Annotated in this window: 52 protein-coding genes (1 of these 52 cut by a window edge); 27 read left to right on the top strand and 25 right to left on the bottom strand. The window is 61.5% G+C overall.

What is annotated here, in order from left to right; all coding sequences use genetic code 11:
* From urtB to ureG, 17 genes are all read left to right on the top strand, one after another.
* A protein-coding gene (gene urtB / locus LJE98_RS06820) for an urea ABC transporter permease subunit UrtB (protein ID WP_229574412.1) crosses the window boundary here: on the top strand, positions 1-748 show its 3' portion. Its footprint begins 857 nt before the window's first position; 748 of the gene's 1,605 nt are visible here — the last part of the coding sequence; its start codon lies off the left edge, out of view; it ends in the stop codon at positions 746-748.
* The gene (gene urtC / locus LJE98_RS06815) at positions 745-1,914 is read left to right on the top strand and encodes an urea ABC transporter permease subunit UrtC (protein WP_229574411.1); all 1,170 of its coding nucleotides are present in this window, start codon (positions 745-747) and stop codon (positions 1,912-1,914) included. Before urtB ends, urtC begins: the two co-directional genes overlap by 4 nt.
* A 4-nt stretch (positions 1,915-1,918) precedes the next feature.
* On the top strand, positions 1,919-2,674 hold the full coding sequence (urtD, locus tag LJE98_RS06810) for an urea ABC transporter ATP-binding protein UrtD (protein WP_229574410.1): 756 nt from the start codon (positions 1,919-1,921) through the stop codon (positions 2,672-2,674).
* A gap of 97 nt (positions 2,675-2,771) precedes the next feature.
* Positions 2,772-3,467, top strand: a complete 696-nt coding sequence (urtE, locus tag LJE98_RS06805; RefSeq protein ID WP_229574409.1) for an urea ABC transporter ATP-binding subunit UrtE — start codon at positions 2,772-2,774, stop codon at positions 3,465-3,467.
* A gap of 97 nt (positions 3,468-3,564) precedes the next feature.
* Positions 3,565-4,695 carry an alpha/beta hydrolase family esterase gene (locus tag LJE98_RS06800; protein WP_229574408.1) on the top strand — a complete coding sequence of 377 codons (1,131 nt, stop codon included), beginning with the start codon at positions 3,565-3,567 and terminating at the stop codon, positions 4,693-4,695.
* Positions 4,638-5,456: an urease accessory protein UreD gene (locus LJE98_RS06795; protein ID WP_229574407.1), complete on the top strand. Its 819-nt coding sequence runs from the start codon at positions 4,638-4,640 to the stop codon at positions 5,454-5,456. Before LJE98_RS06800 ends, LJE98_RS06795 begins: the two co-directional genes overlap by 58 nt.
* Before the next feature lie 22 nt (positions 5,457-5,478).
* A complete protein-coding gene (locus tag LJE98_RS06790) occupies positions 5,479-5,781 on the top strand; it encodes an urease subunit gamma (RefSeq protein WP_054148370.1) in 303 nt (100 codons plus the stop codon).
* Between the two features lie 10 nt (positions 5,782-5,791).
* Entirely contained in the window at positions 5,792-6,046 is a 255-nt protein-coding gene (locus LJE98_RS06785; protein ID WP_229574406.1) for a DUF1272 domain-containing protein, read from the top strand.
* Between the two features lie 20 nt (positions 6,047-6,066).
* The gene (locus tag LJE98_RS06780) at positions 6,067-6,372 is read left to right on the top strand and encodes an urease subunit beta (protein WP_229574405.1); all 306 of its coding nucleotides are present in this window, start codon (positions 6,067-6,069) and stop codon (positions 6,370-6,372) included.
* A gap of 24 nt (positions 6,373-6,396) precedes the next feature.
* Positions 6,397-6,825 (top strand): lysozyme inhibitor LprI family protein, encoded by a 429-nt coding sequence (locus LJE98_RS06775; RefSeq protein WP_229574404.1) that lies wholly within the window; start codon positions 6,397-6,399, stop codon positions 6,823-6,825.
* A 12-nt stretch (positions 6,826-6,837) separates the two neighbouring features.
* Positions 6,838-7,488, top strand: a complete 651-nt coding sequence (locus LJE98_RS06770; protein WP_229574403.1) for a Urease operon accessory protein — start codon at positions 6,838-6,840, stop codon at positions 7,486-7,488.
* 4 nt (positions 7,489-7,492) lie between these two features.
* Positions 7,493-9,205, top strand: coding sequence for an urease subunit alpha (gene ureC, locus LJE98_RS06765; RefSeq protein ID WP_229574402.1), 1,713 nt, complete (start codon positions 7,493-7,495; stop codon positions 9,203-9,205).
* 189 nt (positions 9,206-9,394) lie between these two features.
* Complete coding sequence (locus tag LJE98_RS06760; RefSeq protein ID WP_229574401.1) at positions 9,395-10,069, top strand: TIGR02117 family protein; 675 nt, start codon at positions 9,395-9,397, stop codon at positions 10,067-10,069.
* 174 nt (positions 10,070-10,243) lie between these two features.
* Positions 10,244-11,104, top strand: coding sequence for a GGDEF domain-containing protein (locus LJE98_RS06755; RefSeq protein ID WP_229574400.1), 861 nt, complete (start codon positions 10,244-10,246; stop codon positions 11,102-11,104).
* Positions 11,105-11,169: 65 nt separating this feature from the next.
* A complete protein-coding gene (ureE, locus tag LJE98_RS06750) occupies positions 11,170-11,649 on the top strand; it encodes an urease accessory protein UreE (protein WP_229574399.1) in 480 nt (159 codons plus the stop codon).
* Positions 11,642-12,328: an urease accessory protein UreF gene (locus LJE98_RS06745; protein WP_229574398.1), complete on the top strand. Its 687-nt coding sequence runs from the start codon at positions 11,642-11,644 to the stop codon at positions 12,326-12,328. The genes ureE and LJE98_RS06745 overlap by 8 nt, the downstream gene beginning before the upstream one ends.
* 42 nt (positions 12,329-12,370) lie before the next feature.
* Complete coding sequence (gene ureG, locus LJE98_RS06740; protein ID WP_229574943.1) at positions 12,371-12,982, top strand: urease accessory protein UreG; 612 nt, start codon at positions 12,371-12,373, stop codon at positions 12,980-12,982.
* A gap of 29 nt (positions 12,983-13,011) precedes the next feature.
* Here ureG and LJE98_RS06735 read toward each other — a convergent pair whose 3' ends face one another.
* The 8 genes from LJE98_RS06735 to LJE98_RS06700 all read right to left on the bottom strand — a co-directional run bounded on the left by LJE98_RS06735 (position 13,012) and on the right by LJE98_RS06700 (position 22,909).
* Complete coding sequence (locus LJE98_RS06735) at positions 13,012-13,734, bottom strand: Crp/Fnr family transcriptional regulator (protein WP_229574397.1); 723 nt, start codon at positions 13,732-13,734, stop codon at positions 13,012-13,014.
* 231 nt (positions 13,735-13,965) lie between these two features.
* On the bottom strand, positions 13,966-17,295 hold the full coding sequence (locus LJE98_RS06730) for an efflux RND transporter permease subunit (RefSeq protein WP_229574396.1): 3,330 nt from the start codon (positions 17,293-17,295) through the stop codon (positions 13,966-13,968).
* Between the two features lie 14 nt (positions 17,296-17,309).
* Entirely contained in the window at positions 17,310-18,494 is a 1,185-nt protein-coding gene (locus LJE98_RS06725) for an efflux RND transporter periplasmic adaptor subunit (RefSeq protein ID WP_229574395.1), read from the bottom strand.
* A gap of 325 nt (positions 18,495-18,819) precedes the next feature.
* Positions 18,820-19,812, bottom strand: a complete 993-nt coding sequence (locus LJE98_RS06720; protein WP_229574394.1) for an ABC transporter substrate-binding protein — start codon at positions 19,810-19,812, stop codon at positions 18,820-18,822.
* A gap of 30 nt (positions 19,813-19,842) precedes the next feature.
* The gene (locus LJE98_RS06715; protein ID WP_229574393.1) at positions 19,843-20,709 is read right to left on the bottom strand and encodes an ABC transporter permease; all 867 of its coding nucleotides are present in this window, start codon (positions 20,707-20,709) and stop codon (positions 19,843-19,845) included.
* A complete protein-coding gene (locus LJE98_RS06710) occupies positions 20,706-21,590 on the bottom strand; it encodes an ABC transporter permease (RefSeq protein ID WP_229574392.1) in 885 nt (294 codons plus the stop codon). Before LJE98_RS06710 ends, LJE98_RS06715 begins: the two co-directional genes overlap by 4 nt.
* Before the next feature lie 2 nt (positions 21,591-21,592).
* The gene (locus tag LJE98_RS06705) at positions 21,593-21,928 is read right to left on the bottom strand and encodes a hypothetical protein (RefSeq protein ID WP_229574391.1); all 336 of its coding nucleotides are present in this window, start codon (positions 21,926-21,928) and stop codon (positions 21,593-21,595) included.
* A 192-nt stretch (positions 21,929-22,120) separates the two neighbouring features.
* Positions 22,121-22,909: an ABC transporter ATP-binding protein gene (locus LJE98_RS06700; RefSeq protein ID WP_229574390.1), complete on the bottom strand. Its 789-nt coding sequence runs from the start codon at positions 22,907-22,909 to the stop codon at positions 22,121-22,123.
* A 124-nt stretch (positions 22,910-23,033) separates the two neighbouring features.
* Between LJE98_RS06700 and LJE98_RS06695 the strand changes: the two genes are divergently transcribed.
* Entirely contained in the window at positions 23,034-23,447 is a 414-nt protein-coding gene (locus LJE98_RS06695; protein WP_229574389.1) for a cupin domain-containing protein, read from the top strand.
* Between the two features lie 191 nt (positions 23,448-23,638).
* On the opposite strand, the gene hydA is transcribed toward LJE98_RS06695, so the two are convergent.
* Genes hydA through LJE98_RS06675 form a run of 4 tightly spaced genes read right to left on the bottom strand, consistent with a single transcriptional unit; the run spans position 23,639 to position 27,015 of the window.
* Positions 23,639-25,096: a dihydropyrimidinase gene (gene hydA, locus LJE98_RS06690; protein WP_229574388.1), complete on the bottom strand. Its 1,458-nt coding sequence runs from the start codon at positions 25,094-25,096 to the stop codon at positions 23,639-23,641.
* Between the two features lie 11 nt (positions 25,097-25,107).
* A complete protein-coding gene (locus LJE98_RS06685) occupies positions 25,108-25,443 on the bottom strand; it encodes a hypothetical protein (RefSeq protein WP_229574387.1) in 336 nt (111 codons plus the stop codon).
* 44 nt (positions 25,444-25,487) lie between these two features.
* The gene (locus LJE98_RS06680) at positions 25,488-25,712 is read right to left on the bottom strand and encodes a hypothetical protein (RefSeq protein WP_229574386.1); all 225 of its coding nucleotides are present in this window, start codon (positions 25,710-25,712) and stop codon (positions 25,488-25,490) included.
* A gap of 49 nt (positions 25,713-25,761) precedes the next feature.
* Positions 25,762-27,015: a Zn-dependent hydrolase gene (locus LJE98_RS06675; protein WP_229574385.1), complete on the bottom strand. Its 1,254-nt coding sequence runs from the start codon at positions 27,013-27,015 to the stop codon at positions 25,762-25,764.
* Between the two features lie 287 nt (positions 27,016-27,302).
* On the opposite strand from LJE98_RS06675, the gene LJE98_RS06670 reads away from it, so the two are divergent.
* Complete coding sequence (locus tag LJE98_RS06670) at positions 27,303-27,953, top strand: TetR family transcriptional regulator C-terminal domain-containing protein (protein WP_229574384.1); 651 nt, start codon at positions 27,303-27,305, stop codon at positions 27,951-27,953.
* Here LJE98_RS06670 and LJE98_RS06665 read toward each other — a convergent pair.
* Entirely contained in the window at positions 27,943-28,884 is a 942-nt protein-coding gene (locus LJE98_RS06665) for a DMT family transporter (RefSeq protein WP_229574383.1), read from the bottom strand. The two genes, LJE98_RS06670 and LJE98_RS06665, sit on opposite strands and share 11 nt — an antisense overlap.
* A 148-nt stretch (positions 28,885-29,032) precedes the next feature.
* On the opposite strand from LJE98_RS06665, the gene LJE98_RS06660 reads away from it, so the two are divergent.
* Entirely contained in the window at positions 29,033-29,665 is a 633-nt protein-coding gene (locus LJE98_RS06660; protein ID WP_229574382.1) for an exopolysaccharide biosynthesis protein, read from the top strand.
* 15 nt (positions 29,666-29,680) lie between these two features.
* On the opposite strand, the gene LJE98_RS06655 is transcribed toward LJE98_RS06660, so the two are convergent.
* From LJE98_RS06655 to LJE98_RS06645, 3 genes are all read right to left on the bottom strand, one after another.
* The gene (locus tag LJE98_RS06655) at positions 29,681-32,323 is read right to left on the bottom strand and encodes an EAL domain-containing protein (protein ID WP_229574381.1); all 2,643 of its coding nucleotides are present in this window, start codon (positions 32,321-32,323) and stop codon (positions 29,681-29,683) included.
* 226 nt (positions 32,324-32,549) lie between these two features.
* Positions 32,550-33,863 (bottom strand): NAD-dependent dihydropyrimidine dehydrogenase subunit PreA, encoded by a 1,314-nt coding sequence (preA, locus tag LJE98_RS06650; protein WP_229574380.1) that lies wholly within the window; start codon positions 33,861-33,863, stop codon positions 32,550-32,552.
* Positions 33,864-33,889: 26 nt separating this feature from the next.
* Complete coding sequence (locus LJE98_RS06645; protein ID WP_229574379.1) at positions 33,890-35,251, bottom strand: NAD(P)-dependent oxidoreductase; 1,362 nt, start codon at positions 35,249-35,251, stop codon at positions 33,890-33,892.
* Between the two features lie 293 nt (positions 35,252-35,544).
* Here LJE98_RS06645 and LJE98_RS06640 point away from each other — a divergent pair, with 293 nt between their 5' ends.
* Both LJE98_RS06640 and LJE98_RS06635 read left to right on the top strand, forming a co-directional pair.
* Positions 35,545-35,943, top strand: a complete 399-nt coding sequence (locus LJE98_RS06640) for a DUF2325 domain-containing protein (RefSeq protein WP_229574377.1) — start codon at positions 35,545-35,547, stop codon at positions 35,941-35,943.
* Between the two features lie 307 nt (positions 35,944-36,250).
* Positions 36,251-36,637, top strand: a complete 387-nt coding sequence (locus LJE98_RS06635) for a glyoxalase (RefSeq protein WP_229574375.1) — start codon at positions 36,251-36,253, stop codon at positions 36,635-36,637.
* Positions 36,638-36,691: 54 nt separating this feature from the next.
* On the opposite strand, the gene LJE98_RS06630 is transcribed toward LJE98_RS06635, so the two are convergent.
* The 4 genes from LJE98_RS06630 to LJE98_RS06615 form a co-directional block, all read right to left on the bottom strand.
* On the bottom strand, positions 36,692-37,057 hold the full coding sequence (locus LJE98_RS06630) for a DUF423 domain-containing protein (protein WP_229574373.1): 366 nt from the start codon (positions 37,055-37,057) through the stop codon (positions 36,692-36,694).
* A gap of 5 nt (positions 37,058-37,062) precedes the next feature.
* A complete protein-coding gene (locus tag LJE98_RS06625) occupies positions 37,063-37,473 on the bottom strand; it encodes a globin (protein WP_229574371.1) in 411 nt (136 codons plus the stop codon).
* 126 nt (positions 37,474-37,599) lie between these two features.
* On the bottom strand, positions 37,600-38,541 hold the full coding sequence (locus tag LJE98_RS06620; protein WP_229574367.1) for a trypsin-like serine peptidase: 942 nt from the start codon (positions 38,539-38,541) through the stop codon (positions 37,600-37,602).
* 118 nt (positions 38,542-38,659) lie between these two features.
* Positions 38,660-39,355, bottom strand: a complete 696-nt coding sequence (locus LJE98_RS06615) for a hypothetical protein (RefSeq protein WP_229574366.1) — start codon at positions 39,353-39,355, stop codon at positions 38,660-38,662.
* Between the two features lie 294 nt (positions 39,356-39,649).
* On the opposite strand from LJE98_RS06615, the gene LJE98_RS06610 reads away from it, so the two are divergent.
* Together LJE98_RS06610 and LJE98_RS06605 are read left to right on the top strand one after the other, a co-directional pair.
* Positions 39,650-40,279 carry a recombinase family protein gene (locus LJE98_RS06610; protein ID WP_229574364.1) on the top strand — a complete coding sequence of 210 codons (630 nt, stop codon included), beginning with the start codon at positions 39,650-39,652 and terminating at the stop codon, positions 40,277-40,279.
* A 96-nt stretch (positions 40,280-40,375) separates the two neighbouring features.
* The gene (locus tag LJE98_RS06605) at positions 40,376-41,998 is read left to right on the top strand and encodes an ABC-F family ATP-binding cassette domain-containing protein (RefSeq protein ID WP_229574362.1); all 1,623 of its coding nucleotides are present in this window, start codon (positions 40,376-40,378) and stop codon (positions 41,996-41,998) included.
* A gap of 28 nt (positions 41,999-42,026) precedes the next feature.
* Here LJE98_RS06605 and LJE98_RS06600 read toward each other — a convergent pair whose 3' ends face one another.
* The 5 genes from LJE98_RS06600 to LJE98_RS06580 all read right to left on the bottom strand — a co-directional run bounded on the left by LJE98_RS06600 (position 42,027) and on the right by LJE98_RS06580 (position 48,579).
* Positions 42,027-42,827: an ion transporter gene (locus tag LJE98_RS06600; RefSeq protein ID WP_229574360.1), complete on the bottom strand. Its 801-nt coding sequence runs from the start codon at positions 42,825-42,827 to the stop codon at positions 42,027-42,029.
* A gap of 128 nt (positions 42,828-42,955) precedes the next feature.
* On the bottom strand, positions 42,956-43,945 hold the full coding sequence (gene galE, locus LJE98_RS06595; protein WP_229574358.1) for a UDP-glucose 4-epimerase GalE: 990 nt from the start codon (positions 43,943-43,945) through the stop codon (positions 42,956-42,958).
* Positions 43,946-43,959: 14 nt separating this feature from the next.
* Entirely contained in the window at positions 43,960-45,120 is a 1,161-nt protein-coding gene (gene glf / locus LJE98_RS06590) for a UDP-galactopyranose mutase (RefSeq protein ID WP_229574356.1), read from the bottom strand.
* Between the two features lie 115 nt (positions 45,121-45,235).
* Positions 45,236-46,489, bottom strand: coding sequence for a hypothetical protein (locus LJE98_RS06585; RefSeq protein ID WP_229574354.1), 1,254 nt, complete (start codon positions 46,487-46,489; stop codon positions 45,236-45,238).
* 44 nt (positions 46,490-46,533) lie between these two features.
* Positions 46,534-48,579 (bottom strand): glycosyl transferase, encoded by a 2,046-nt coding sequence (locus tag LJE98_RS06580; protein ID WP_229574352.1) that lies wholly within the window; start codon positions 48,577-48,579, stop codon positions 46,534-46,536.
* A 597-nt stretch (positions 48,580-49,176) separates the two neighbouring features.
* Here LJE98_RS06580 and LJE98_RS06575 point away from each other — a divergent pair.
* The 3 genes from LJE98_RS06575 (at position 49,177) to LJE98_RS06565 (ending at position 57,493) form a co-directional block, all read left to right on the top strand.
* The gene (locus tag LJE98_RS06575; protein WP_229574350.1) at positions 49,177-54,312 is read left to right on the top strand and encodes a beta strand repeat-containing protein; all 5,136 of its coding nucleotides are present in this window, start codon (positions 49,177-49,179) and stop codon (positions 54,310-54,312) included.
* A 961-nt stretch (positions 54,313-55,273) separates the two neighbouring features.
* Positions 55,274-55,633 carry a hypothetical protein gene (locus LJE98_RS06570; RefSeq protein ID WP_229574348.1) on the top strand — a complete coding sequence of 120 codons (360 nt, stop codon included), beginning with the start codon at positions 55,274-55,276 and terminating at the stop codon, positions 55,631-55,633.
* A gap of 339 nt (positions 55,634-55,972) precedes the next feature.
* Complete coding sequence (locus LJE98_RS06565) at positions 55,973-57,493, top strand: AAA family ATPase (protein ID WP_324255816.1); 1,521 nt, start codon at positions 55,973-55,975, stop codon at positions 57,491-57,493.
* Positions 57,494-57,671 lie beyond the last annotated feature (178 nt).

Below are 57,671 nucleotides of genomic sequence, written 5' to 3'. Positions count from 1 at the left end.
GGTGCAGCAGGTCATCCGTACCGGCTATCCTGAGCTCTTCGACTGGTCGCTCGCGATCGCGCTTCCCGTTGCCTTCCTGGTGACGGCGGCGATCGGGCTGGTCATCGAGCGCGGCGTGATCCGCTTCCTCTATGGCCGGCCGCTGGAAACGCTGCTCGCCACCTGGGGCATTTCGCTCATCCTGCAGCAAACCGTGCGCACGATCTTCGGCCCGACCAACCAGGAAGTCGGCAACCCGTCCTGGATGTCCGGCTCGTTTGCGCTGGGTGGTCTGACGATCACCTGGAACCGCATGTGGATCGTGCTCTTTTCGCTCACCATCTTCTTTGCGCTTCTGGCACTGATGAAGCGCTCCGCCTTCGGCCTGCAGATGCGAGCCGTCACCCAGAACCGTCGCATGGCGTCCTCCATGGGCATCCGCACACCCTGGGTCGATGCCTTCACCTTTGCGCTCGGCTCGGGCATTGCCGGCATTGCCGGTGTGGCGCTCAGCCAGATCGACAATGTCTCGCCCAATCTCGGTCAGTCCTACATCATCGACAGTTTCATGGTCGTGGTCTTCGGGGGCGTCGGCAATCTCTGGGGCACGCTGGTCGGCGCCTTGTCGCTGGGCATTCTCAACAAGTTCCTTGAACCCTCGGTCGGCGCCGTGCTCGGCAAGATCCTCGTGCTCGTGCTGATCATTCTCTTCATCCAGAAACGACCGCGCGGCCTGTTCGCGCTCAAGGGAAGGGCGGTGGAAGCATGATTACCGGCTTCATCCTGCGTGCACTCGAAGGCAAGATCCTCATTGCCGCCGGCATTCTCGTAGCCTTTGCGCTGCTCATTCCGGCCCTCAACCTGCTGATGCCGCCTGACAGCGCCCTGCATGTGCCGACCTACATCATGTCGCTGCTCGGCAAATATCTCTGCTATGCGCTTCTGGCGCTCGCGCTCGACCTCGTCTGGGGTTATTGCGGGATCCTGTCGCTCGGCCACGGCGCCTTCTTCGCGCTCGGCGGCTATGCCATGGGCATGTATCTGATGCGGCAGATCGGCAGCCGCGGCGTGTATGGCGATCCCATCCTGCCCGATTTCATGGTCTTCCTGAACTGGAAGGAACTGCCCTGGTTCTGGTACGGCATGGACATGTTCCCGGTTGCCATGGCGATGGTGCTGATCGTTCCCGGTCTGCTCGCCTTCGTCTTCGGCTGGTTTGCCTTCCGCTCGAGAGTGAACGGCGTCTATCTCTCGATCATCACCCAGGCGATGACCTATGCGCTGATGCTCGCCTTCTTCCGCAACGACATGGGTTTCGGCGGCAATAATGGCCTGACCGACTACAAAGAAATCCTCGGCTTTTCCGTCCAGGCGGACGGGACGCGTGCGGTGCTCTTTGCGCTCTCGGCAATCTTCCTGGCGCTTTGCCTAGTCATTGCCTCCGGCATAACCCGGTCAAAATTCGGCAAGGTGCTGGTCGGTGTGCGCGATGCGGAAAGCCGCGTACGCTTTCTCGGGTATCGTGTCGAGAACATCAAGCTCTTCACCTTTGTCGTTTCCGCAATGATGGCGGGCATTGCCGGTGCGCTCTTCGTGCCTCAGGTCGGTATCATCAACCCCGGTGAATTCGCCCCCGCCAATTCGATCGAAGTGGTCGTCTGGACGGCCGTCGGCGGTCGCGGCACGCTGATCGGGCCAATCATCGGTGCCATCCTCGTCAATGTCGGAAAGAGCTACTTTACCGGCGCCTTCCCTGATCTCTGGCTGTTTGCACTGGGTGGTCTCTTCATCTTCGTCACGCTCTTCCTGCCGAAGGGCATTGTCGGAACGGTTCAGGCCAGCCTTGCGAAACGCAAGGATTATGCCCGCGAGGCGGACAAGGACGCGGCCAATGGCGACGTGAAACCCCAACCGGCCCCCGTGGCTGCGGAGTGAGACCATGAGCGACAAGACAACGTCCAGCCTGCTCTATCTCAACGGTGTCTCCGTCTCGTTTGACGGTTTCAAGGCGCTGAATTCGCTCTCGTTCATCGTCGAGCCTGGCGAGCTCAGGGCGATCATCGGCCCGAATGGCGCCGGCAAGACGACGATGATGGACATCATCACCGGCAAGACCCGGCCCGACAGTGGCGAGGTCTTTTTCGACGGAGGAAAGATCGACCTGACCAGTCGGGACGAGGCGGAGATCGCCCAGCTCGGGATCGGCCGCAAGTTCCAGAAGCCGACCGTCTTCGACAGCCATACGGTCTGGGACAATCTCGAACTGGCGCTCAACCGCAAGCGCGGCGTGTTCGCAACGCTGTTTTACCGCCTGACGGCGCAGGACAAGGCGCGCATCGAGGAAATTCTGGAGACAGTGCGCCTGACCCATCGCAAGGACGAGCTCGCTGCCAACCTTTCCCATGGCCAGAAGCAGTGGCTGGAGATCGGCATGTTGCTCGCCCAAGAGCCGAAGCTTCTCCTGGTCGACGAGCCGGTGGCGGGCATGACGGATGCCGAGACGGCGGAAACGGCCATTCTCCTCAAGGAAATCGCGAAAACCCGCTCCGTCGTCGTGGTCGAACACGACATGGGCTTCATCCGCGATCTCGGCGTCAAGGTGACGTGCCTGGCGGAAGGCTCGGTGCTGGCGGAAGGTTCGATCGATTACGTCTCGAATGACCAGAAGGTCATCGAGAACTATTTGGGGCGGTGACGATGGGCGCAGTTCCAGGCTTACGCCTCTCGGCCCTGCCGGGCCTCTCCCACACAGGGGGTGACCCCTTGCACCAACCAAGCGAGGATCCCGCATCATGCTGACAGTCGAAAACGTCAATCTGCACTACGGCGCCGCACAGGCTCTCAGGGGTGTGTCGATCAATGCCGAGATGGGCAAGATCACCTGCGTGCTCGGCCGTAACGGGGTCGGCAAGTCGTCGCTGTTGCGCGCCATCACAGGCCAGCATGCCGTGACGGCCGGGACGATCAGCTTCAACGGCGAAAAGCTCAACGGCATGGCGCCTTTCAACCGGGCGCGCACGGGTGTGGGTTACGTGCCGCAGGGCCGGGAAATCTTTCCGCTTCTGACCGTCAAGGAAAACCTCGAAACCGGCTATGCTCCGCTCGAGCGCAAGGACCGCTTTATCCCGGATGATATCTTTGCTCTCTTCCCGGTGCTGGACACGATGCTGTCGCGGCGTGGTGGGGACTTGTCCGGTGGGCAGCAGCAGCAGCTCGCGATCGGGCGGGCCATGGTGACGCGGCCGAAGATCCTGGTGCTCGACGAACCGACCGAGGGCATCCAGCCATCCATCATCAAGGATATCGGTCGGGCGATCCGCTATCTGCGCGATACGACCGGCATGGCGATCCTGCTCGTCGAGCAATATCTCGATTTCTGCCGGGAGCTGGCCGACCATGTTTACATCATGGATCGCGGCGAGATCGTGCATCAGGGGGCGGCCGAAACGCTCGATACGCCGGAGGCGCGGCGTCACCTGACCGTATGATTTTGCAAGACAGGGTTGATGATTTATTAGCGAAGTCGGGTTGATGCTGGGGACACGCGTGGTGTTGAACGCGCATCTGCGAACAGAAGGCACATCCATGACAACCAGCACGGTTTTCCCACACGTGCGGGCACGCGGTATATTGCGCGTGGTCGCGGGGCTTTTTCTCTTGGGAGTCTCCAGCGTTGCCGCCCATGCGGCAGGCTGCGGAGAGCCGATCGAGCCCGGCCAGCATAGGCTGACGTTCCAGTCCGGAGGCGTCGAACGCGAGGCGATCTATGTCATTCCCTCAAATTACTCAGGGAAGAAGAAGGTTCCGCTGGTCCTCGATTTCCACGGTTCGAACAGCAATCCGGCGGTTCAGATCGGTCGCAGCCACTGGAACGAGGTTGCCGAGCGCGAGGGCTTCGTGGTCATGGCGCTCGCCGGAAGTCTGAAGGGCGAATTGCCCAATACGCATGCCTGGAACGTGCCCGGTGTTACCGCAGGTCAGGGAGCAGATGAATCCGCCGCTATCCGTCAGCTTCTGAAGCTTGCGAAGGAAACGCTCTGCATCGACGGCACGAAGGTCTATGCTTCCGGCTATTCCGGTGGCGGACGGATGCTGTCTCAGTATATCTGCAACGGCTTTGGCGACTTTGCCGCGGCTGGCTTCGTCATGGGGCTTCGTGCCGGCACGCCGGTGGAGGAAAACGGCGTTTGGCAGCCGCGTCGCGAAAGCTGCCAGCCTAGCCGGCCCGTATCGATCATTGCCTTCTCGGGCAGGAAGGATCACGTCAATCCGTTCGAGGGCGGTGGACGGGCCTATTGGCGTTATGGCGGCGAAGTGGCGCTCAACCGCTGGGCGGAACTGAATGGCTGCGCGACGCGGGCATCCCTCGAGGCGGGCGAGAACGCTGACGTATCGACCCATACCGATTGCCGCGCGGGCACCAGCGTCGTCTCCTATGTGATCGCGAGTGCCGATCATGCCTGGCCCGCCCGGACGATCCGGTTCCAGCTTGCCTCCAGCAAAGACGACAAGGCGATCCGCGAGGTTGATGCGACCGATAGAATGTGGGAGTTCTTCAAGGCGTCGGGCGGCGAAATGATTGCGACGGTCGCGATCGATGCTGCCTGCGCCGACACACAGAAAACCGCCGCGATCAGCGATGGCGGGCAGGGGGCAAGGTGCACGCGAACCAGCAAACCAGACAGCAACGTGCCGTTGGTGTCGGACGACTTGTAACCAAGTCGCTCGGTGGGCGCACGCGCATCGCCGAGCTCTATCAGGAAGGGGCGGCGAAGATCCGCCTCCCCGAGACCTTCAGCGACGAACTGGAGGCTGTCATCATCAACACCGCCGGCGGCATTACCGGCGGTGACCAGTTCGACTGGAATTTCAGGGCGGGTCCCGGTTGTTTTCTCACCGCGACGACGCAGGCCTGCGAGAAGATCTACAAGGCATCTGCCGGCACTGGCCAGATTACCACCCGTATCGAGGTGGGCCCGGGCGCCAAAATGCACTGGCTGCCACAGGAAAGCATCCTCTTCGACAATGCATCTCTCACCCGCCGACTGGACGTCGATCTTGCCGAAGACGCCGAGTTCCTCGCCGTCGAGGCGATCCTGCTCGGTCGCAAGGCCATGGGCGAGGCGATGAGCCGGGGTCTTGTACGCGACCGCTGGCGGATCCGGCGTGACGGACAATTGCTGCATGCCGAAGACCTCAAGCTGGAGGGAGATGTCGCTGGCCTCGTGGCGGCGCCCGCCGTCCTTGCCGGTCGCGTCGCCTTTGCCACGCTCATCCTTGTCAGCCCGCGCGCCGAAGCGCTGATCCGCCCAATCCGTGAGCAGATCGGTGAAGAAATGGGCGGCGTAAGTCATTGGCAAGGCAAGCTTGTTGCCCGTGTCTCGGCCAGCGACGGATTTGCCTTGAGAAAAATACTTCTACCCATCATTTCAGCCTTGCGCGGGGGCGCTTCTGTGCCAAAAGTCTGGAACCTCTGACGATCACGCTATTGGAGCACGCATGAATCTGACGCCGCGGGAAAAGGACAAACTGCTGATCGCCATGGCCGCCATGGTGGCCCGTCGCCGGCTGGAGCGGGGCGTGAAGCTCAACTATCCGGAAGCGATCGCGCTGATCACCGATTTCGTCGTCGAAGGCGCGCGTGACGGCCGCATGGTGGCCGATCTAATGGAAGCCGGCGCGCATGTCATCACCCGGGACCAGGTGATGGAGGGCATTGCCGAGATGATCCACGATGTGCAGATCGAAGCGACTTTTCCTGACGGGACGAAGCTCGTGACCGTGCACGAACCTATTCGTTGAGGAGTTGATCATGGCGCTTGAACTGAGGCCGAACTGCGAATGCTGCGACCGGGATCTGCCGCCGGAGAGCCTGGCGATGATCTGCAGTTTCGAATGCACCTTCTGCGCCGACTGCGCCTCGACCACGCTTGCCGGCATCTGCCCGAACTGCGGCGGTGAACTGGTGCGCCGGCCGATCCGTCCTGCGGCCAAGCTCGCCAAGAACCCGGCCTCGACCAAACGCATCCTCAAAGCCGAGGGCTGCCAGCCCTCGCGTGCTGCCTGAACCTGCTGAAGGAGAGATCGATGATCCCCGGGGAAATCATTGCCGCGCCAGGCGAAATCGAACTGAATGCCGGCCATCCGACCGAGACGATCGAAGTCTCCAACAGCGGCGATCGTCCGGTGCAGGTCGGCAGCCACTACCACTTCTTTGAGACCAATGCCGGGCTGATCTTCGAACGCGACAAGGCGCGCGGCATGCGGCTCGACATTCCCGCTGGGACGGCCGTTCGCTTCGAGCCGGGGCAGACGCGGCAGGTGACGCTGATCCCGCTCTCGGGCAAGCGCGAAGTCTACGGATTCCGCCAGCAGGTCATGGGCAGCCTGTAACATGCAGGAGGTGGGAGGCCGATCATGGTGCGGGCGATGAACTGGGGCGTGATCCTCGTGCTGTGCGGTTGCGTATTGCTGCAAGACGCGCCGGCCTCAGGCGAGGACGTGCGGGACGTCGATTGCAACAATGCCATGACCCAGGTCGACATGAACCAATGCGCGGCCGAGGACTATCGACACGCCGATGCCGCGATGAATGCCCAATGGGCCGAAACACGCGCCGCCATGCTCGCATGGGACAAGGCGTCGCCACCTTCGGACCAGAACGGTGCTGCCAAGCGGCTTCTTGTTTCGCAACGCGCCTGGCTCGCCTATCGCGATGCGGCCTGCGATGTCGAAGGTTACTCGGTCCAGGGTGGTTCGATGCAGCCTTTGACGATTTCGTCCTGCCTTGCGGAGCTGACCACGCGCCGTACGGAAGAACTGAAATCGCTGGTCGGGCTCTATTGAGGGTGTGAGGCGATGGCTCGGGCTAGACAGATCATGATTGTGGGCAATGGTGCGGTGGATGAGGGGGCAGGTCCCCTGATCGACACGGCCGACATGGTCATCCGCTTCAATGGCAGCCGCAATTTTGGCGCCGCCGGCCGCAAGACCGATGTGATCGCCGTCTGCAATACGGGACGCCCGGGTGCTGGCATGCTCGCCGATGCCGCCTGGCGCGACAGCGAGGCTGTCGGCCGCGCGGCCGCGATCTGGTCGGTGCGCGATCCCGACCTGTTTGCCGCCCTGAAGCCGGATCTCGCAATCAGCCATCCGAAACTGGATGACTTCTGCGACGATTACACCGATGGCTTTGATGCGTTTGCGACGGCAAACGGCAAGCAACACCGGATCATCCACCGCTCGGTGCATGAAGCACTCGAAGAAACTCTCTTCGGGCTTGGTGCGGAACCCTATGTCGTGCCGTCCAGCGGCATGGTCGTGATCCAGGCGCTGTTGTCCGATCCCCGGCATGCCAGCGACACGATCATCCTCGCCGGTTTCGGCCATAGTGGCTGGGACGGCCATCCCTTCGAAGCCGAGCGCCGATTGGTCGATCAGCTCATTGCCAGCGGCCGCGTGATGCGGTTGCAACCCCTCTTCGCTTCCTCCCTAAGCCAAGGAACCTGATGCCATGTCCTTCAAGATGTCCCGCGCCGCCTATGCTTCGATGTTCGGTCCGACCACGGGCGACAAGGTGCGTCTTGCCGATACGGAACTGTTCATCGAGGTGGAGAAGGATTTCACCACCTATGGCGAAGAGGTGAAGTTCGGCGGCGGCAAGGTCATCCGCGACGGCATGGGGCAGAGCCAGGTGACGCGTGCGAATGGCGCCGTCGACACTGTGATCACCAATGCGCTGATCCTCGATCACTGGGGCATCGTGAAGGCCGACATCGGTCTCAAGGACGGCCGTATCGTCGCGATCGGCAAGGCCGGCAATCCGGATACCCAGCCCAACGTCAACATCATTGTCGGCCCCGGCACTGAAGCGATTGCAGGCGAAGGCAAGATCATCACCGCTGGCGGCATGGACGCGCATATCCACTTCATCTGCCCGCAGCAGATCGAGGAAGCGCTGATGTCGGGCCTCACCTGCATGCTCGGCGGCGGCACGGGTCCGGCGCATGGCACGCTTGCGACCACCTGTACGCCGGGTCCCTGGCACCTGGCACGGATGATCGAGGCGGCCGATGCCTTCCCGATGAACCTTGCGTTTGCCGGCAAGGGCAATGCCTCGCTGCCCGGCGCACTCGAGGAAATGGTGCTGGGCGGCGCCACCTCGCTCAAGCTGCACGAAGACTGGGGCACGACGCCCGGTGCCATCGATTGCTGCCTGTCCGTTGCCGACCAATTCGACGTGCAGGTGATGATCCATACGGATACGCTCAACGAGTCAGGCTTCGTCGAGGACACCGTCAATGCCATTCGCGGCCGCACCATCCATGCCTTCCACACGGAAGGGGCAGGCGGCGGTCATGCGCCCGACATCATCAAGATCTGCGGCCAGATGAATGTCATCCCGTCGTCGACCAATCCGACGCGACCCTACACGGTCAACACCATCGCGGAGCATCTCGACATGCTGATGGTGTGCCACCACCTTTCGTCTTCGATCCCGGAAGACATCGCCTTTGCCGAAAGCCGCATCCGCAAGGAGACGATTGCGGCGGAAGACATCCTGCACGACATCGGTGCCTTCTCGATCATCTCGTCCGACAGCCAGGCCATGGGCCGCGTCGGCGAAGTCATCATTCGCACATGGCAGACGGCCGACAAGATGAAGCGTCAGCGCGGCGCCCTGCCGTCTGAGACCGGAGACAACGACAACATGCGCGCCAAGCGCTACGTGGCGAAGTACACGATCAACCCGGCGATCGCCCATGGGATGAGCCACGAGATCGGCTCGGTCGAAGTCGGCAAGCGCGCCGATCTGGTGATCTGGAACCCGGCCTTCTTCGGCGTCAAGCCGGACATGATCCTGATGGGGGGCATGATTGCGGCAGCACCTATGGGGGATCCGAATGCCTCGATCCCGACACCGCAACCGGTGCATTACCGTCCGATGTTTGGCGCCTATGGCAAGGCGCGCACGAATTCATCCGTCACCTTCGTCAGCCAGGCTGCCATAGACGGCGGTCTCGGCAATCGCCTCGGTGTCGCCAAGCAGCTCGTGGCCGTCAAGAACACGCGCGGCGGCATTTCCAAGAAGTCGATGATCCACAACGACTTGACGCCGCATGTGGAAGTGGATCCGGAAACCTATGAAGTGCGCGCCGATGGCGAGCTGCTGACCTGCGAGCCGGCTACCAAGCTGCCGATGGCGCAGCGCTATTTCCTGTTCTGACGACAGGCAGCGCGCGTCCGATGCGCGCTTGATCTCTCCATCGTTGCGGTCATCGTTTGCGGGTGTATCCTCGGCAGTGCGGGGATGGAGACATGCCGTGGCCGAACACGGTCCGCGCCGGGACCGGTTGGCTGACGCGGTACGCAGGATGGAGAATCGGCTCGAACTTGTGGATTGAACCGAACCGAGATGAAGCATTTTATGAAGGGGCTGGCTTACACCCTGGGTGTGGTGACCATCCTGATCGTGCTGGGCACGGCCGTTCCGCGTCCCTTGACACCAGCTGCTGCGGCAGCGGCCGGTGACGGCCGTGAGATCCTGCTTCTGGCCAATCCGATCCATACAGACATCGCCCTGCCTGTGGATGACGAGGTGCGCGCCGCGTTTGCCGATCTCATCCCGGCCGGTTTGCCGGTCGACATGCCCGGTGTCGACTATCTCGTCTTTGGCTGGGGTGGTCGGTCGTTCTACATCGAGACGCCGAGCTGGGGTGACATCCGGCCGCTGCCGGTTCTGCGAGCACTGACCGTTGATCGTTCGGTGATGCATGTCTCGGTCGCAGGGCCAATCGATCTGTCTCACCCGACGGTTCGTCTCCTTGCCACCACAGTTGAGGGGCGCAGCCGGATGATCGCCGCGATCCGTGCAAGCTTCGTGCGAGAGGGCGATGCACCCACTGTCATCTCTGGCGCGTCCTACGGCCCTGACGACTCCTTTTTCGAGGCGAATAGGGCGTTCAATGCCTTCCTCGGCTGCAACACCTGGACCGCAGCCATGCTTCGCGCCGGCGGCGTTCGAACCGGTTGGTGGACGCCACTGCCGCAATTGCTGGACCTGTCGATCGATCTGCATCAGGGCGCCTGACGGGCTCGCGGGACGGCCGGGATGGAGCAGGCAACCTCCACGCTCGTGATGCCTCAGGCCATTTTAGGTCGGGTCGCATTCAAATGCCCGATCGCTCGCATTTGAAAGATTGCATTAAGATTTGTGGAAGTGTCCGGGCCTATCCCAGTGCTCATGTTCATGAGGGAGCATCCGGTGATTCGTGTCTGCAACTGGCTTTGGCAAAGGATTGATCCTGGTGGCTTCGAGGCCCCGGGCGCGGTCTGGCATTTCGCCCTTGCGGTCAGTTTCCGATCCGTCATCGCCACCAGCATTGCAGGCTTCGCTTCGCTGCCATTGCTCTATGGACTGCATGTTCTGACGCTGCCGCTCGAGCAGATGGCCAGGCTGGTCATTGCATTCTCCTGGCTGTTCGGCGGTGTTCTCTCTGGCGCATTGGCCTATGTTGCCGGAAACGTCATCCGGGATCTCGACCGTTCTCGCGCCGAATTCGAGCATCTCAGCCAGACGGATAGCCTGACCGGGCTTGCCAATCGGCGCGCGTTCAACGACGCACTCGCCACGTTCGATGTCGATGATGGCGACGCATCGCTTGCCATCATCGACATCGACCGGTTCAAACGCATCAATGACCGGTTCGGCCATCAGACAGGGGATGAGGTCATCCAGGCGATCGCCATCATTCTTGGCCGCGTGTTCGGTGACATGCCTCTCGTGGCCCGGCTGGGAGGCGAGGAATTCGGTGTCATCCTCATTGGCGGCGAGATCGAGCAGAGGCTCGCCATGCTGGAGCAGGTCCGCCAGATTGTGGCCGCCGACATCGGTGTATTCCACGACAAGGAACTGGCCGTGACGGTCTCGATCGGGGTTGCCGAATTCATATCCGGGCGGCGCGTGGAGGGGGTCTATGCCGCTGCCGACCGGGCTCTCTATCTCGCCAAGGGCTGCGGGCGCAACCGAGTGATCCATGAGCGGAACCTGCCCGTGGACGCGGCTCCGGTCATCGCGGCGGAAGACCTCACACGCAATTCCCGTGCGCCGCTGCCACGCGGCTGAAGAACCATCTTGCTGCTTGCCTCATTCCTGTGCATGGTTCAAAAAACAGCCATGTCGGAGTATTCATGCAGCGCGCGACGTCTTTCAAACCTGCCGGGTTCATCACGGATGCGCCCGAGGGGATTGTCGTTCTTCCCCATGACGGACGCCATCTGAGGCGCAAATTGCTGCATCTCGACAATGGCGAGATGGTCATGCTCGACCTCAAGGAGGCGGTGCTTTTCCACCATGGCGACAGGCTGCTTCTCGACGATGGGACCACGATCGAGATCCAGGCGGCCGAGGAGCGGTTGTTCGAGATCCGTGCGCGCGACACGCTTCATCTGATCGAGCTCGCCTGGCACCTGGGCAACCGGCATCTCGCCGCCCAGATCGAGACAGATCGTATCCTGATCCAGCGCGATCATGTCATCCGCGACATGCTTGCCGGATTGGGTGCCACGGTCAGCGAAATCATCGAGCCGTTCCAGCCGGTTCGTGGCGCCTATCACGCGCATGGCGGGCATGGACATTCTGGAGGTCACCACGAGACCGGCCATGGCTGAGCTGCATGCCGAAGAGCGGGCCGGCAGTCAGGGGCTGTTGCGGCTGATGGCCTGGCTTTCGCCAGCCTTTCCGGTCGGCGGCTTTTCCTATTCAGCGGGGCTGGAAAGCGCTGTTGTCGAAGAACATGTGCGCGATGGTGACGGGGTCGAGGCCTGGCTCGGGCTATTGCTTGCGCATGGCGGCCTGCGCAATGATGCGATCCTGCTTGCCGTGGCGCATCGTGTTCACCGTGAGGCCCAATCACTCGCAGAGATCGTCTCGCTCGCTACGGCGCTGGCCGGCTCTGCCGAACGGCATGCGGAAACCACCCGCCTCGGCGAGGCCTTCGTCAAGGCTGCTGCGGCCTGGCCGCATCCGGTGATCGATTCGCTTGCGGGGCCCGTGCCCTATGGTGTTGCGGTAGGCGCGATCGCTTCGGCGCATGGCGTGTCCAAGCTGGATGCCATCGCGGCCTTCCTGCATGCCCAGGTCTCGCAATATGTGTCGGTGGCAATCCGCCTTGGGGTCATCGGACAGACGCGCGGGCTTGCCATCCTCGCTGCCGCAGAGGCACCGATCCTTGATTCCGCCTTGGAAGTGAGCCGACTGGGGCTCGACGATCTCGGGTCGGCCACCATCGTCGCGGATACACTCAGCATGCGGCATGAGGTTCAGTATTCACGTCTCTTCCAGTCCTAGCCCATCTACTCCCTGAATGTGGGAGCCAACAGGATGAACATGATGAAATCGAAGAATGGTCCCCTCCGCGTCGGCATTGGCGGGCCGGTCGGATCCGGCAAGACAGCGCTGACGGAGAAACTCTGCAAGGCCATGCGCGACGACTATTCCATCGCCGTGGTCACCAATGACATCTATACCCGTGAGGACGCCGATGCGCTGATCCGCATGCAGGCTCTGACCTCTGATCGTGTCGTGGGGGTGGAGACGGGCGGCTGTCCGCACACGGCGATCCGCGAGGACGCCTCGATCAATCTGAAGGCGATTGCCGACCTCAACGCCCGGATCCCGGATCTCGACGTCGTCTTCATCGAGTCGGGCGGCGACAATCTCGCTGCAACCTTCTCGCCCGATCTTGCCGATATAACGCTCTATGTAATCTCGGTCTGCCAGGGCGAGGAGATCCCGCGCAAGGGTGGGCCGGGGATCACGCGGTCGGATCTGCTTGTCATCAACAAGACCGATCTCGCGCCGCATGTCGGCGTCGATCTCGAGGTCATGGAGCGGGATGCGGGGCGCATGCGCTCCGAACGCCCCTTTGTCTTCACCGATCTCAAGCGCGGCGCGGGCGTCGACCGGATCGTCAGCTTCCTGCAGCAGAGCGGGGGGCTCTGAGCCGAAGGCTGGCTCACGGCTTGCCGCGCTCAGATCTGCCGGAGGGCGTTGACGTCGCTGATCTGGATCGTGCGGCCGCGCACCGTCACACCGGCACGGCGCAGGCTCGAGAAGGCCCGTGACAATGCCTCTGGTGCCAGACCGAGCTTGCCGGCAAGCAGGCTCTTCTGGAAGGGCAGGCGGATGGACGCCGGTCCGCCGTCGGTTGCGCAATGGGTGAGGAGATAGTGTGCGACCCGCTGAGGCGCCGTTTGCAGGCGATCATTGGCGATGCAGTCCATCGTCGTGCGCAGATGATCCGACAGGCAGCGGATGATCGCCTTAGCGATGTCCTTCTCCTGTTCGGCGAGCGCGCGCACGCGCTGCAGGTCGAAGCGGGCAAGCGTCACGTTTTCTGCGGCCTGAGCATTGTACAAATACTTGTCGCCCATGGCGAGCAGGCATTCGGCAAAGGTGTCGCCGGGGCCACAAATGCGGATGTCGGCTTCGCGGCCATCCTTGTTGAGACGGTAGAGCCGGACATACCCGCTCAGGACGCTGTAGAAGCAGTCGGCGGGCTCGCCTTCGCGGAAGAGCACATCTCGCGCCTCGTAGTTGGAGATGTTTGCAATCTCCATCATCGAGGCCATGGCCACCGGGCCGAGTTGAGACAAGAACGACGTTCGCAGAAGCGTGTTCTTGTCGCGCGTGTTCAGTCTCAGGATCTTGTTCACGGTCGTCACGGCTCCCCATCCATAATGGCATTCGGGCATGCACCGCTGCGGTCGTCGCGCCGGCCCGCGGCCTGTCCGATAAGCGCTTCGCCTGCAGGTCCGGGTGATTGCGCCCTTTCCAATCCGGTCACGATATAGCGAGGTGGGGAAGTTCGGATTGATTTCGATCAATCGATCCGGTGGCAAATCAGGATTGCCTAAAGTGAGGTTCGGTATGTGAACGCAAGAGGCCGGGCACTAAGCCCGGCCTCTTGGTGTGATGGACCTATCTCACTCCGCAGCGAGTGGCGGCAGATTGATCACGTTGCCGTTGCCGCTGCCGTCGCTCTTGCGACTTGCGGGCTGGCTGCGCTCGACAGCCGCGACCCGCCTCTCCACCGCCTCCAGCGCCTGCACGTTCTTGCGGGTGAGGAAGGACAGGACTTCCGGCGTAAGCGGCTCTTCCTCTTCCTCCTTCTTGCCGACGAAGCGGCTGAAGACCCAGCCGAGCAGGCTGGAGAGGTCGTCGAGGATCAGGAAGAAGGCCGGAACGACGACAAGGCTGAGCACGGTCGAGACGATGATGCCGCCGATGACGGCAATCGCCATCGGGGCGCGGAACGAGCCGCCTTCGCCGACGCCCAGCGCCGAGGGCAGCATGCCGGCAGACATGGCGATCGAGGTCATGATGATCGGACGGGCGCGCTTGCGGCCGGCCTCCACCATGGCTTCGAGGCGATGCATGCCCTGGCGGCGCATCTCGATGGCGAAGTCCACCAGCAGAATGGCGTTCTTCGTCACGATCCCCATCAGCATCAGGATGCCGATCAAGACGGGCATGGATAGCGCGTTGTTGGTGATGATCAATGCGACCGCCACGCCGCCGATTGCAAGCGGCAGCGAGAAAAGGATGGTGAAGGGCTGGATCACGTCCTTGAAGAGCAGGATCAGCACAGTCAGCACCAGAAGCAGGCCGAGCAACATTGCGTTGAGGAAGCTCTGCTGCATCTCGGCCTGGATCTTGGCGTCACCGCTTTCGGCAAGGCGCACGCTTTCCGGGATCTCGGCCGTCGCCACCGTGTCGCGGAAGGCCGCGGTCGCCGTGTCGAGTGCTACGCCCTGCGGCAAGCCGGCACCGATCGAAACAACCCGGTTGCGATCGTTGCGCTTGATCGAGGAAACGCCTTCCGCATAGTCGATGTCGGCGACGCTTGCGAGCGGTACCGTGGCACCGCTTGAGGTGCGGATCTTCAGGTTGCGAATGGCCGCCAGATCGGTGCGGAAGTCCAGCGAAGCCTGAACTCGGATCGGGATCTGCCGGTTGTCGAGCGAGATCTTCGGCAGGGCCGCGTCGATATCGCCGATGGTTGCGACGCGGACGGTCTGTGCGATCTGCTGCGCCGTGATGCCAAGGCGGGCTGCCTCGTCGGCCCTTGGGCGGATCTGCAGTTCCGGTCGGGGCAGGGCGCCGTCGGCGCTGACATTGGCGAGTTCCGGCGCCTGGCGAAGCTTGGCTTCCAGAATGCCGACGGCCTGGTTCAGTTCCTCCTCGTTCTTGGAGAGGAAGTTGAAGGTGATGTCGCGTTCGCCGCGGTCGTTGAGCTTGATGACGCGGATATCGGCAATCGGGGCCAGTCTGGCGAAGACGTCTTCCTCGATATCCCACTGCGGACGCATACGGCCGTTTTCGGGCAGCTTTGGAAGGTAATCGCCGATCAGGGGCAATCCGCCAAGTCCATCGTTCACCAGCGTCTTGCTGAGCGAGTGTTCGATGCGGTCGAGGTTCATCGTCACGCTGGCGCGGCGCAGCTCCAGCTCGCCGCGCGGCGAAGAACCGCCGAGGATGAAGACGCTCGCGACATCGGGCACGTCCTTGATCGCCGCGTAGATCTCATCCGTCTTGCGCTCGGTTTCGTCGAGCGTCGCGTTGGGCGGCAGTTCGACCGACAGGACGATACGGCCAGCATCTTCCGGGGGAATGAAGCTGCCGGGAACGCCGGCGAGAAGGATGATGGAGCCGATCAGGAAGGCGATGGCCGCCGCCAGGGTGCCGAGGCGCGAATACCAGTGGCGCGTCGTGAAGCGCACGAGCCTCGTGTACATCTTCAGCGGCAGGCTGTCATTGTCGTGATGATCGTCCATCGCGTCTTCGGCCCGCATCAGATAGGCGGCCATCATCGGCGTGATGAGGCGCGCGACAAGCAGCGAGAAGAAGACGGAGAAGGCGACCGTCAAGCCGAACTGGATGAAATACTGGCCCGGAATGCCCGGCATGAAGGAAACGGGCACGAAGACCGCGATGATCGTGAAGGTCGTCGCGATGACGGCCAGCCCGATTTCGTCGGCCGCCTCGATCGCGGCGCGATAGGGCGTCTTGCCCATCTTGATGTGGCGGGCGATGTTTTCCACCTCGACGATCGCGTCGTCGACGAGAATACCGGTCGCCAGCGTGAGCGCCAGGAAGCTGACGAGATTCAGCGAAAAGCCCATCATGTCCATGACCCAGAAGGTGGGGATGGCGGAGAGCGGAAGCGCCACGGCAGAGATCAGCGTTGCGCGCCAGTTGCGCAGGAAGAGCAGGACCACGATGACGGCGAGGATCGCGCCCTCGACGAGGGTATGCATGGCAGCTTCGTAGTTGCCGTAGGTGAAGTAGACCGAATCGTCGATCATTTCGATCTGGACGTCGGGGTTCTCCGCACGCACCTGGGCTAGGCTCTCGGCGACCGTCTCTGCGACGGTGACTTCGCTCGCGCCCTTGGCGCGGAAGACGGCGAAGGAGACGACCGGCTTGCCATCGTGCCGGGCAAAGGACTTCTGTTCCTCATAGGTGTCGAAGACCCGTCCGAGGTCAGACAGCTTGACGAAGCGGCCACCGGGCAGGGCAATCGTGGTGTTGGCAAGGCTCTCGACATCACGATTGTCGCCGAGCGTACGGATCGACTGTTCCGCGCCCGCGACCTGGCCGCGACCGGAGCCGAGATCGATATTGGTGCCCTGCAACTGGCTCGAAATGTCCGAGGCCGTTACGCCCAGTGCATCGAGACGATTGGGATCGAGTTCGACGCGCACTTCGCGATCGGAGCCGCCGTAGCGATCGACCCGGCCAATGCCCGGCTGGCCCTGCAGGGCGCGCTTGACGGTGTCATCGACGAACCAGGACAGTTCGGCGAGATTCATGTTGGGAGAAGAGACCGCGAAGCTCTGGATCGCCTGTCCTTCGACATCGATCTTCGTGACGATCGGTTCGTCGACAGAGGCCGGCAGGTCGCCGCGGACCTGGTCGATCGCATCCTTGACGTCCTGGACAGCCTGTTCCGTCGGCACTTCCATGCGGAACATGACGAGCGTCTGGGACTTGCCGTCCGTCACGGTCGAGTTGATTTCGTCCACGCCGGTGATCGAGGCCACGGCGTCTTCGACTTCCTTCGTCACCTGGCTTTCGAGCTCAGCCGGGGAGGCGCCGCTCTGGCTGACGGTGATGGCGACCAGGGGGACGTCGATGTTCGGGAAACGCGTGATCGGCAGCGCGTTGAACGATTGGATCCCAACGACCATCAGAAGGAAGAAGGCCAGGATCGGCGCAATTGGATTGCGTATGGACCATGCAGAGAAATTCATGGCGTGCTCGCCTCTCAGTTGGAAACGCTGCTGGTTTCTTCGACGGGATTGATGCGGTCGCCGTCCCGGACGAAGACGCCGGCCTTGGCAACGACCTTGTCGCCTTCGTCCAGACCCTCGATCACCTGGATATAGGCGCCGTCCTGAATTCCGGTCTTGATCTCGACCATTTGTACGGTGCCGTCAGTGACCTTGCGGACGGTCGTCACACCCTGTTCCGTGGTGATGGCCGAAAGGGGCAGGGCGATGCCTGCAGCTTCCGTCACGGTGATCGCGGCGTTGCCATACATCCCGGCCCGGGCTGCAGCATCGTCATCGAGCGCGATGTGAACAGCACCCAGGCGGCTGACGGGGTCAACGATCGGGGAGACAAGGCGAACGGAGCCCGTCAGGGGCTCGGTGCTGCCGGCAATGGAAATCGCGGCCTTCTGCCCCGGCTTCAGACGCAGGATCTGGAGTTCGGGCACATCGGCCACCAGTTCGATCTGTCCGTCGCGGATGACGGTGAAGAGCGGCTGGCCAGCGCCCGTGGCGATGGCGCCGATCTGGGCATTGCGCACGGAGATCGTACCCGTCACCGGCGACTTGACGTCGGTTCGGGCGAGGCGAAGGTCGGTGTCTGCAATCTGGCTGTCGACCACCTTGATATCAGCTTCGGCCACCGTAATGGCCTGGCGGGCGGTTTCGGTGCGCGCCGTGGCACTGGCGAGTGCCGTTTCCGCCTGTTCCTTTTGTGAGGTGGAGACGGAACCGGAAGAGGCCAGGCGCGTTGCACGTTCAAACTGGCGCTCAGCCTCGTTCAGGCTCGCCTCGGCTTCCACCAGCTGTGCCTGGTACTGTGCGAGTGCGGCTTCCGCCTTCGCGCGGTTGGCAACGTATTGGCTGCGCTGGAGCAGAAGCGTGTCCTCGTTCAGCTTGGCGACGACGGCCTGGGCTTGAACGGTGTCGCCGACATCGGCATCCAGTGATTTGATCTGCAGTCCTTCGACCTGGGGCTGGATCTGGACTTCCTCTTCCGCCGCAATGGTGCCCGTGGCGACAATGCGGTCAACGAGGTCACGGTTAACTGCCGTGGTGACGATAATGGCGGGAAGGTTCTGAGCCGGTGCGGGAGAGGACTCCTGTGCCAATGCGACAGACGCCGACAAGGCCATGCTCGCGGCCATCAGTACGGCCTTCGTGCTCGTGCTTCGAAACATAACACCCTTCCCAAAGAATAATTTTCGCAATTTATGGCCTGATACGCCGTGGAGGCTGGGTCAGCTCATCGCCGTGGTCCGTTCAGACGGTAGCATCCTACATCACATTTGCGACATTTGAAGACTTGCGAGAGAGGTGGGGGATTGCAAAACCGCTTGCAAGAGGAGTCGCGCGCGAATCGCACGCGGGGCTTGTAAATTGTTCAATATAGAACGGTAGTGTTGCCGATTTGCCAGACCTGGTGCCGAACTATTGATCAGTATAACTTACAAAAAAGACACGGGGGTCACCCCCGTGTCCAAGTTGTGGTGTGGTCCGCCAAGACTATTTCAGGGCCGCGTCGGTGATTTCGGTGGTGAAGGCGCCGGTCGGCTCCTTTGTGATGACCGGGTCGGAACCGCCGCCGAGCAGGGTCTTCACCGTGCGGTCGTAGTCGGCCTTGTCGAGCGCGCCTGCAGAACCGGCGGTCAGCTTGGCGACTTCGCCCATCATGCGCTTCTGGTGGCTTTCGGTCTGGGCGCCCGAAGCGTCGTTCTCAAGAACGATCTCGGCTGCTTCGTCGGAGTTCTGCTCCGCATATTTCCAGCCCTTCATCGAAGCGCGGACGAACTTGACCATCTTTTCCTTGAAGGCCGGGTCGGCGAGCTTGTCCTCGAGAACGTAGAGACCGTCTTCGAGGGTGGCGACACCTTCGTCTTCATACTTGAAGGTTACCAGCTCGTCTTCCTTGATGCCGGCGTCGATGACCTGCCAGTATTCATTGTAGGTCATGGTGGAGATGCAGGCGGCCTGCTTCTGCAGAAGCGGATCGACGTTGAAGCCCTGCTTCAGAACCGTCACGCCACCTTCCGAACCGTCGGTCTTGATGCCGAGCGTGCTCATCCAGGAGAGGAACGGATATTCGTTGCCGAAGAACCAGACGCCGAGCGTCTTGCCCTTGAAGTCATCGGGCTTGGTGATCCCGGTTTCCTTGAGACAGGTCAGCATCATGCCGGAGGATTTGAAGGGCTGGGCGATGTTGACCAGCGGAACACCCTTTTCGCGGGTGGCGAGTGCGGAGGGCATCCAGTCGACGATCACGTCAGCGCCGCCACCGGCCAGAACCTGCGGCGGTGCGATATCAGGGCCGCCCGGCTTGATTTCGACGTCGAGGCCTTCTTCTTCGTAAAAGCCCTTGTCCTTGGCGACATAATAGCCGGCGAACTGGGCCTGGGTCACCCATTTCAGCTGGAGGGTCACCTTGTCGGCGGCGGCGGCCTGCATGGCGGTCAGCGAGACCGCGGCAGACAGCAGCAGGGATGCGAGTTTGACAGTCATTTCAGTTCCCTCTTTTGTTTTTGGTTCAGTTCACGACCGTCCACCACGGACGGACGGATGCCAGAAGGTGACCCGGCGTTCTGCCAGTGCCACCAATCCGTAGAAGACCGAGCCGGCGAGTGCGGCGACCGCAATCTCGGCCCAGACCATGTCGACATTCGAGCGTCCGACCTCTGTCGAGATACGGAAGCCCATGCCGACAATCGGGGTGCCGAAGAATTCTGCCACGATCGCACCGATGAGCGCGAGGGTGGAGTTAATCTTCAGCGCATTGAAAATGAAAGGCCAGGCCGCGGGAAGCCGGAGCCGCACCAGTGTCTGCCACCAGTTGGCGGCATAGGTGTGCATCAGGTCGCGCTCCATGTGGCTCGCGGCAGCCAGACCCTGAACCGTGTTCACCAGCATGGGGAAGAAAGTCATGATGACGACGACCGCGACCTTCGACGGCCAGTCGAAACCAAACCACATGACCATGATGGGGGCGATGCCGACGACGGGCAGGGCCGAGACGAAATTGCCGATCGGCAGCAGGCCCTTCTGCAGGAAAGGCGAGCGGTCGATGAGAATTGCGACGACGAAGCCGAGGCCGCAGCCGGCGACGTACCCTGTTATCACCGACTTGAGGAAGGTCTGCTGGAAATCCGCCCAGAGGATGTGGGTGGAGGTGAGGATGCGGGCCCAGATCATCGAGGGCGCAGGGAGCAGGATCGAGGGGATGTCGAAACCGCGGACCAGACATTCCCAGATGACGAGAAGGGTGATCCCGAAGAGCAGCGGCACGGCAATCCCGATCGCGCGCCGGGTCGATGGGGCCTTTGGATGTCTTGCGACCAGCCACTGGTTCAAACCCCAGGCGCCGAGCCAGAAGACCAGGGCGAAGACGAGGTAACCGTTCATGGCTTGACCCCCATGCGTGCGAGAACCCGTGTATGGGCCATGCCGACGATCGAGACGAGCAGGGCGGCCAAGCCCGCCGCCATGAAGAGGGCTGCCCAGATCTGGATGGTCTGGCCATAGTAAGAGCCCGAGAGCAGGCGGGCCCCGAGACCGGCGACAGCACCCGTTGGCAGTTCACCGACAATCGCGCCGACGAGCGAGATCGCGATGGCCACCTTCAGCGAGGTGAAGAGATAGGGCATCGAAGCGGGCCAGCGCAGTTTCCAGAAGGTCTGGGTCTGGCTGGCATTGTAGGTATGCATCAGGTCGGTCAGCAGGGTATCGGGGCTGCGCAGGCCCTTCACCATGCCGACGACGATCGGGAAGAAGGAAAGATAGGTGGAAATCAGCGCCTTGGGCATGAGACCTGAGACGCCGATGGAATTCAGGACAACGATGATCATCGGCGCAATCGCGAGGATGGGAATGGTCTGGGAGGCGATCACCCAGGGCATCAGCGATTTGTCCATGGCCCGGTTATGGACAATGGCAATGGCGAGCACGATGCCGAGCACCGTGCCCATGGCAAAGCCCATGAGCGTTGCCGAGAGCGTGATCCAGGCATGGTAGACGAGGCTGCGCTTGGAGGTCACGGCCTTGTTGATGGTGGTGTCCCAGAGTTCGGCAACGATCTGGTGCGGTGCTGGCAGGATCGGACGTTCCTGAGCGAAGCTGCGCTCGACAATCTGGGCAAAGGTGACTGCCTCATTGGCGCGGGCCGCCTGATCGCGGATGAAGGGTGCATTCAGATAGACGACGAAGACATGCCAGATGACGAGGATGGCCAGCAGGATTGTCAGGACGGGGAGGATGCGGTCGCGGAAGCTCGATGGCTGGGCCATGGTCATACGCCTCCCTTGGCCGGAAAGAGCATCAGGGCCATGGATACCATGCCCAGCGCTACGCCGGCGACCTGAATGGAACTCAGTCGCTCGCCGAAGAGCAGGAAGGCGATGACGTTGATGAGGACCAGCTGGGCGATGGCCGAGGCCGAGATTGCCAGGCCGAGGCCGCCCTCGCGCATCAGTTTCACCATGACCAGATTGCCAAGGCAGTAAAGGGCGAGCGAGGCGAGCAGCACCCAGACCTTGCCGTTGTCGACATAGGCGCGGGAAACTGTGGCGGCACCGAGAAAGGTTGCCATGGCGGCGCCGAGCCAGAGGAGGAAGCTGGGGTTCATGGGGTGGTTCTTCCTCCGTTGGAGGCTGCGTTACCCCGCACCGTCACTCCGTGACCTCTCTGCCGCAAGGGGGATAGGTGAAGGCTGGCGCTCTGCCGCAGGCGCGATATGGCAATCGCATTCCGCTCGCTTCTTTTTTGGAGGAGATGCCCGGCAGGGCAGAGGGGGATTACCGAGTTCTCCCGGTGGATGTTATTCTTCATAAGAATGCCCCGCCTTCAGGCCTTCCCGCACCCGATGTGCAATCTCCAGAAACTCCGGCGTCTCGCGGATATCGAGCGGGCGTTCCTTGGGCAGCGTCGACTCGATGATGTCGGTCACACGCCCCGGACGCGGGCTCATGACGACGATCCTGGTCGAGAGATAGACCGCCTCGGGGATCGAATGGGTGACGAAACAGATCGTCTTGTTGGTGCGGGACCAGAGCTTCAGCAGTTCTGAGTTCAGGTGGTCACGGACGATTTCGTCAAGCGCGCCGAAAGGTTCGTCCATCAGCAGCAGGTCGGCGTCGAAGGCGAGCGCGCGGGCGATCGAGGCGCGCTGCTGCATGCCGCCGGACAGTTGCCAGGGATATTTCTTGGCAAAGCCCGAGAGGTTGACCAGATCGAGCGTCTGCTCGATGCGCTTTTTCTTCTCGTCGGCGCTGTAGCCCATGATTTCGAGCGGCAGGGCGATATTCTTTTCTATCGTGCGCCATGGATAGAGGGCGGCTGCCTGGAAGACATAACCGTAGGAGCGTGCCTTGCGGGCCTCCTCCGGCGTCATGCCGTTGACGGTGATCCCGCCGCCCGTGTGTTTTTCCAGATCGGCAATGACGCGCAGGAAGGTGGTCTTGCCACAGCCGGACGGGCCGATGAAGGAGACGAAATCACCTTTCTTCACGTCCAGGTCGACATTGGAGAGGGCGTGGACCGGGCCGTCATCGGTCTCGAATGTGAGGCTCAGATCTTTTGCCGAGACGACGGAATAAGGGTCATTCATGCGCGGGAACCAATCGGGTTTCTTGCAAAGACTTTTGGGCTCTTGCATTCTTCATGGACAAGGTCGCTCGGATGTAGCGGACCGGGAGTGGCGGGCTTGCCGCCGAAGGGACGAGGATCAGAAAATGGACGCATCAGCGACACCCACCTGCCGGCTCGTCAAACCCGGCCATACCTATGAGGGCAAGCAGGGGCTGAGCTATTTTGCGGGGATCGCCGCCGAGACCGTGGGTGCCAAGGGCATCTGCATGCATGTGCTGACCATGCCGCCGGGCGCGCGCGCCAAGGCGCATCTGCATGAGAGCCACGAGACGGCGATCTACATGCTCTCCGGCCAGGCGCATACCTGGTATGGCGAGCGGCTGGAAAACCATGTCGTGGTTCACGCTGGCGAGCTGTTTTATATTCCGGCCGGCGTGCCGCATCTGCCCGCCAACCTGTCGAATGCGCCCTGCACGGCGATCATCGCGCGGACAGATCCCAACGAGCAGGAAAGCGTCGTGCTTTTGCCGGAGCTCGACGGGCTGGTCGAGGTGTGACCTTGTTCTTCTCCCCAGCGGGGAGAAGGGGACGCGCAGCGCCGCTTGAGGGGGCGCGAAGCGGATGCCGGTTTCGCCTGAGTGAGGGTTTCCGCGTCTGTCGGCGCGCGGGCTCGCTCTCTCCCGATGTGGGGGAGATGTCACCAGGTGACAGAGGGGGCTAAACACAAGCGCGACCGACATCGAGCTCCTCATACCCCCGTTGCCGGAATGCCCGAGCGTTCCACCTTGCGCGGGGCGACCAGATCCTTCCAGGTCGACAGCGCCTTGTTGACCGCCGTGAACGGCTCGCGGCGCACGAACTTGCCATGGCCCTCGCGGGTCTTGATCGTGCCCTCCTCGATCGCGACATGGCCGCGGGTCAGGGTGTAGCGCGGCAGGCCGGTGACTTCCTTGCCCTCGAAGACATTGTAGTCGATCGACGACTGCTGGGTCTTGGCGGAGATGGTCTTCGTGCGCTTCGGATCCCAGACCACGAGGTCGGCATCGGCGCCGACGAGGACGGCGCCCTTTTTCGGGTAGACGTTCAGGATCTTGGCGATGTTGGTCGAGGTGACCGCAACGAATTCATTCATCGTCAGGCGGCCGGTCGCAACGCCATAGGTCCAGAGCATCGGCATGCGGTCTTCGAGCCCGCCGGTGCCGTTGGGGATCTTGGCGAAACTGTCGAGGCCAAAGCGCTTCTGCTCTGTGGTGAAGGCGCAATGGTCGGTGGCGACGACCGAGAGAGAGCCCGCCTGCAGACCGGCCCAGAGTGAGTCCTGATGCTGCTTGTTGCGGAAGGGCGGCGACATCACGCGGCGGGCGGCATGATCCCAGTCGGGGTTGGAATATTCGCTTTCGTCGAGCGTCAGGTGCTGGATCAGCGGCTCCCCATAGACGCGCATGCCCTTTTGCCGGGCGCGGCGGATCGCTTCATGCGCCTGTTCGCAGGAGGTGTGCACGACGTAAAGCGGTACGCCTGCCATATCGGCCAGCATGATGGCGCGGTTGGTCGCTTCGCCCTCGACTTCTGGTGGGCGGGAATAGGCGTGTGCTTCGGGGCCGTTATTGCCTTCGGCGAGCAGCTTTGCCGTCATGGAGGCAACGACATCGCCATTTTCGGCATGGACGAGGGGAAGCGCTCCGAGTTCGGCGCAGCGCTGGAACGAGGCGAACATCTCGTCGTCATTCACCATCAGTGCGCCCTTATAGGCCATGAAGTGCTTGAAGGTGTTGATGCCCTTGTCCTGCACGACGGTCTTCATCTCGTCGAAGATGCGTTCGTTCCAGCCGGTGATGGCCATGTGGAAGGAGTAATCGGCTGTGGCGCGACCAGACTTGTTGTCCCACATCTGCAGCGCTTCAAGCAGGGACTGGTCGGGGCCCGGCAGACAGAAGTCGACAACCATGGTCGTGCCGCCGGCAAGGCCAGCGCGTGTGCCGCTTTCGAAATCGTCGGCGGAATATGTGCCCATGAACGGCATTTCGAGATGCACATGCGGATCGATGCCACCCGGCATAACGTAACAGCCGGTCGCGTCGAGCACGGTGTCGCCGGAGAGATCCGGGCCAATCTCGACGATCACGCCACCCTCGATCCTGACGTCGGCCTTGTAGGTCAGATCGGCGGTGACGATGGTGCCGCCCTTGATGACTGTTGTGGTCATTTGCTCTCTCCCTATTCTTTCAAAGGGTCCAGAGGCCCCTCATTCTTGTGATGGCGCTTGTTGTGGATAGTGGGCGCTGTGAAATGGACGGGTACCTCGAAGCTGCCACGGCTCACGGTCTCTCGGGCAATCGATCCTTTCAGATCTCCAAAAGAAAGAACGGATATCCCGCCGCCGCCCTCTGCGTTGACGGTGACCGCCACCTCAAATTTCACGTTCTGGGCGCCGTCTTGACAAATTTTGTTGACGTAGCCCGGAGCGACATAAAGCAGTGAGGTTTCCTGAGCGTCCGCAACGGCCTTTGTGATGTCCAACAGGAATTGTTTGACGAATTCATCCAACTTCATGAGCGACCTCCTGAAGTTTTTGGAATGCGCTGTGAGTGTGGACGCTACACGTCGACAAGATCCAGACGTTTCTCAATGCGCGAGAGGCGGTCGTCCAGTCGGTCGAGTCGATTGGAAAAACCGGCATTCTGTGCAGTGAGGCCGCCGATTTGGTATTCGAGAACGCCAAGGCGGGCCTTGACCTCTGACATGTCGTCCGAGAGGCGATCCATCTTGCCGCGGATCGCGCGCAGATGTTCGAGGAAAAGATTGTCTGTGGACGAGGACATGTTGCGTGCTCCATCGGACCATCAAGCCCCCAACATAGCGTCGATATCATCACCCGACAATCTCCGCCGTCTCCAGCACCGCTCGCAGCAGCACGTCGGCTCCAGCCGTTGCCCATTCCTTGGAGATCTCCTCTGCCTCGTTGTGGCTCAATCCGCCGACGCAGGGGCACATGATCATGGTTGAGGGCGCGACCTTGGCTGCCCAGCAGGCGTCGTGGCCAGCGCCGGAGATCAGGTTCATGTGGGAATAACCGAGGTCTTCCGCCGCCTTGCGCACGGAGGCGACGAGTTTCTCGTCGAAGGTGACGGGGTCGAAATGGCCCACCGCCTCGACCGAACAGCCAACGCCGAGCTCGGCACAGATCTCGGCACCCTTCGCCTCGATCGTCGCGCGCATGCGGTCGAGTTTCTCCTGGCTTGGCGTGCGGATGTCGACGGTGAAGACAACCGTGCCGGGCAGGACGTTGCGGGAGTTGGGCGAGAACTTGACCTGGCCGACACCGCCGACAGCGCCGGGCTGTTCGCTCATCGCGACCTCCTGGACCATTTCCATGATCCGGGCCATGGCGAGGCCTGCATTGACGCGCAGGTTCATCGGGGTGGAGCCCGTATGGGCTTCGCGGCCGGTGAGCGTGAATTCCAGCCACCAGAGGCCCTGACAGTGGGTGACGACGCCGATCTGCTTCTCCTCGGCTTCGAGGATCGGTCCCTGTTCGATGTGGTATTCGAAATAGGCGTGCATCTTGCGTGCGCCGACCGTTTCGTCACCCAGCCAGCCGATGCGCTTCAATTCGTCGCCGAAGGTTTTGCCGTCCATGTCCTTGCGGGCATAGGCATAATCCTGCGTCAGTACGCCGGCGAAGACGCCGGACGCCAGCATGGCCGGGGCGAAGCGGGCGCCTTCCTCATTGGTCCAGTTGGTGACGACGATCGGGTGCTTGGTCTTGATGTTGAGGTCGTTCATCGACCTGATGACTTCGAGGCCGGCGAGCACGCCGAGTACGCCGTCATACTTGCCGCCGGTCGGCTGAGTGTCGAGATGGCTGCCGACATGGACGGGAAGAGCGTCCGGATCCGTGCCCGGGCGGGTCATGAACATGTTGCCCATGGTGTCGACGCCCATGGTGAGCCCGGCATCCTCGCACCAGCGCTGGAACAGGCGACGGCCCTCTGCGTCTTCGTCCGTCAGGGTCTGGCGATTGTTGCCGCCGGCCACGCCGGGACCGATCTTCGCCATCTCCATGAGCATGTCCCAGAGCCGATCGCCGTTCACGCGAAGGTTTGTGCCGGGTTGCGCCGTCATTGCAGATCCTCACCTGTTTTTCGGGGACCCGGATCTTCCGCCCGTTCCCCTTGTTCCCGGGGTCAGCGACAGCGGCTTATGTTTGTCTTTTCCGCTGTCGTATCGGCAGTTGCCTTTAATTGACATCTGTCCAATAATTTGACCGACTGGTAAAACATTACAACTTCCGTCACGGCACTCAAGACGAAATCGGTAAAAATCTGCGACAAAATATCGAGCAGATGCCCAGAATTTGGGCTCGTGTATTCTTGTGTGAGTTCAATTGTTTAGCTGGAAACAACTCGAAGATGGCCATACCGAGAGCGGCGCAGACCCAGAGGCGGACGCGGATACAGGAGGAGAAGGAAGAGCTCATCCTCGAAGCCGCGCTGGAGGTATTCTCGCATCGGGGATTCCACGGCTCGACGATTGACCAGATCGCCGAGGTCGCCGGCATGTCGAAACCCAATCTCCTCTACTATTTCCGCACCAAGGAAGCGATGCACCGGGCGCTGATCGACCGGGTGCTGGAGAACTGGCTGGAGCCGCTGCAGGCCTTCGATGCCGAGGGCGATCCGGAGGAGGAGATTCGCTCCTACATCCGGCGCAAGCTGGAAATGGCCCGAGAATTCCCGCGCGAAAGTCGCCTCTTCGCCAACGAGATCCTGCAGGGCGCCCCGCATATCGCTGCGCTGCTGGCGGGGCCTCTCAAGGAACTGGTGGACGAGAAGGCCGAGGTCATCCGGGCCTGGATCGCGAACGGAAAGATACGCGACTGCGACCCGCATCACATGATCTTCTCGATCTGGTCGACGACCCAACACTATGCGGATTTCGACGTGCAGGTGAAGGCGGTTCTGGGGGAACGTGACGGCGCAGATCGCTTCGCCGAGGCGGCAAACTTCCTGGAAGGCCTTTTTGTCAGCGGCCTCATTCTCAAGCCAGCCGTCAGTCCCTGAGCAGACCCATCACCAGCAGGCCCGCCGCCGTCACCAGGGCGCCGAGAAAGACGGCGGGGCTTGCCCAGCCGTGGCCGAGCAGGCCTTCCAGCAGAATGATGAAGGTCGGCGTCAGGTAGCCATAGCCGAGGACCTTGGGGGCTGGCAGGCGCATGGAGGCGTATTGCAACAGCATGAAGGTGATCGCAGTCGTCACGATCGAGAGATAGGCGATCGTTGCCCAGACGGTCATCGGCAGGGCGCCAAAGTCGGTGGTGGCGAGCGGAACCCCACCGGTCGGGAGCAGCCAGGGGATCGTGAAGACCACAACCCAGAAGCCGAAGGCGACCGGATTTTCTCCGAGGCCAAATCGCCGGATCAAAGGCACATAGGCGCCGTGACAGACGACGCCGACGAAATAGATCAGCTCTCCCCGACCGACATCGAAGGACAGGATAGCGGCCATATCGGCGCGAAAGATCACCCAGATTGCGCCGAGTGCCGCAATGACTAGGGCGACCATCACGTCGGGACGGGTCCTCTGGCCGATGAAGAGGAGCGCGAAGCCTGCACTGATCAGCGGCATCAGGGTGAAAACGGCGCCCGTCTGCACCGGGCTGGTGAATTCCAGTGCCGCGAACATGGTCAGCATATAGACCGCGATCAGGCCGCCCAGGAGGGCGTAGCGCCAGACGCGGCGGGGGATTGTGAAGGGGACGCGCAGGATGCCGAAGGTCAGGATGCCCATGACCACCATCGTCATCAGATAGCGCCAGAGCGTCAGCGGGCCTGCCTCCAGATGCTGGGCCGCCATGCCGCCGAAGGAGAAGGAGCCGGCGATCAGGGCGGCGAAGAGCATCATGGCCGCATGCGCCTTCAGCTTTTCGCGGCCGGTGGCGTGGATGGTGTGACGGTTCTGGGCGGGAGCGCTGCGCTGGACCTGGTCTGTCATGATCTGCCTTGTGAGGACCAATCTCGATCGCCATCTCGGGGCGTGACTTGACCGGACCGGTATTCTCCTTCATCTGCGGCGGGAGGCGATGCCGTTCGGCATAACCCTTCACAGATCTTGCCACGGCAGTTAATCGAAAGCGGACCTGATGACAACGACGATCGGCTTTACCGACACGGACAAGAGCACCAGCGCTGTGCTGGAGGACGTGATCCGTTCCATGGACGAAGAGCATGTAACGCTCCGCCAGATCCTCGAGAAGATGGGGGAAAGTGGTCTCCTGCTTCTCTGCGGGCTCTTGTCGCTGCCATTTCTTGTGCCGGTTTCCATTCCGGGCGTGTCGACCGTCTTCGGTGCCGGTATCGTCCTGATCGGCATTGCCGTGACTTTCAATCGCTTGCCCTGGCTTCCGTCGAAACTGGCGGATCGTAAAATCGAGCGCAGCAAGCTGGTGCCGGTGCTGGAGCGCGGGCTGACGATTCTGCGCAAGGTCGACCGGTATGTGCGACCGCGTCTTCTGGGGCTGACCACGGGTGGTCTCGTCAACCGGATCAACGGCCTGGTTCTGACCTTGGCCGCCGTGCTCCTGATGATGCCGCTGAGCTTCATCCCGTTTTCCAACACGCTGCCGGGCGTCGCGATCTTGCTGCTTTCCACGGGGATTTCGCAGCGCGACGGTGGTGTCGTTTTGGCTGGCCACCTTCTGGTGGTCCTGACGATCCTCTACTTCGGTGGGCTCGCCTGGGTGGCCTATGCGGCCGGCAGCAGTCTCACGGGCTGAGGGCGCCAGCTGTCTTCAGGCCATCTGCTGCCAGAGAGTTTCGCGCTCCAGGGCATGCTTGCGGGCAAAGTCCATCAGGGCGTCGGCGCTCATCGGTCGAGCCAGGGCAAAGCCCTGCAGCGTCTGACAGCCCAGATCGCGCAGGATTGCGGCATGTTCCATGGTCTCGACGCCCTCCGCCACGATGCCGATGCCGAAGGATCGTCCGATATCCACGATCGAACTGATCAGGCGGCGCTGCGTGAGATTGTCGATGATCGGTGCAACGAGCTGCCGGTCGATCTTCAGGCGGCTGGGAGAGAGTTTGATCAGCGACAGGATCGAGGCATAGCCGGTGCCGAAATCGTCGATTTCGATGGCAATGCCGTGGGCACGGATACGCTCGAGGCTCTCGGCCACGGCGTCCGCCTTGTCGTCGAAGGAGATCGATTCCAGCAATTCGAATGACAGGCTGCCCGGCTTCAGCGACAGCGTTTCCAGATGGCTGACGAGGCGATCCTCGAAGAGGCGCTGGGCGGAAATATTCACCGAGACATGTTCGATGCCGAGATCGGCCGCACGCCAGCGAGTGAGCTGCAGCAGCGCCTGATCCAGAATGCTCGCGTCGATCTGCGAGACGACATTGAGGCTCTCGGCGATTTCGAGGAAGGCGGAAGGGGGCAGCAGGCCCTGCTGGGGGTGGTTCCAGCGGGCAAGGGCTTCCACACCGTTGATCTCCAGCGTTCGAGCGTCGAACTGCGGCTGATAGAATGCGACGAAATCCTTGTCTCCGAGGGAGCGCAAGATGGCGTCGGCGGTCTGCTTGATGTTGATCGTTTGTGCCCGCAGGTGGTCGTTGAAAAACTCGACGCGATTGCGACCCCGGCGCTTGGCTTCGTACAGTGCGATATCGGCATTGACGAGAACCTGCTCGGCGGCCAGATGCGCTTCGGTCTTGGTCGCGATCCCGATGGAGGCTCCGACGCGGCATTCATGGCCGTTGTAGAGGACCGGTGTGTTGACGGCGGTAATCAGCCTCTGGCCCAGCGATCCGAAGTCATCCTGGCCGGGTTCGCCGAAACAGACGATGACGAATTCATCACCGCCGATACGGGCGACGAAATCATGGTCGCGGACATTGGTGCGCAAGGCGGTCGCGACATTGCGCAGGATCGCGTCGCCGGCCCCATGGCCCATGGTGTCGTTGATTTCCTTGAACCGGTCGAGATCCAGATGCAGAACAGTGAGCTGCGGGCCTGGCTGGTCCTGGACATCAAGGGCCGCCAGTCGCTGATCGAGGTAGCGGCGGTTCGGCAGGCCGGTCAAGGCGTCGTGCAGCGCGTTGTGCTCCATCCTCTGGCGGGCGGATTCGAGCGCGGCATTCTGTTCCTCGGTCTGGATCTGGGCGGCGCGCAGATTGTCCTGCAGAATGACGTCTTCCGTAACGTCCCAATTGACACCGAGCGCCTTCACGGCGCCATCCCGGGTGCGATAGGTGGTGCCAACAGTGCGCATGTGCCGTATCTTGCCATCATCCGCCCGCCGGATGCGAAACTGGCCCGTATAGGAACCCTGCCGGACTATGGCCCTGTTCATCGTGCGTTCGATCTGCGGAATGTCTTCCACCGGCACCATGCCGCGCCACAGATCCATGGTGATAGGTGTATCGGCAGGCAGGCCGTAGAGTTGGCAAACCCGCTCGTCCCACTGCATCGCTCCGGTGGCGACGTCCAATTCCCAGACACCGATTCTCGACGATTCCAGCGCGACACCCAGCCGGTGGGACATGGTGCGCAGATCTTCTTCGCGCTCGTGCAGTGCCCTGAAGTTGCGTTGCCGCTCGTTCATCAGCATCGCGACCCATACGATGATCCCGCAGATCAGGGTCGCTGCCGTGAAGATCGCGATGCGGCTCAGTTCGCTCCGGTTGGACGCTGCGTCCCAGCCGCCGCGCGGAATGGCTGATATCGTCCATCGCCGGTTCGCCAGATCGATGTTCATGAGAACCGGATCGAAGTTCCGGATGTTGACGTCCCCGAATATCACCGCCGACTCGCCGCTGACACTGTTTTCCGCCGTGATCACGACCTCGATCGGCAATTCGTTGGCGAGAAGTCCGCTGTCGTCATAGAGGCGTGGCAGGTCGAGGATACCGAGCACGGCACCCCAGAACTGCATTGGTCCGCTGTCATTCCCGATGCGCACGGGGATGCTGATGACCAGTCCCTGCGTGCCGTTGTTGAGATGGGTCGGGCCGGTGATGACCGCTTTTCCCTTTTCGACCATGTCGCGCAGCAGGGCGTCCCGGTCCCAGACCTGCAGGATCGGCCGATCCGTGAATGGAGAATTGATTTCCGGCGGATAGGCGTATGTCGAGATCAGATCGGGGGCCGCGACGACTGTCCGGATCTGGGAGTGAATCTGGAATATACTTTCTGCGAGCGCCTCGAACCGTGTCTTTTCGATTTGCGGTTCCGTTGCGATCACCGCGACGAGGCCCTGCAGGAGCTTGGTGTTGGCGTTGATATTGGCTTCGATCTTGGTGCGGATCAGGCCGAGGCGCTGCTGGACCTCGTGGCGGCTCTCATGAAGGGAAAGTTGTTGCTGCTGCAGGTCCGAATAGAAGGCGGATAGGACGACAAGGATGCAGACGAGGAAGCTTGGAATGATGATTTGCATGCGCGCCCGCCATGCGGAGACATCGACTATGTCTCGGGTCGTTCCCGGCATCTCACCAGCATCCTGCAATTTACAAGCCTCTAATATTGGGGGCGTTCAATAAATCCAGTGTTTATCATGCAAGCAAGCGTTGAATAAATTCTGAATCTCTCCTCCACTTCGTAGTCTATTGATGGGGTGACTTGGCCCGCCGTCATCCGACGCGCGGGCCAAGTCTTGTGTGCTGTCACTCAGCTGCCTGAACGGCCATCGGATTGTTCGGATGGGTCGTCCAGTTGGCGTAGTTAGGATCGACCGGGCGCCCGGTGCGCTGGTCTAGCGTGCCTGCGTCCAGCGCCACCATGGTGATGCAGTTCTCCACCGGACAGACGTTGACGCAGAGATTGCAGCCGACGCACTCGTCTTCCATCACCTCGAACTTCCTGACGCCGTCGACCATGCTGGTGATTGCCTGGTGCGAGGTGTCCTCGCAGGCAATGTGGCAGCGGCCGCATTTGATGCAGGCATCCTGATCGATATGGGCTTTGGCGATGTAGTTGAGGTTGAGATACTGCCAGTCGGTGACGTTCGGCACGGCGCGTCCGCAAATGTCGTCGAGGCTCGCATGACCCTTGGCATCCATCCAGTCGTTGAGGCCAGAAATCATCTCCTCAACGATTTTGAAGCCATAGGTCATGGCTGCCGTGCAGACCTGGACATTGCCGGCACCCAGCACGAGGAACTCGGCTGCATCCCGCCAGGTCGTGACACCGCCGATGCCCGAGATCGGCAGGCCATAGGTTTCCGGATCGCGAGCGATTTCGGCCACCATATTGAGCGCGATCGGCTTGACGGCCGGGCCGCAATAGCCGCCATGAGTGCCCTTGCCGCCAACGGTGGGCGAGGGCGCAAAGCTGTCGAGGTCGACCGAGACGATCGAGTTGATCGTATTGATCAGCGAGACGGCATCGGTGCCACCAGAATTTGCCGCGCGAGCCGGTTTGCGGATGTCGGCGATGTTGGGCGTCAGCTTGGTGATAACGGGCATGCGGGAATACTGCTTGCACCAGCGCACGACCATCTCGATGTATTCCGGAACCTGGCCGACGGCCGCCCCCATGCCGCGCTCGGACATGCCGTGCGGACAGCCGAAGTTGAGTTCGATGCCATCGGCGCCGGTTTCTTCGACCAGCGGCAGGATTGCCTTCCACTCTTCCTCCACGCAAGGCACCATGATCGAGGCGACAAGTGCCCGGTCCGGCCAGTTCATCTTGACCTGCTTCATCTCCTGCAGGTTGATCTGCAGGGGACGGTCGGTGATCAACTCGATGTTGTTCAGGCCAAGAAGTCTGCGGTCTGCGCCCCAGATCGCGCCGTAGCGCGGGCCGTTGACATTGACGACAGGCGGGCCTTCCGAGCCCAGTGTCTTCCAAACGACGCCGCCCCAGCCGGCCTTGAAGGCGCGCTCGACGTTGTAGGCCTTGTCGGTCGGAGGTGCAGAGGCCAGCCAGAAGGGGTTGGGCGACTTGATGCCGACGAAGTTATTCCTGAGATCAGCCATTTTTCAAATCCTCTCCAAGCGGTGCGTCATGCGACAGCTGTTACGCCCGCCGTTGAAACGGCGAGAGAGCGGTTGATGCTTTCGGCCGCGTCGCGGCCCATGGCGACGGCCGATACCGTCAGGTCCTGACCGCCGAAGGCGCAGTCTCCGCCGGCCCAGACACCAGGGAGCGAGGTGCGTCCCTCGGCGTCCACGGCGATCTTGCCACCTTCGATTTTCAAGCCGTCCAGACCTTGGGCATCGAGCTTCTGGCCGATCGCGACCAGAATCTGGTCGGCCTTGATCTCGGTCGTGTGACCGGTGCCCTTCATCATGCCGTTTTCGAGATGGGTATATTCGACGGTGATCGCCGAACAGTGGCCGCCATGATGGGCCACTTCCTTCGGCTGCAGCCAGTGGCGGATATGGACGCCCTTCGAGGTCGCGAGATCCTGCTCGAATTCCGAGGCGTTCATGTGTTCCTTGCCGCGGCGATAGCAGATCGTCACGTTTTCGGCGCCGAGAAGCTTGGCCTGCACGGCGGCATCGATCGCGGTCATGCCGCCGCCGATGACGACCACGTCGCGGCCGACGGGCACATCTGCCTTGTCGTCTGCCTGGCGAAGATGGGCGATGAATTCGACGGCATCGATGACGCCGTTGATCTGGGCTCCTGGTATGTTGAGGCCGTTGACGTTGCCGAGGCCGGCACCGATGAAGACGGCGTCGTGCTTGGCCTGGAGATCGGCAAGCTTGAAGTCGATGCCCATTTCCTGACCGTCCAGCACGTCGATATTGCCGAGCGAGAGGATGTAATCGACTTCCTTCTGGGCGAAGTCATTGGGGGTCTTGTAGGCCGCGATGCCGTATTCGTTGAGGCCGCCGGCCTTCTCGCGCGCTTCGTAGATCGTTACCTGGTGGCCGTGCAGGGCAAGGCGATGGGCGGCAGCAAGACCGGCCGGGCCGGCGCCGACGACGCCGACGGTTTTGCCGCTCGATGCCCCCGCATGGTAGAACTGGCGGCCTTCCTCGATTGCGATGTCGGTGGCGTATCGTTGCAGGCGGCCGATTTCGACCGGGCGCTCCTCAGCCGTGTTGCGCACACAAGCTTCCTCACACAGCGTTTCGGTGGGGCAGACGCGGGCGCACATGCCGCCGAGGATGTTCTGGTCGAAAATGGTCTTGGCGGCACCAAGCGGATTGCCAGTCGATATCTGCCGGATGAACATCGGGATATCGATGGCGGTGGGACAGGCCGTCATGCAGGGCGCGTCATGACAGAAATAGCATCTGTCAGATGCGACAAGGGATTCATGGCCGCCGAGGCGGGGGTGGAGGTCGGAGAAATTCTTCGCATAATCGGCAGCATCAAGCCGCCCGGCCTTGAGGCCCGGTTCCAGTCTTCGCATCGCAGTTCCCTCTTTTATTTTCGAAGCGATACGGAGAAAGGTAGCTCAGGAATAAAGTTTTATCAAACGGTAAAAATTTTCCGGTTCTGGCCGGAAAAGCCCGCAAAACTCGGGCTTCTTCTCCTGCTCCGCTTTGAAGATCCCGTGCCCTATCGAGCGCTGCCAGCGGCGGCGATAAAACATGAGTATTATCGTCAACTATATACTTTACTCTGTTTGTCATGTTTTGTATGGCTAGCCGGAGAGCAGAGCGGCGCGTTGCCGGTTCAGGTGGTTTCAAGGAGAGGGACGAGATGGCCAAGCACAAGAAGAAGCATACGGACAAAAAGGCGCCTGCGGAGAACCCGGCCAAGGTCGGCCGCTTCCCGACGCCCGCTGAAGTGCGCAGTTTCCTTTATGTCGGCGGTCGCGACTGCCAGGTGGCGCATCTTCGCCAGATCGCCAGCAATTTCGGCGCGGAACTCATTCATCATGACGGTGGTTTGAGGGAAGCGGTTTCGCGGATCGACACGGTGCTGCCCTCTGTCGACTGCGTCTTCTGCCCGATCGACTGTATCAGCCACGACGCGTGTCTGCGCGTGAAAAGCGGTTGTAAGAAATTCGGCAAGACTTTCATTCCGCTGCGGAATGGCTCGAAGTCCAGTCTCGAGCGCGCGCTGCAGACCCTCAATGAAAGGAATTCGAACGGATGAGCAGAGACGGTTTCGACAAGGGCGGTTTTGGTGTAGGCTCCAGGCTTGCGCGAGAGCATGGGGAAGGGGTTCTTCCGGAGCTTGCCGATGCAATCCTGCAACGCTCGCGAGAACGTGAAGTGACGAAATGCGAAATCATCACTTTGCCGGGCTTGCACGTAGGCGAGCGCACTACCAACTACCCGAAATCAAACCGGGCCCCCGCCCTCGTCATAGACTTTCCCGCGCCACGATGGCAGCGGAACGCCAACGCCAGGTCGTAGTCGTTTCGTGAGCCAATCATGCGGGAAGCAGAGGAACTTTCCGCATGAACGCCCAGCAACCGATTGCGACGACTGTCCTCAATGCAGTTCCTATTCTTCCCTCGCTGAACTTTGTCGAAACCCGCAATTTCTATGTCGAGAATCTCGGTTTCGAAGAGGTGGGCCTCGATTGCCTCGACTATCTCGTTGTTCGGCGCGGCGGGATGGAGCTTCACTTCTGGCTGAGCGACGATCCGCTTCAGTGTCAGAACAGCTCGGTATTCTTTCGGGCAACGGCGCCCGGTGAAATCTATCGTGATTTCTGTGAACGGGGGATCGAGGCCATCTGCCCGACCGATACCCAGGGCGGCGATGTCCGGTTTCACGTGCGGGACCCGCATGGAAACCTGCTGATGTTTTCCGGGATGGGGCCGACCGCCGTCGCCCATTGAGGCTGTCCGCCGGACGAGAGCCGTCAACTGGACTGGCGCCCCAGGGTCACAGGGTCAGGGGCGCGGTCGCATGGCGGCGCCGACCGCCAGAAGGAGCCAGGAAGCAATCAGCGTCATGCCGCCAGTGGGTGCGGCCATGGGGAATAGTCCCGTGCCGAGGACGTGACGGGAGACGAGATCTCCCGAAAACAGCAGCGTTCCGACCAGCATGGCGAGTGCTGCCAGGCCGGAGAACCGGATCCGATCGCCGGCCAGCGAAAGTGCGATCAATGCCGGCGCATGGGCAAGGCAGATCGTCGAGGCCGGGCGAAGCAGGGCGTCGCCGCCCGCATGGCTCGCAGCCGCCGCAAGACCCACGCCGACAGCGCCGATCAGTCCAGCCGCTATCGCGGCCCAACGATTATCCCGCGTGATTGCCATCGACCTCATTCCCTGTTTTGCATGTGAAAGGCCAGCTTCTCGATCGGCGGCCAGATGACTTCGCGCAGCTTGGGATGTGCGACCGTTTCCTCAAGGGCACGGCGGAAGCAGAGCAGCCACTCGTCCCGCTCCAGCGGACCGATTTCGGCGGCAAAATGGCGGCGCCTGAGCATGGGATGGCCACGCTTCTGCATGTAGACCGGCGGACCGCCGAGATAGCCGGTCAGATATTCGTAGAATTTCTCTTCGCTGCCGGTCAGGTCCGCCGGATGAACCGCCCGGCAATGGGCGGCTTCGGGCAGGGTGTCCATCAGCTCGTAGAAGCGGCGCGTCAGGGCCCGGACGGTCGGGTCTCCGCCGATCGCTTCGTAGAGGGTGATTGTCTCCGGCTCGGCCTGGGGTGTGGTCTCGGTCATGGACGCGTTCATAACCGAAACTCGGCCCGAGGAAAACGGCCGGCCAGTCGCTGCGGCAATATGCGGTATTCCCGTATATCTTCGTTGCGATCCAGGCCGGCCCTGTCGGTTGCCGGGCGGGAGGCGTCAGTCGAGGCAGCGCGCGTCCCGGACATGGTTCTTCAGCGCAAGCGTGTCATTCGTGAAGAGCGGTCCAAGGGTCTGCGTATCGTTGGCCAGCCGATGCGAGTTCAGGCTGACGACCCGGTTCTTGCCGCCGCTGCCGCCCGCCTCGAAATCGGCAAACCATGCCCCGCCGCTGCTTCCTGCCGTCAGCGGATTGTCCGCCATGGTGACAATGCCGCCGGCGACCCCGAGCCAGGAGCCGGCGACCTTGTAGAGATAGCGACCTCCATCCGGCGTGGACGGATAGCCGATCGCCGTCAGGTCGGTCGAGGCCGGTATCCCGCTTGCAAGCTCCAGCGGCGGGCGCTCGTCGTCGCTTCTCGCCAGGATAAAGGCGTAGTCGTAAGCGTAGTTTACGCTGGGCCTGTAATAGGCGTCGAAGATCGAGATGCAGCGCCAGTCGATCGTTTGCGGCGAGACGCCATCGGCACTCGCGCGGGCAAAGCTGAAATCGGAATGCCAGACACCGCTTGCGTGATTGATGACGCAATGGGCAGCCGTGAGAATGACCTTCAGATCATCGACATACTGCGCCGAACACCATCTGGCCTTGCCGGTGTCATCCCGGAAACTCAGGCGGCCGGCACTCCAATACGGGGCGGATACGTCCGGAGCCGCGATCTTTTCCAGAATGCCGGGCGTGGCGATTGCGCCGCGATCGCCTGGTAACGGACGTTGATCGGGAATGGCCGGGTTCAGCTCGCGAAAACGGCGTTTCATCTCGTTGTGCTCTTCCTGCGTGATCGCCGGCAGCGGCATGGGCTCTGCATCTGTCATTTCCTCTGCAGACATTTTGCCGATGTTCGGGTTCTTCAGGTTTTCGATTGTCGGGGCGGCCCTTGCCCCCGTTGCCGAGGCAAGGCTCAGCAGGGCGATGCAGGTCGCATTGGCGATCTTGGGCATGGCTGATTTCCTTTTTCAGGTCGGCAAATCGCGCCACCTGCGGTCGCGCGCCGCTGTTGCTGTTTGGAGATGACGATGGAGAGATGCGGCTCACCGTCGAGCCGCATCTCTGTGGGGATCAGAGCAGAAGAGGGGTGCGCAGCTCGATCAGCCCCATTTCCAGCATTTTCGCTGCACCCGTGCCCGGCATGAAAACGCCGCGCGTGGGCTCGTATTTCAGCGTGATGTCGCTGACGCCGCCGCCGAACTTGGTGACAGCCGTATTGCTGGTGATCTTGGTGATGATTGTCTCACTGGCGAACTGGCTCTGGAGCCACACATAGACCGTGGTGAAGGGCGTCATCTGGATCTGGTTCTGCGACGGCACCAGCTGCGCCGAGATCGGCTTGCGCTCGGCCAGCGTCTTGTTGACCATCGCCGATTGGGAAAGGCCGAATGTCAGCGTCGGATACTGTGTGTAGGGCATGTTGTTGACGGCGGCGAAGGTCCCGGAATTGACGCTCGGATCGTTCTGGAAGACGCCGAAGGTCGCCGCAGGCGTGAACGGATAGTAGCCTGCATCGATTGCCGGGCCCGGCGTTACCTCCGAAAGTTTGGTGATCGCGGCACCCTGCGAGATGGCGGTGGTAGACGAGTAGATCCAGTAGTCTTCCGTCCACTCGACCGTGGTCGACTGGAAGGGATCGATCGACAGCCAGACAACGTTCGGGTCGCCGGAGCCGACCGGCTTGGCAAGCGTGATGCGCTGGCCGGCAGCCTTGATCACGTTGAGGTCCGTCGGGTCGATGTTGAGGGTGAGTGAGTAGTTGGGCATGCGGAAGTCCTCCTTGGTGTCGGATTGATCCATGGTCCTGATGGACGCTTTCCGGCGTCTCGAAACCGTTCCCATTTGCGCAACCCGGAATTCCCGTTCAGTGGCCTGTAGTTGGTGGCTGGATGTGGCGTGAATCCGCTCGATCGACCGTCCGAAGCACGGCTTTCACGGGGAAAAGTATATACATCCTATGCGAGTATTTGGTGTTGACCTAATCCTGGCGCTGTGCTTAAAAGGGAACCATTATGATACGGTTCTGCCCGATCTCCCGCGTGGAGATTTCGCCACAACCTTATGTTTTTCCTGAAAATCGGAGAGGTCATGCGGATAGGCTATGCGCGTGTGTCGACGCTGGACCAAAACGTAGATATGCAACTTAAAGCTTTGGTCGCCTGTGGCTGTGAGCAGATCTTCAGCGATCTGGGTCACTCCGGCGCGCAGCGGCTTCGACCGGGACTGGCCGAAGCCCTGGAGGCCCTGCAGCCTGGGGATACGCTGGTGATCTGGCGCCTTGATCGCCTCGGCCGCTCACTTTCGCATCTGATCGACGTGGTCAACGACTTCGGAAGCCGCGGGGTCGCGCTGTATTCTGTGACCGAAGCGATTGATACCGGCTCGGCCGGTGGTCTGTTGATCTTCCACATCATGGGGGCGTTGGCCGAGTTCGAGCGTGGCCTGATTTCGGAGCGCACCCGGGCCGGCATGGCGGCTGCAAAATTGCGAGGGCAAAGTATCGGCAGACCCGTGAAGCTCCGGCCCGGGGATGTCGAGATGGCGCTCGACGGGATGGCGCGCGAGGGGCTGTCATTGGCCGATGCCGCACGTCGGCAAGGGATCAGCCGTGCGACGCTTTGCCGGGCGCTGAGGCGGCGGCGGGAGCAGTCGGCGGGAGATCGGGTGCCGCTTGTGTCGGTGGGGGTCTGATCGGATAGCCGGTCTGCTGCCCTGCAACAAAAGCAGGGGACAGACGGGTCATGACATGCCATAAGGGCGCCGATTTCCCTTCAGGCGTCCTTGTCCATGATCCGTATCGAAAATATCTCCAAGCAGCTCAGCCATCGCATCCTGTTCATCGAGGCGTCCGCCGCGCTCAACCGCGGCGAGAAGATCGGTCTTGTCGGGCCGAACGGGGCGGGCAAGACCTCGCTGTTCCGCATGATCATCGGCCATGAACTGCCCGACGAAGGCCAGGTCTCCGTCGATAAGGGCGTGTCGATCGGCTATTTCAGCCAGGATGTCGGCGACATGGCCGGTCGCTCGGCCGTGGCCGAGGTGATGGATGGGGCAGGGCCGGTCAGCGAAGTCGCGGCCGAACTGCGCGAACTCGAGGCCGCCATGGTCGATCCCGATCGCATGGACGAGATGGATCAGATCATCGAGCGTTACGGCGAGGTGCAGGCGCGCTACGAGGAGCTCGATGGTTATGCGCTGGACGGACGGGCGCGCGAAGTGCTGGCCGGTCTCTCCTTTTCTGAAAGCATGATGGATGGTGATGTGGGCGCCTTGTCGGGCGGCTGGAAGATGCGCGTGGCGCTGGCCCGCATTCTCCTGATGCGTCCCGATGTGATGCTGCTCGACGAACCGTCGAACCATCTCGATCTCGAAAGCCTGATCTGGCTCGAGCAGTTCCTCAAAGGTTATGAGGGCGCACTTCTGATGACCTCGCATGACCGCGAGTTCATGAACCGCATCGTCAACAAGATCATCGAGATCGATGCCGGCCAGCTCAACAGCTATTCCGGCGATTACGCGTTCTACGAGGGCCAGCGGGCGCAGAACGAGAAGCAGCAGCAAGCGCAGTTCGAACGCCAGCAGGCGATGCTGGCCAAGGAAATCAAGTTCATCGAACGTTTCAAGGCCCGCGCCAGCCATGCGTCCCAGGTGCAAAGCCGGGTGAAGAAGCTGGAAAAGATCGACCGTGTCGAACCACCGAAGCGCCGCCAGGTGGTTGCCTTCGAATTCCAGCCTGCGCCGCGCTCGGGTGAAGATGTGGTCGCGGTGAAGAACGTTTCCAAACGTTACGGCGACAAGGTCATCTATGACGGCTTCGACTTCATGGTCCGCCGGAGGGAGCGCTGGTGCATCATGGGCATCAACGGTGCCGGCAAGTCGACGCTCCTGAAGCTCGTCGCTGGCGATTCGAAGCCGGACCAGGGCACTGTTGCGATCGGCGCCAGCGTGAAGATGGGCTATTTCGCCCAGCATGCGATGGACGTTCTCGATGGCGAGATGACGATCTTCGAAATGCTGGAGACGACATTCCCGCGGGCCGGCCAGGCGCCGCTCCGGGCACTCGCCGGCTGTTTCGGATTTTCCGGCGACGACATCGACAAGCGGATCCGGGTTCTGTCCGGCGGCGAGAAAGCGCGCCTCGTCATGGCGATCATGCTGTTCGATCCGCCGAACCTGCTCGTCCTCGACGAACCGACCAACCACCTTGACCTTGATACCAAGGAAATGCTGATCAAGGCCCTGTCGCAATACGAGGGCACCATGCTCTTCGTCAGCCACGACCGGCATTTTCTCGGGGCGCTGTCGAACCGCGTTCTGGAGATCACCCCGGAAGGGGTGTTCCAGTATGGCGGCGGCTATACGGAATATGTCGAGCGCACAGGCCACGAGGCGCCGGGTCTGCGCAGCTAGAGCATTGAAAAGGCCGGTACGGCGGCGCTCAGGCGCCGTTTGCGGGCCTCTCGGTCCGGAGTGCCGCGATTTCGGAACGAAGGGCCTGCATCTCGCGCAGCAGATCGGCGTTGTCGATGTGTAGCGTTTTCAGGTCCGCGTCGGTATCGGCCATGCTCTGCTCCTGCATCGCCGAAACAATGACACCGATAAAGAGGTTCAGGACCGAATAGGTGCTGAGCAGGATGAAGGGCACGAAGAACAGCCAGGCGTAGGGGTGCACCTCCATCACCGGCCGAACGATGCCCATGGACCAGCTTTCCAGCGTCATGATCTGGAAGAGCGAATAGGTCGACGCGCCGAGACTGCCGAACCAATCGGGGAACGTTGCGCCATAGAGCTTGGTCGCCATGACGGCCGAGACGTAGAACAGCATGAACAACAGAATGATGATCGAGCCCATGCCGGGAAGGGCGGCGATCAGGCCGCCGATCACCCGCCGCAGCGACGGCACGATGGAGATCAGTCGCAGGACACGCAGGACGCGCAGCGCGCGCAGCACCTGGAACGGTCCGCTCGCCGGAATGAGTGCGATTGCGACGATGGCGAAGTCGAAAATGCTCCACGGGTCGCGGAAGAAGGCGAAGCGGAAGGTGTAGAGACGCGCGGCGATCTCCGCGACGAAGATCGTCAGAATGATACGGTCGACTGCGAGCAGTAGCGGTCCCATGACCTGCATGACGGCGGGGGATGTCTCGAGACCGAGCGTCACGGAATTGATCAGGATGACCGTGATGATTACCCGCTCCCACGCGTTCGAGGAGAGGACCTTCTTCAGCTTGTCGCGCATGGTTTGGGCTCCGGCAAAAACTGCACGACGAAAAGCGGATGGATCACGGCGCGTCAAGGTGTTTCAGCCTGCCGTACAGGCCGTTCAGACGCCTTTTTAGGGGAGGTCCGATCCGTGGGCGGACGACGTCAGTCGGAATGGCCATTGAAGGTTGAATGCCATTTCCAGGCCGAGCGGATGATGTCGTCAATGCCATGCTTCGGGTCCCAGCCGAGGACTTCGCGGGCGAGCGTATTGCTGGCGACGAGGCCTGGCGGGTCGCCCGCGCGGCGCTCGGTGCGCTTGATCGGCATGGGGCGGCCGGAGACGGTTTCGATCGCCGCAATCAGTTCCTTGACGGTGGTGCCGTTGCCGGTGCCGAGATTGATGGCGATCGTCTCGCCACCGTTCAGCAGATACTCGACGGCGCGCACATGGGCGTCGGCGAGATCGTTGACGTGGATGTAGTCTCGGATGCAGGTCCCGTCGCGGGTGTCATAGTCCTCGCCGAAGATCGAGAAGAATTCGCGTCTTCCAAGGGCTGTATCGATGGCGAGCGGAATGGCATGGGTCTCGGGCGAGTGCCACTCGCCGATGCGGCCTTCGAAATCGGCGCCGGCAGCATTGAAGTAGCGCAGCATCACGGACTTCATGCGGCCGCAGAGGTTGAGGTCGCCCAGCGCCTGCTCGACGATGTGCTTGGTGCGGCCGTAAGGGTTGATCGGCTTCTGGCCGTGCTTCTCGTCAAGCGGCAGATATTCCGGTGCGCCATAGGTGGCGCAGGTCGAGGAGAAGACGAAGTTCCGGATGTCGGCGTCGCTCAGGGCCTGCAACAGGCTCAGCGTGCCTGAAACATTGACGTCGTAGAAATGCTCCGGCTCCTTGAAGGATTGGCCGACCTCGATCAGGCCGGCGAAATGCATGGCGGCCTTTGGCTGGTATTTGGCGAGCACTTCCCTGAGCCGGGCCTTGTCTCTGATGTCGCCCTGTTCGGCCGGGCCCCATTTGACGAATTCCGGATGGCCCGAGGTGAAGTTGTCGTAGACAACAGGCAGGTAGCCCCGCTCGGAGAGCGCGAGGCAGGTGTGGGAGCCGATATAGCCGGCGCCGCCGACAACAAGGATGGGTGTCGCAGTCATGCGCGTTTTCCTGCTTAGAGCGGAGAATGGACGAAGGCGGGCATGGCTGCCGCATCCTTTGCCTTGGCGAGGAACAGGCGCGCCGTATCCAGTGCTTCGCGGATCGTCACGTCCATGTCCAGATAGCGGTAGGTTGCAAGCCGGCCGACAAAGGTGACCGCCTTTTCTTCCTTGGCACGGGTGACGTAATCGGCCAGCTGCGCCTTCTCGTCGACCAGGCGGATCGGATAATAGGGGATGTCCTCCTCCCCGCATTCGCGGGAGAATTCGCGGTAGCAGACCGAGCCCTCATGGCTTTCCCACGGCGAGAAGTGCTTGTGCTCGGTAATGCGGGTATAAGGTACGGACGCATCGCCGTAGTTCATTACCGCACAGCCCTGATAATCGCCCTGATAGGTGAAACGCTCGAAATCGAGCGTGCGATAGCCGAGGCGGCCGAATTCATAGCCGAAATAGCCGTCGAGCGGGCCGGAATAGAAGAGGTGCGCATAGTCATGGCGCGCGCGCGGATCGAAATGCTGGCCGAGTGTCACCTTGATCTTCGGATGGTCGAAGATTTTTGCGATCATGTCGGTATAGCCGTTTTCCGGCATGCCCTGGAATTTGTGGAAGAAATAGTTGTCGTCATAGTTGAAGCGCACGGGAAGACGCTTCAGGATCGAGGCCGGCAGGTCGGTCGGTGAGCAGCCCCATTGCTTTTCGGTATAGCCCTTGAAGAAGGCCTCGTAGAGGTCGCGGCCGACGAAGCGCAGTGCCTGTTCCTCGAAGGTTTGCGGATCGGTTATCGTCTTGTCGGCCTGTTCCTCGATGAAGGCACGGGCCTCTTCCGGGCGGAAGGTCTTGCCGAAGAACTGGTTGATCGTGTGCAGGTTGACCGGCAGCGAATAGACCTGGCCCTGGCTCGTGGTCTTCACCCGGTTCTTGTAGGGCAGAAAAGTCTGGTAGCCGTTGACGTAATCCCAGACTTCCGCGTCATCGGTGTGGAAAATGTGCGGTCCGTAGATGTGGACCATGACGCCGGTGTCGGCATCGCGTTCCGTGTGGCAATTGCCGCCGATATGCGGGCGCGTGTCGAAGACCTCGACGTCGAAGCCGGCCTCAGCCAGTTCGCGCGCAATCACGGCGCCGGACAGGCCTGCGCCGACGATACCGATTTTCTGACCCTGTGCCGTCACCTGGATGTTCCTCAAGCTTGTGGGGTGGGCGGGGTTCCAGCCATTCCGGCCTGCCGTGCCTCATCCGTTCCTGTCTGGTCCGGCGGGCCTGCCCGCCGGTCGATGTGCTTTGCCGTCAGAGCGCGAGCTTTTCCCGCATCAGCTTATCATAGGCGGCGATCAGACGGTTGACGTCGACGCCCTCTTCCTGCGGCCCGAAGCTCAGATGGCTCACGGTGAAGTCGGAATAAATCGCGGTCGGACGTTCGAGGAAAGCCGGCAGGTCAACCGTCAGCATCTTCTCGTCGTCGCCCCTTGCCAAGGCCATGTGCTGCAGGTCGCGGCCCAGCCAGGCGATGAAGTTGATCGACTGGCGCTCCTGCCAGTCGACGACCTTCGAGGGCAGGGGGAACTCCTTCTTCGGCGTCGCCAGGAAGAAGTCGTGCAGGTTGTTCGCCTTGTCGGGGTCGGTCCAGAGTGTGCCGCCGAAGCCGCCGGGGGGGCGCTCGAAATGGCCGAGCGAAGCCGGCAGGGCACCGGAGACCTGCTGAAAATAGGCGCACACGCCGTTGTTCACGACATTGGCCGAAGTCACGAAGTAGCGCGGGTTCTTGCGGCGATGATCGATGAAGCCGGCCAGCCCGTCCAGGTCCATGTAGACGATATCATCGTCGCATTTGAGGAAGAGCGCGTCGGCGAAATCGGCGAGCCGCTCGGCGTAATATTGATAGGCCTGGAAATACGGCAACTGTTCACCCGGATTGCCGACATAGCGGCGCACGGGCTCGTTGACGTGGCAGAGTTCCAGAGCAGCACCCCAGCCGCCGCGGATCATGACGTCGGCGCCGGCAGACAGGGAAATCTCCGGCCAGCGGCCGAGCACGACGCCGTTCACCGTCAATTCCGGCGTGCCCGCTCCGTCGACCGACAGGATGATGTCGTTCGCCCGACCCGGCGACAGAACGCTCGGGGTCAGCCTTGCCCAGGTCAATGTAGCATCGCTTCTGTCGGTATCGTTCAGTCGTTCACGGGAGACCTTGCGGATCACGGACTGCTGGTTGTTCCACCCGCCGACGACCACTTCGTAGAGCGTCTCCTGATCGTCTTTCGGCAGGATGGCCAGGTGTAGATCATTGCTGATTAGCGCCTCCAGCCTGAGCGGCGCGCGACGTGATATCGTCCCGCAGGGCTGATAGCCGACCGCATGGCCCATGTAGCGGGCCGGGCCAAACTCACGGGTCACCCATTGATGGTCGGAGTCCGAGCGGGTGAAATCCCACACATGCCATTCGTCAATCAGGCCGTCGGCCATTGCCGCGCGCACATAGCGCGTCAGGATCTCCATGCGGGCTTCACGGCCTGCGAAAGTCACGAGTATTACAGGCGCCACACTTTTCTCCCGGCCCAATGGTCAGTCAGTCTGTCTGCTTTCGGTCATGCGTCCTGCGACTGCCAGAGGCGCGTGTCTGATGGCACCGGGTGAAACGCATGCCAGTCGGCAATCCGGTCCCGGTAGCGCTTGCGATAGGCAGCCTCGTCTTCGAACTCGACTTCCGCCAGCATGACCTCGGCGCCGATCTCGTAGTACATATCCATGTTGGAAAGATCAGGAACGGGCGTTTCTCCACGCTCGCGCTCGCCCTGCATTTGCCAGTAAAGTTCTTCCAGGCGGCGTACGAGGCGAGGGATGTCACGCAAGGCGCAGGTGTCGCGCTGGGCCTGCAGCGAGGCTCGGATCTGGCCGAGCGCGGCCTTGTCCTTCGCCAGTGTGATCGCCTTCCTCACATAGTCGTCCGGTGTCGCGCAGATCAGTTCGGGAATACCAGCCGATTTCACAATGCTGCTGCAGAAGCGGGACGCAAAGGTCTTGCCTGGAATGGTGAGGACCGGAAGACCCATGGTCAGCGCATCCGATGCCGTTGAATGGGCGCCGTAGGGGAAGGTGTCGAGGAAGAGATCGGCGATCGCGATGCGTGCCAGGTGGTTCGGGTTCGGCACCTTGGAGGCAAAGTAGAGCCGTGCGGCATCGACACCCGCCGAGGTCGCCAGATCGCGCAGGCGCTGGTTTACGGCGTCCGATCCCCCGAGTAGCCAGAGAACGCTGCCGGGCGTTGCGGTCAGAATGGCCATCCAGCGCGTGAAGACGGCTGCAGTGATCTTCTGCATGCCGTTGAAGCAGGCGAAAACGAAGGCATCCTCGGGCAGCCCCACATCCGCGCGGGTCGGGCGCGGTCCGATGACGCGCTTGCGGTCGACAGGCTGATCGCAGGGGATATGGAGAACCTTCTCGGTGTAGTAGATCTCGTTGCCGGGCGGGATGATCTGCTCGTCGGAGATGATGTACTGGTGGACCGGGCTCGCCATGGTGCCTGGATAGCCGCAGAAGTTCACGATGACAGGGGCCGGGCGGTAGGAGAAGATCTTCGTGCGGGCCAGCTTGGTATAGCCGTTGACGTCGATCAGCACGTCGATCTCGTCGGCCATGATCTGCCGCGCCGCCTCGAAGTCGGACATGGCGGTGACGTCGCGCCAGACATCGATGACGGCTTTCATGCGGGTCTGGGTCGCGTCGTTGCTGCGGGCCTCGCCGATGTAATAGGCATAGACCTCGACGGAAGACTTGTCGTGCAGCTCCAGCACTTCGCTGAGCGCGAAGCCGACAGCGTGGTCACGGAGGTCCGAGGAGACGTAGCCGATGCGAAGACGCTGGTCGGTGCCGGTTTTCTTGCGCGGTTCCGGCTTGTTGAGATGTGCGGGCTCAGGCCGGCCGGCGAGCATCTTGTAGTAGCGATAGGCCTTTGCCATCTGGAACAGGGGATCGTCTGCATAGCAAGCCAGCGGAAGCGGCGAAATCGAATCGAGCATCTGGCGCTTCGTGACGAATTCCGAACCCTGGACCACCGGCCACCGGCACTGATGCTGGCGCACCGAAATCCAGTGCTGGCCTGCCTCCGGCTTGTCGGGCCTCAGTTCAATCGCCTGCCACAACGCGGTCTCGGCCTCTTCAAGGAGCCCTGCGCCTTCCATCACGCGTCCGATGTGCTGCAGTGCCATCAGGCGGTGGACGGATTTGTCGGGGGTGATTTCCGCGGTCGCGTCGACGTAATTGCGCCACTGCTGGATCGCCTGGGCGCCCAGTCCGCAATCCTCATAGGTGCGGCCGAGATTGATATGCGCCTGACCCATCAATGGAGCGGCCTTCAGGGCCGCCTTGAGGGCGTTGATAGCGCCGGGCGTGTCACCGAGTTGCTTCAGGATGACAGAATAGTTGAAGAAGGCGAGGTGGAGCAGCGGGCTCTGGTCGTTGAAAGCGGTCCAGGTCTTGTAGAGCTCGGCGGAGAGTGCTGCCTGCCCTGCGGCGCCCCACTGCTCGGCGAGTTGCAGAACTTCGAGCAGGGAGAGCTTCTGGCGTCTTGCCTTGTCTGTTGCTGCTGAAAGCTGTGCGTTCTGCTCCGGGGCGAATGCTGTATGTATCACCATCGACATCACATCTGTTGGCGGCCAAGAGGCCAGGTTTCGTTCCCGCGCAGCGGTGTCTGAGCAACACCTATTCGGCTTAGCTTGCTTTGGGCTTGCGTGAACGAGTCCGGCTAAAACTTGAGGCTTGCCAAATCACTTCGCCTTCGCGATAGAATTTCCGGAAAGGCAGGACGAACGTAACTCACGCCCAAGAATAGTTCAGTGCGTTACAGGGCCGTCTGTTAATGGAAAATTAGAGTGTGAGCCCTAATCATCTGGGCAAGACTCGTCTCACCCCACCCGTTTGTTCATGGTGCGGTGAGGCAAGGTCCGTGTCCGGATCCGGATGCGAGCCTTTCAAGGTGTGGGAAGCAGAGGTCAACTCTGCTGCATGATGCCCTCTCCAACGCCGGCTCGGTCGAGCCATGTTCCAGCAAAAATTTCGTCCGCAAGGACACCGTGCACAGACGTTACCAGACGATCGTCTGTGCGCGGATAGCAGCCACTCAGGGCGCAGGATGCTCCCGAGGTCGTGACGGTCGGCGCCCTCATGCGCTCCCCCCTGATCGGTGGCAAGGAATGCAACGGCCAACCGCAAACGTTGAAGGCGCGCGTCATATGACTTCGATTATCTCTTCTTTGAGCATTACCCAGATCAAGGCGCTGTCCACTGCGACGATCGCTAACTTCACAAGCGACGACGTTGCTGCCCTCAGCACCTCTCAGGTTGCGGCACTCTCGTCGACCCAGGTCGGCGCTCTGCAGACAGACGACTTCGACGGTCTCAGCTCCAGCCAGCTCGGCGCCCTTTCGAGCGTCGCTGTCCGCGGTCTGACGATGGATCAGCTCGCCGTCATCGACAGCGCCAAGATGGTCGGGCTCAGCAGCCGCGTCCTCGGCGCCCTGACATCCACGCAAGTGACCGCGCTGAGCTCCGAGCAGTTCGACGCACTGTCCACCGCCCAGCTCACGGCGCTCGGAAGCCTGGCGCTCGCCGGCCTCGAGGCCGAAGACATCGGAACGCTGACCTCTGCCGAACTGTCGGTGCTGAGCACCCGCGCACTCGCCGGATTGTCGAGCGCCAGCTTCGCTGCCCTCAACAGTGATCAGATTTCCGGCCTGACCACCGCGCAGATCGCATCCCTTTCGACGACTGTCATCGCCAGCCTCACTTCCGCACAGATTGACGGTCTGACCTCGCTGCAGATCTCGGCGCTCACTTCGCGCCAGATCCCGGCCCTCTCGACCGACAATCTCGCTTCCTTCTCGACCGACCAGATCGTGGCCCTCAACAGCCGCTCTGTCGCAGTCCTGAAGTCGACCCAGGTCGAAGCGCTGACAACCGACCAGATCAGCGTACTGACGACCAGCCAGCTCGCGTCCCTCAGCTCCGTCGCCGTCAAGGGCCTCGGCGCCGACGACATCGACACGCTGACTTCGGACGGCGTGGCCGCTCTCGCATCGCGCAGCCTGGCTGCCCTTTCGACCGACGCTTTCGCATCGCTCGACTCGACCCAGCTTGCCGGCCTGACTGCCGCCAAGATCGGCGCTCTCGGCACTGCCCAGATCGCCACGCTGACCTCGGATCAGGCAGACGGCCTGAGCACGGCTCAGCTCGCCGGCCTGACCAGCGCCCAGATGAAGGCCCTGACCACCGATGCACTGGCATCGCTTTCCACCGATCAGGTCGCAGGCCTGAGCAGCCGTGTGATCGCAGTCCTGACGTCCGACAAGGTCGCCGCACTCAGCAGCGACCAGGTTGCGGCCCTCACCACCTCGCAGCTCGCAGCCCTCAGCTCGGCCGCAGTGAAGGGCCTCGAAGCTGAAGATGTCGGCACATTCTCATCGACAGAGCTCGCAGCGCTCAACTCCCGCTCGCTGGCCGCCCTGTCGACCGACAACGTCGCTGTCCTGACATCCGAGCAGCTGACGGCTCTCTCCAGCGTTCAGATCGCTGCCCTGACCACCGCTCAGGTTGCCGTCCTCGACAGCGACCAGATCGACGGTCTGAGCACGGCCCAGGTTGCGGCTCTGAGCTCTGCCCAGGTGGTCGCGCTCGGAACCGACAATGTGGTTTCGCTGTCGACCGATCAGGTTGCCGCTCTCAGCAGCCGCGCCGTTGCCGCCTTGACGACCGCTCAGCTGAGCGCGATGACGAGCGATCAGATTGAGGCTCTGTCTTCCGCCCAGATCTCGGCCCTGACGTCCAGCGACCTCGCTGCCCTGTCGTCCGAGGATATCGCAACCTTCACCACCGCCGAGTTCGCAACGCTGAGCTCTGCTGCCATCCGTGGCATCACCTCCGCCGTGATCGGCGAATTGTCGACCGACCTCATTGCCGCGATCAATACGCGGGCCATGATGGCTCTCGACAGCACCCAGATCGCCGCGATGACGTCCGATCAGATCGGCGCATTGTCGACATCCCAGCTGAGCGCCATCAGCTCGACGGCAGCCCGAGCCCTTGAGACCGAAGATCTCGCAACCTTCGACTCGGCTGACCTCGCTGCCCTGCAGTCCCGCTCGCTGGCTGCCCTTTCGAGCGACAAGTTCACATCGTTCACCTCGGACCAGCTCGTCGGATTGACATCGGCGCAGATCGCGGCGCTGTCCACGGCCATCATCGGCACGCTCAGCAGCGACCAGCTCGATGGCTTCACGACCGCCCAGATCGCCACGCTCTCCTCAGTCCAGCTTGGCGCCCTGACCACCGATGCAGTTGCCTCTCTCAGCACCGATCAGCTGGGTGCGATCAGCACGCGCGCCATCGCCTCGCTGAAGTCTGCTCAGCTGAACGTCCTCAGCTCGGCACAGTTCGACGCACTTTCGACCGCCCAGCTGGCATCCCTGACCTCGGCTGCGGTTCGCGGTCTCAACAGCGACGCCATCGGCACGCTGACGTCGGCCGAAATCGCGGTTCTCAACAGCCGGGCAATCGCAGCCCTGTCGACCGACAACATCGCCCTGTTCGACTCGGCACAGGTCTCCGGTCTCACGTCCGGCCAGGTTGCGGCCTTGACGACCGCACAGGTCGGCACGCTCGATAGCGATCAGCTGGATGGCATGGCCACCGATGTCGTCGCCCTGCTTTCCAGCGCGCAGGTCCGCGCGCTGACCACGGATGCTCTGGCATCGCTCTCCACAGATCAGGTAGCTGTCCTCAACACGCGCGCCGTTGCAGCGCTCGGGTCTGATGCGATTGCCGCGCTCTCGTCCGACCAGATCGGTGTGCTGTCGACGGCACAGCTCGCTGCCCTGACGAGTGCCGCAGTCGCCGGCCTGACGACCGAAGACCTCGATGCCTTTGCATCGACGGACCTCGCGGCGCTCAACTCCCGGGCTCTCGCTTCGCTCTCGACGGACAACTTTGCTTCCCTCGACTCGACCCAGCTCTCCGGTCTGACGACCAGCCAGGTCACGTCGCTTACCACCGCACAGGTCGCAACGCTGATCAGCGACCAGCTCGATGGCCTGACGACCGCACTGGTCGCCATGCTCTCCAGCTCGCAGGTCCGCGCTCTGACCACCGACGCGCTGGCTTCGCTTTCGACCGATCAGGTGGCTGTGCTCAATACCCGCGCCGTCTCCGCGCTCGGTTCTGACGCGGTTGCCGCCCTCTCGTCCGATCAGATCGGCGTCCTGAGCACGGCCCAGCTTGCAGCCCTCTCGACTGCCGCTGTCGCAGGTCTCACGACGGAGGATCTCGACGGACTGGAATCGACGGACCTCGCGGCGATGAATTCGCGGGCAATCGCAGCCCTCTCGACCGAGAACATCGCATCGCTCGACAGCCTGCAGCTCTCCGGCCTGACGACCTCCCAGGTCGCTGCTCTGACGACTGCGCAGGTCGGCGCGCTCGACTCCAACCAGATCGATGGTCTGACGGCCGCCCAGGCGGGCGTCCTCAGCTCCCTGCAGATCCTGGCCCTGTCGACTGACAACATTGCCTCGCTCTCGACCGATCAGGTGGCGGCGCTCAACTCTCGCGCTGTCGGTGCGCTGACGTCCGAACAGCTCGATGCACTGAGCACCGATCAGGTTCTGGCGCTGACCTCCGGTCAGATCGCGGCCCTCAGCTCTGCGGACCTCGCCGCCCTTTCCGCCGCCGATATCGCCACCTTCTCGACGGACGAGATCGCGGTGATCTCGTCGGCAGCCATCAGCGGCCTGTCTACCGATGCCATTGCCGGGCTCGACACCGATCAGGTCGCGGCCATTTCCAGCCGCGCTGTCGCATCGCTGACGGCCAGCCAGGTCGGGGCGCTCGATACGGCGCAGTTCGCAGCCCTCTCGACGGTCCAGCTCTCGCAGCTGAGCTCTGCTGCGGTGGCTGGCATTGCAACCGAAGATCTTGCGACGCTCGACTCTGCTGAACTCGCGGTTCTCCAGACCCGAACGCTGGCTGCCCTCAGCACCGAGAACTTCGCCGCTCTCGACTCGGTACAGCTCTCCGGGCTGACGACTGCCCAGGTCGCAGCACTGACGACGGCACAGATCGCCACGCTCAACAGCACGACGGTCGCCGGTCTGAGTTCTGCCCAGATCTCCGCCATGAAGTCGACGCAGATTGCTTCTCTGTCGACCGATAGCCTCGCAGCACTGACCTCGGATCAGCTGCCGGGGCTGGCAACAGCCGGTATCGCCAGCCTGACCTCTGACAAGATCGCGGCGCTGACGTCCAGCCAGTTCGATTATCTCTCGACAGCGCAGCTCGGAGCGATCAGCTCCGCGGGCATTGCGGGTCTTTCGACCGAAGATGTCGCGACATTCGCGCCGACCGACGTCGCAGCCCTCAATTCCCGGGCTTTGGCTGCCATGTCGACCGAGAACTTCGCCGCGCTCGACTCGACCCAGCTGGCTGGTCTGACCACCGCCCAGATCGCCGCCGTTACCACGGCCCAGATCGGGGTGCTGACCACGGACGACATCGACGGTCTCAACACGCTGCAGGTCAGCGCATTGACCAGTGCCCAGGTCGCTGCCATGTCGACCGACAACCTCGCATCGTTCTCGACCGATCAGGTCGCGGCCCTTGGAACGCGGGTCTTTGCAAGCCTGACCTCCAATCAGGTGACGGCACTGACCTCCGAGCAGATCGGGGTGCTCTCCAGCGGTCAGCTCGCAGCGCTCAGCACGGCTGCCATCTCCGGTCTTGAAACCGAAGACATGGCAACCTTCAGCTCGACGGAACTCGGCTTGCTGAGCACGAGAACCATCGCAGCACTGTCGACCGACAACTTCGCCGAACTCACCTCGGAACAGCTCGCCGGCCTTACATCGGGCCAAGTGGCTGCGCTGACATCCGCCCAGGTTGAGACCCTGACCTCCGACCAGATCGACGGTCTCTCGACCGCCCAGATCGCGGCGCTGACATCGACGCAGGCGAGAAGCCTCTCGACCGACGGTCTCGTGTCCTTCTCGACGGATCAGATTGCGGCACTCGGTTCGCGGACCGTCGGGGCTCTCTCGACCGACCAGCTGGTCGCCATGACCACGGACCAGATCGAGGCCCTGACCTCGACCCAGGTCGCGGCGCTCAACTCTGCTTCGATCAGCGCGCTGGGGAGCGAAGACCTGGTCGAGTTCTCGATCGAGGACATCGCCGCCATCAGCACAGCCGCCATCGCCGGTCTGTCGACCGACGACATCGGCGACCTGACCAGCGACCAGATCCAGGCGATCACCACCGCCCAGATCCAGGCGATGAATGCGGCCCAGGTCGAAGCCATCGTCGCCGCCTACCAGGCCCTCTAAGGCCGGGACAGCAGCAGCCCGCGGCATATACCCGGTGCAGGAAAAGCAACCCCGCCTTTCGAGGCGGGGTTTTTTGTTTGGCGAGCGGAAGGGAGGACAGCGCCCTCGGCAATTCCGAGTGCCGTCAGCACCTGGATGCGAAGGAAATCAATATTTTGATGGAGAAAAATGGCGCACCAGAGTGGACAGAAATGCGAACCGCTCTAACTACTGGAAAATATTGATAAAAATAGAACATTACAAAAATTCTGCCGAGGTGTCAGAGGTCCATCGGCTTAGGGATTTAGGGCGCAGCGGGGAATCCATCGCTCAAGAACTCAAGATTTCACTGTCAACGGTGAAGCGACGGGCTGCACTTGTTGCTGTGAACCTGGTCGAGTTCTCCCTACACGTAAACAATGTTGACATTACTGATTCGTGAGCATAGTGTTCACCACATGAGCAAAATGATCGCAGGGGGCGCCGGGATGGAATTTTTGCGCTTTGGAGATGATGTCAACAATTCGTCGTCGAAGGCAATCTTTCGACATGCGAAACGCTTTCACCAACTAGGAGCCGATCTGCTCACACTACACGCTTCTGGGCACCTCCCAGAGATCTGCGAAGTCAATGCGCCAGTCATAAAGGACTGGCGTATAGAGATGAGACCTGTTCCGGTTTTGATAGGTAGGATGACGCAGCCAAAGGGACTGTGCTTTCAGCACGACAAATTGGGCGAATTTGACTGCACTCTACCCGTCCATCTCATTTCAGAAAAGAGACGATTAGCTCGCTGCTCAAACCGTTGGTACGAACTCGGTTCGGCATAGGGCAACCTGCGCGTAGCTAACGTGGCTCCAAGCCGCCAATCGTTAGAACACCGGCTCCAGCTTTATCTTAAAGTCTGTTGAAATGTTATTCGCGTGTGATCGCCCCGTCCACCGATACATCATCGATCGGTTGAGGGACTATATTTCTGCGGATGAAATTCTCCGGTGTTATTCTCGTCAATTATTCATTTTATCCGGGAGATAATTCTTTGACATCATCTCTAATTGATCCGGTGACGGCCGCTAAGCTGTTGGATGATCTGCGGAAGGTAGACAGCGGTAACTTAGACATTGGACGTATTATTGAGACCGCACCCACTCTTACCGAATACAAATTTGTTCTTGGATGGTGTCACGGCCTCAAGGGAACTGTACATGGGCACCCCTCGCTTCCGGATGGGCGGGAGGTGGTAACCAGCCAAATCTTCTATTTCAATCCTGGACTGCAGCTCGCGCGAACCCTGAATCGCTGGTATCGGTTGATGGACCCAATGCAGCGAGATGGGCATTGACATGAACCGCGCTCCTTTCCGTGATCGGTTCCGTAATCTCGCCAAGGATCCGAGTGCACTTCTGGCCTACTGGGGATTGCGGCAGTCAATTAAAGACTGCGGTCCTACGGTGAAGCTGGATGATGGCTTCGTCATTATCATTATACCCGTCGGCTTTCGCGCTCAGCCCTAAAAGAGGGCCGCTTACCTGCTTCTCAATTCGGATGCCGAGGAATGGGGAGAGCCGCGAACAAAGGTCCGCCTTGCCAATCCGCCGAAGAGAAAAGGATCGATCGACAGTCCGCCCTCAATCTTTGATCTGCAAGGCTTGAGGGTCGTATCGCAACTCATATAAACGAGGTGCATAAGGACGTGAGGTTTGTGGCAAGTCGGATTGTGCCGCTACCGCCGCCTTCCACTCGCGACATTCTTGCGACCCGACGCGTTCTGCGCCTCCCTTTGCTGGCCAAAGAGCATGTAGGTGCGCTGGTTGGTAAAACTGAGAATGTTATCATTGCAGGCATACTCAAGAGAGAATGGACAGCGGATGATCTCCTCGCGCTTAGTGATCTCGATCGACCGGACGGGCAAGGGCCAAGTCTTTTTGACCTACCTGGCTACCACGAACTGAAGGATTGGGGGCGAGGCATAGCCAAGGATGTGGATCGTTGGCGACATGGCACGTTGGACTGGAGGCACGTCACGAGGGGTGTGGTGTTATCGGGCCCGCCGGGCGTGGGTAAGACCTACTTTGCTTCGGCGCTCGCCACTGCTTTAGGATTTCGACTGGTCTGCACAACGGTCGGCTCCTGGCAATCGGCCGGCCATCTTGATGACATGATCAATGCGATGAGACGAAGTTTCGATGATGCCCGAAGTAAGCGAGGAGCCGTGCTCTTTATTGATGAGTTCGACAGTGTTGGCACGCGGCCTGCCCGACCGACCGGCCATCCCAACGAGGTTTACTGGCAGGTCGTTGTCAATGAATTCCTTAGCCTGATGAACACCCCGGGCGAAGGCGTTATCGTAATCGGTGCCACAAACTACATCGAATGGATCGATCCGGCGATCTTACGGGCCGGGCGCATTGAGAACCACTTCACACTGACGCCTCCCGATGCTGCCACCAGGGCGGAGATTCTTCGGTACCATGCCGGGGTAAGCATGCCACCTGAATCCTTGATCGAGATTGCTAACGGTCTCGAAGGCAGGTCGCCTGCCGCACTGGAAGAGTTGGTGCGGAACGCGCGGAAAGAAGCAAGGGACGAGGGGCGCGAACTTGATCTACGCGACCTGCAAGCTCAAATACCGGAAAAGCGAAAGTACACGCCGGAACAGATGTTCCGCCTCGGCGTGCACGAGGCCGGACATGCGTTGATTTCGCTGGCACTCGGCTATGCGACATCTGCGACAATCGAAATCAAGGAATCGTTCGACCCAACTGCAACCTCATATGCCGGCGGACAAACGTCCTACGACCTTGTCGACGACCACCTTCCCACCGACACCACCCTTCTTAACAGAATTGCGGTCGCAATCGCTGGAATGGCAGCGGAAGCTACCGTTTTCGCTGACCGGTCGTTGGGATCAGGAGGACTTATTGGTAGTGACGTGGAACGCGCAACTGCAATTGCTCGGCGACTGGTGGCATCTTACGGCCTGGGCAGAACACCGATCTTCTTTGCTACGGTCGAGGAAGTAGCCGGTACGACGTTACCCGCTGCTCTGGAGAATGAAGTCGTCAAGATATTGCGCATCCAATATGAACGTGTCCTTGGTATTCTGGCCGATCAACGAGATCGACTTATTGTTGTGGCTGGTGACGCCGCCGCCCATGGTAGGGTAAGGATCGAGCGAGACGTACGGGGAAACGCAGCTTAATGAGTGCCCCGTGGCGCGGTACAGCGAGGCTCTCACGCCCCGGTACTCAAGAGCTATCAGTTCACAGTCCAAATTTTGGTTCGATCAATCCAGATTTTGGTCCGCTCGTAGGTGGAAGAAAGCGGTGGCTTCTCTGAGTCGTCACATAAGCGCGGATTCCGGTTATGGCTGTTAGCCT

This window comes from Rhizobium sp. 'Codium 1' (genome assembly GCF_020889605.1).
GTDB lineage: Bacteria > Pseudomonadota > Alphaproteobacteria > Rhizobiales > Rhizobiaceae > Allorhizobium > Allorhizobium algae.
This window is presented reverse-complemented; position numbering and strand designations above follow the sequence as displayed.

Coding starts and splice junctions, on each gene's coding strand:
- LJE98_RS06675 (WP_229574385.1), bottom strand. CDS start 27,015: ATGACGGCGCAACCCGGCACAAACCTTCGCGTGAACGGCGATCGGCTC.
- ureE (WP_229574399.1), top strand. CDS start 11,170: ATGCAGCGCGCGACGTCTTTCAAACCTGCCGGGTTCATCACGGATGCG.
- galE (WP_229574358.1), bottom strand. CDS start 43,945: ATGACTGCGACACCCATCCTTGTTGTCGGCGGCGCCGGCTATATCGGC.
- LJE98_RS06570 (WP_229574348.1), top strand. CDS start 55,274: ATGAAATTCTCCGGTGTTATTCTCGTCAATTATTCATTTTATCCGGGA.
- LJE98_RS06665 (WP_229574383.1), bottom strand. CDS start 28,884: ATGACAGACCAGGTCCAGCGCAGCGCTCCCGCCCAGAACCGTCACACC.
- LJE98_RS06780 (WP_229574405.1), top strand. CDS start 6,067: ATGATCCCCGGGGAAATCATTGCCGCGCCAGGCGAAATCGAACTGAAT.
- LJE98_RS06610 (WP_229574364.1), top strand. CDS start 39,650: ATGTTTTTCCTGAAAATCGGAGAGGTCATGCGGATAGGCTATGCGCGT.
- LJE98_RS06800 (WP_229574408.1), top strand. CDS start 3,565: ATGACAACCAGCACGGTTTTCCCACACGTGCGGGCACGCGGTATATTG.
- LJE98_RS06645 (WP_229574379.1), bottom strand. CDS start 35,251: ATGCGAAGACTGGAACCGGGCCTCAAGGCCGGGCGGCTTGATGCTGCC.
- LJE98_RS06625 (WP_229574371.1), bottom strand. CDS start 37,473: ATGACCGAGACCACACCCCAGGCCGAGCCGGAGACAATCACCCTCTAC.
- hydA (WP_229574388.1), bottom strand. CDS start 25,096: ATGACCACAACAGTCATCAAGGGCGGCACCATCGTCACCGCCGATCTG.
- LJE98_RS06720 (WP_229574394.1), bottom strand. CDS start 19,812: ATGACTGTCAAACTCGCATCCCTGCTGCTGTCTGCCGCGGTCTCGCTG.
- LJE98_RS06680 (WP_229574386.1), bottom strand. CDS start 25,712: ATGTCCTCGTCCACAGACAATCTTTTCCTCGAACATCTGCGCGCGATC.
- LJE98_RS06705 (WP_229574391.1), bottom strand. CDS start 21,928: ATGAACCCCAGCTTCCTCCTCTGGCTCGGCGCCGCCATGGCAACCTTT.
- ureG (WP_229574943.1), top strand. CDS start 12,371: ATGAAATCGAAGAATGGTCCCCTCCGCGTCGGCATTGGCGGGCCGGTC.
- LJE98_RS06790 (WP_054148370.1), top strand. CDS start 5,479: ATGAATCTGACGCCGCGGGAAAAGGACAAACTGCTGATCGCCATGGCC.
- preA (WP_229574380.1), bottom strand. CDS start 33,863: ATGGCTGATCTCAGGAATAACTTCGTCGGCATCAAGTCGCCCAACCCC.
- LJE98_RS06730 (WP_229574396.1), bottom strand. CDS start 17,295: ATGAATTTCTCTGCATGGTCCATACGCAATCCAATTGCGCCGATCCTG.
- LJE98_RS06660 (WP_229574382.1), top strand. CDS start 29,033: ATGACAACGACGATCGGCTTTACCGACACGGACAAGAGCACCAGCGCT.
- LJE98_RS06760 (WP_229574401.1), top strand. CDS start 9,395: ATGAAGCATTTTATGAAGGGGCTGGCTTACACCCTGGGTGTGGTGACC.
- LJE98_RS06725 (WP_229574395.1), bottom strand. CDS start 18,494: ATGTTTCGAAGCACGAGCACGAAGGCCGTACTGATGGCCGCGAGCATG.
- LJE98_RS06700 (WP_229574390.1), bottom strand. CDS start 22,909: ATGAATGACCCTTATTCCGTCGTCTCGGCAAAAGATCTGAGCCTCACA.
- LJE98_RS06635 (WP_229574375.1), top strand. CDS start 36,251: ATGAACGCCCAGCAACCGATTGCGACGACTGTCCTCAATGCAGTTCCT.
- LJE98_RS06575 (WP_229574350.1), top strand. CDS start 49,177: ATGACTTCGATTATCTCTTCTTTGAGCATTACCCAGATCAAGGCGCTG.
- LJE98_RS06775 (WP_229574404.1), top strand. CDS start 6,397: ATGGTGCGGGCGATGAACTGGGGCGTGATCCTCGTGCTGTGCGGTTGC.
- LJE98_RS06695 (WP_229574389.1), top strand. CDS start 23,034: ATGGACGCATCAGCGACACCCACCTGCCGGCTCGTCAAACCCGGCCAT.
- LJE98_RS06785 (WP_229574406.1), top strand. CDS start 5,792: ATGGCGCTTGAACTGAGGCCGAACTGCGAATGCTGCGACCGGGATCTG.
- ureC (WP_229574402.1), top strand. CDS start 7,493: ATGTCCTTCAAGATGTCCCGCGCCGCCTATGCTTCGATGTTCGGTCCG.
- LJE98_RS06655 (WP_229574381.1), bottom strand. CDS start 32,323: ATGCAAATCATCATTCCAAGCTTCCTCGTCTGCATCCTTGTCGTCCTA.
- LJE98_RS06710 (WP_229574392.1), bottom strand. CDS start 21,590: ATGGCCCAGCCATCGAGCTTCCGCGACCGCATCCTCCCCGTCCTGACA.
- LJE98_RS06735 (WP_229574397.1), bottom strand. CDS start 13,734: ATGCCCGAATGCCATTATGGATGGGGAGCCGTGACGACCGTGAACAAG.
- LJE98_RS06685 (WP_229574387.1), bottom strand. CDS start 25,443: ATGAAGTTGGATGAATTCGTCAAACAATTCCTGTTGGACATCACAAAG.
- LJE98_RS06670 (WP_229574384.1), top strand. CDS start 27,303: ATGGCCATACCGAGAGCGGCGCAGACCCAGAGGCGGACGCGGATACAG.
- LJE98_RS06630 (WP_229574373.1), bottom strand. CDS start 37,057: ATGGCAATCACGCGGGATAATCGTTGGGCCGCGATAGCGGCTGGACTG.
- urtD (WP_229574410.1), top strand. CDS start 1,919: ATGAGCGACAAGACAACGTCCAGCCTGCTCTATCTCAACGGTGTCTCC.
- LJE98_RS06745 (WP_229574398.1), top strand. CDS start 11,642: ATGGCTGAGCTGCATGCCGAAGAGCGGGCCGGCAGTCAGGGGCTGTTG.
- LJE98_RS06580 (WP_229574352.1), bottom strand. CDS start 48,579: ATGGTGATACATACAGCATTCGCCCCGGAGCAGAACGCACAGCTTTCA.
- urtC (WP_229574411.1), top strand. CDS start 745: ATGATTACCGGCTTCATCCTGCGTGCACTCGAAGGCAAGATCCTCATT.
- LJE98_RS06605 (WP_229574362.1), top strand. CDS start 40,376: ATGATCCGTATCGAAAATATCTCCAAGCAGCTCAGCCATCGCATCCTG.
- LJE98_RS06640 (WP_229574377.1), top strand. CDS start 35,545: ATGGCCAAGCACAAGAAGAAGCATACGGACAAAAAGGCGCCTGCGGAG.
- urtE (WP_229574409.1), top strand. CDS start 2,772: ATGCTGACAGTCGAAAACGTCAATCTGCACTACGGCGCCGCACAGGCT.
- LJE98_RS06600 (WP_229574360.1), bottom strand. CDS start 42,827: ATGCGCGACAAGCTGAAGAAGGTCCTCTCCTCGAACGCGTGGGAGCGG.
- LJE98_RS06715 (WP_229574393.1), bottom strand. CDS start 20,709: ATGAACGGTTACCTCGTCTTCGCCCTGGTCTTCTGGCTCGGCGCCTGG.
- LJE98_RS06615 (WP_229574366.1), bottom strand. CDS start 39,355: ATGCCCAACTACTCACTCACCCTCAACATCGACCCGACGGACCTCAAC.
- LJE98_RS06620 (WP_229574367.1), bottom strand. CDS start 38,541: ATGCCCAAGATCGCCAATGCGACCTGCATCGCCCTGCTGAGCCTTGCC.
- LJE98_RS06770 (WP_229574403.1), top strand. CDS start 6,838: ATGGCTCGGGCTAGACAGATCATGATTGTGGGCAATGGTGCGGTGGAT.